46 protein-coding genes, 1 rRNA gene and 1 pseudogene (1 of these 48 running past the window's edge) are annotated in these 52037 nt (G+C 70.4%); 31 read left to right on the top strand and 17 right to left on the bottom strand.

Translation table 11 applies throughout. From position 1 onward, the window contains the following. From rrf to QSJ33_RS12285, 13 genes are all read left to right on the top strand, one after another. A 5S ribosomal RNA gene (rrf, locus tag QSJ33_RS12345) occupies positions 1 to 92 on the top strand; the annotation flags it as partial. 81 nt (positions 93 to 173) lie between these two features. After that, on the top strand, positions 174 to 2087 hold the full coding sequence (gene thrS / locus QSJ33_RS12340; RefSeq protein ID WP_285726573.1) for a threonine--tRNA ligase: 1914 nt from the start codon (positions 174 to 176) through the stop codon (positions 2085 to 2087). A gap of 74 nt (positions 2088 to 2161) precedes the next feature. Continuing rightward, positions 2162 to 2746 carry a translation initiation factor IF-3 gene (infC, locus tag QSJ33_RS12335; RefSeq protein ID WP_309564092.1) on the top strand — a complete coding sequence of 195 codons (585 nt, stop codon included), beginning with the start codon at positions 2162 to 2164 and terminating at the stop codon, positions 2744 to 2746. 9 nt (positions 2747 to 2755) lie between these two features. After that, the gene (gene rpmI / locus QSJ33_RS12330) at positions 2756 to 2956 is read left to right on the top strand and encodes a 50S ribosomal protein L35 (RefSeq protein WP_285726570.1); all 201 of its coding nucleotides are present in this window, start codon (positions 2756 to 2758) and stop codon (positions 2954 to 2956) included. Positions 2957 to 3152: 196 nt separating this feature from the next. Continuing rightward, a complete protein-coding gene (gene rplT, locus QSJ33_RS12325; RefSeq protein ID WP_285726568.1) occupies positions 3153 to 3500 on the top strand; it encodes a 50S ribosomal protein L20 in 348 nt (115 codons plus the stop codon). A gap of 70 nt (positions 3501 to 3570) precedes the next feature. Continuing rightward, a complete protein-coding gene (pheS, locus tag QSJ33_RS12320; protein WP_285726565.1) occupies positions 3571 to 4635 on the top strand; it encodes a phenylalanine--tRNA ligase subunit alpha in 1065 nt (354 codons plus the stop codon). Further along, positions 4635 to 6584, top strand: coding sequence for a phenylalanine--tRNA ligase subunit beta (locus QSJ33_RS12315; protein ID WP_285726563.1), 1950 nt, complete (start codon positions 4635 to 4637; stop codon positions 6582 to 6584). The genes pheS and QSJ33_RS12315 overlap by 1 nt, the downstream gene beginning before the upstream one ends. A 24-nt stretch (positions 6585 to 6608) precedes the next feature. After that, positions 6609 to 6836, top strand: a complete 228-nt coding sequence (gene zapB / locus QSJ33_RS12310) for a cell division protein ZapB (RefSeq protein ID WP_285726561.1) — start codon at positions 6609 to 6611, stop codon at positions 6834 to 6836. Further along, positions 6833 to 7192, top strand: a complete 360-nt coding sequence (locus QSJ33_RS12305) for a hypothetical protein (RefSeq protein ID WP_285726559.1) — start codon at positions 6833 to 6835, stop codon at positions 7190 to 7192. The genes zapB and QSJ33_RS12305 overlap by 4 nt, the downstream gene beginning before the upstream one ends. A 218-nt stretch (positions 7193 to 7410) precedes the next feature. Continuing rightward, a complete protein-coding gene (gene rny, locus QSJ33_RS12300; RefSeq protein ID WP_285726556.1) occupies positions 7411 to 9051 on the top strand; it encodes a ribonuclease Y in 1641 nt (546 codons plus the stop codon). Positions 9052 to 9096: 45 nt separating this feature from the next. Further along, positions 9097 to 11775, top strand: coding sequence for a response regulator (locus tag QSJ33_RS12295; protein ID WP_285726554.1), 2679 nt, complete (start codon positions 9097 to 9099; stop codon positions 11773 to 11775). Between the two features lie 3 nt (positions 11776 to 11778). Next, complete coding sequence (locus tag QSJ33_RS12290) at positions 11779 to 12105, top strand: DMT family protein (protein WP_285726552.1); 327 nt, start codon at positions 11779 to 11781, stop codon at positions 12103 to 12105. A 15-nt stretch (positions 12106 to 12120) separates the two neighbouring features. Then, positions 12121 to 12408, top strand: coding sequence for a DMT family protein (locus QSJ33_RS12285; protein ID WP_309564091.1), 288 nt, complete (start codon positions 12121 to 12123; stop codon positions 12406 to 12408). A gap of 7 nt (positions 12409 to 12415) precedes the next feature. On the opposite strand, the gene QSJ33_RS12280 is transcribed toward QSJ33_RS12285, so the two are convergent. Next, on the bottom strand, positions 12416 to 13057 hold the full coding sequence (locus QSJ33_RS12280) for a response regulator (protein ID WP_285726535.1): 642 nt from the start codon (positions 13055 to 13057) through the stop codon (positions 12416 to 12418). Then, positions 13054 to 16047, bottom strand: coding sequence for a sensor histidine kinase (locus tag QSJ33_RS12275; RefSeq protein WP_285726533.1), 2994 nt, complete (start codon positions 16045 to 16047; stop codon positions 13054 to 13056). Before QSJ33_RS12275 ends, QSJ33_RS12280 begins: the two co-directional genes overlap by 4 nt. Before the next feature lie 360 nt (positions 16048 to 16407). Here QSJ33_RS12275 and QSJ33_RS12270 point away from each other — a divergent pair, with 360 nt between their 5' ends. The 4 genes from QSJ33_RS12270 to QSJ33_RS12255 all read left to right on the top strand — a co-directional run bounded on the left by QSJ33_RS12270 (position 16408) and on the right by QSJ33_RS12255 (position 20670). Further along, positions 16408 to 18324 (top strand): CxxxxCH/CxxCH domain c-type cytochrome, encoded by a 1917-nt coding sequence (locus QSJ33_RS12270; RefSeq protein ID WP_285726531.1) that lies wholly within the window; start codon positions 16408 to 16410, stop codon positions 18322 to 18324. 87 nt (positions 18325 to 18411) lie between these two features. Beyond that, positions 18412 to 18792: a c-type cytochrome gene (locus QSJ33_RS12265; protein ID WP_285726529.1), complete on the top strand. Its 381-nt coding sequence runs from the start codon at positions 18412 to 18414 to the stop codon at positions 18790 to 18792. 12 nt (positions 18793 to 18804) lie between these two features. After that, entirely contained in the window at positions 18805 to 19674 is an 870-nt protein-coding gene (locus tag QSJ33_RS12260; RefSeq protein WP_285726527.1) for a DUF5777 family beta-barrel protein, read from the top strand. Positions 19675 to 19686: 12 nt separating this feature from the next. Continuing rightward, complete coding sequence (locus tag QSJ33_RS12255) at positions 19687 to 20670, top strand: DUF2231 domain-containing protein (RefSeq protein ID WP_285726525.1); 984 nt, start codon at positions 19687 to 19689, stop codon at positions 20668 to 20670. A gap of 13 nt (positions 20671 to 20683) precedes the next feature. Here the strand turns inward: QSJ33_RS12255 and QSJ33_RS12250 are convergent, their stop codons facing one another. The 3 genes from QSJ33_RS12250 to purH all read right to left on the bottom strand — a co-directional run bounded on the left by QSJ33_RS12250 (position 20684) and on the right by purH (position 27351). Beyond that, positions 20684 to 22996, bottom strand: coding sequence for an ATP-binding protein (locus tag QSJ33_RS12250; RefSeq protein WP_285726523.1), 2313 nt, complete (start codon positions 22994 to 22996; stop codon positions 20684 to 20686). A gap of 77 nt (positions 22997 to 23073) precedes the next feature. Next, positions 23074 to 25695, bottom strand: coding sequence for an alanine--tRNA ligase (alaS, locus tag QSJ33_RS12245; RefSeq protein ID WP_285726521.1), 2622 nt, complete (start codon positions 25693 to 25695; stop codon positions 23074 to 23076). A gap of 108 nt (positions 25696 to 25803) precedes the next feature. Next, positions 25804 to 27351: a bifunctional phosphoribosylaminoimidazolecarboxamide formyltransferase/IMP cyclohydrolase gene (gene purH, locus QSJ33_RS12240; RefSeq protein ID WP_285726519.1), complete on the bottom strand. Its 1548-nt coding sequence runs from the start codon at positions 27349 to 27351 to the stop codon at positions 25804 to 25806. A gap of 103 nt (positions 27352 to 27454) precedes the next feature. On the opposite strand from purH, the gene QSJ33_RS12235 reads away from it, so the two are divergent. The 4 genes from QSJ33_RS12235 to QSJ33_RS12220 all read left to right on the top strand — a co-directional run bounded on the left by QSJ33_RS12235 (position 27455) and on the right by QSJ33_RS12220 (position 31173). Then, the gene (locus tag QSJ33_RS12235; RefSeq protein ID WP_285726516.1) at positions 27455 to 27793 is read left to right on the top strand and encodes a hypothetical protein; all 339 of its coding nucleotides are present in this window, start codon (positions 27455 to 27457) and stop codon (positions 27791 to 27793) included. A gap of 59 nt (positions 27794 to 27852) precedes the next feature. Then, positions 27853 to 29301, top strand: coding sequence for an NADH-quinone oxidoreductase subunit G (locus QSJ33_RS12230; RefSeq protein WP_285726514.1), 1449 nt, complete (start codon positions 27853 to 27855; stop codon positions 29299 to 29301). A gap of 17 nt (positions 29302 to 29318) precedes the next feature. Next, entirely contained in the window at positions 29319 to 30071 is a 753-nt protein-coding gene (locus QSJ33_RS12225) for a YiiX/YebB-like N1pC/P60 family cysteine hydrolase (protein WP_285726513.1), read from the top strand. Between the two features lie 64 nt (positions 30072 to 30135). Further along, positions 30136 to 31173, top strand: coding sequence for a proline iminopeptidase-family hydrolase (locus tag QSJ33_RS12220; protein ID WP_285726511.1), 1038 nt, complete (start codon positions 30136 to 30138; stop codon positions 31171 to 31173). Here the strand turns inward: QSJ33_RS12220 and QSJ33_RS12215 are convergent. From QSJ33_RS12215 to efp, 3 genes are read right to left on the bottom strand one after another with little or no spacing between them, the layout of a single operon-like run. Then, a complete protein-coding gene (locus QSJ33_RS12215; RefSeq protein ID WP_285726509.1) occupies positions 31163 to 32092 on the bottom strand; it encodes a lysophospholipid acyltransferase family protein in 930 nt (309 codons plus the stop codon). The two genes, QSJ33_RS12220 and QSJ33_RS12215, sit on opposite strands and share 11 nt — an antisense overlap. 21 nt (positions 32093 to 32113) lie before the next feature. After that, on the bottom strand, positions 32114 to 33253 hold the full coding sequence (rsgA, locus tag QSJ33_RS12210) for a ribosome small subunit-dependent GTPase A (RefSeq protein WP_285726507.1): 1140 nt from the start codon (positions 33251 to 33253) through the stop codon (positions 32114 to 32116). Between the two features lie 16 nt (positions 33254 to 33269). After that, the gene (gene efp, locus QSJ33_RS12205) at positions 33270 to 33845 is read right to left on the bottom strand and encodes an elongation factor P (RefSeq protein ID WP_285726505.1); all 576 of its coding nucleotides are present in this window, start codon (positions 33843 to 33845) and stop codon (positions 33270 to 33272) included. Between the two features lie 75 nt (positions 33846 to 33920). Between efp and QSJ33_RS12200 the strand changes: the two genes are divergently transcribed. Beyond that, positions 33921 to 35144 (top strand): serine/threonine-protein kinase, encoded by a 1224-nt coding sequence (locus tag QSJ33_RS12200; protein ID WP_285726503.1) that lies wholly within the window; start codon positions 33921 to 33923, stop codon positions 35142 to 35144. A 2-nt stretch (positions 35145 to 35146) separates the two neighbouring features. On the opposite strand, the gene QSJ33_RS12195 is transcribed toward QSJ33_RS12200, so the two are convergent. Both QSJ33_RS12195 and QSJ33_RS12190 read right to left on the bottom strand, forming a co-directional pair. Continuing rightward, positions 35147 to 36487, bottom strand: coding sequence for a CPBP family intramembrane glutamic endopeptidase (locus tag QSJ33_RS12195; protein WP_285726501.1), 1341 nt, complete (start codon positions 36485 to 36487; stop codon positions 35147 to 35149). A gap of 32 nt (positions 36488 to 36519) precedes the next feature. Then, complete coding sequence (locus QSJ33_RS12190) at positions 36520 to 36909, bottom strand: thiol-disulfide oxidoreductase DCC family protein (RefSeq protein ID WP_285726499.1); 390 nt, start codon at positions 36907 to 36909, stop codon at positions 36520 to 36522. Positions 36910 to 36950: 41 nt separating this feature from the next. Here QSJ33_RS12190 and QSJ33_RS12185 point away from each other — a divergent pair, with 41 nt between their 5' ends. Further along, positions 36951 to 37346, top strand: coding sequence for an acyl-CoA thioesterase (locus QSJ33_RS12185; RefSeq protein ID WP_285726497.1), 396 nt, complete (start codon positions 36951 to 36953; stop codon positions 37344 to 37346). A 7-nt stretch (positions 37347 to 37353) separates the two neighbouring features. Continuing rightward, positions 37354 to 38103 carry a hypothetical protein gene (locus QSJ33_RS12180; protein ID WP_285726495.1) on the top strand — a complete coding sequence of 250 codons (750 nt, stop codon included), beginning with the start codon at positions 37354 to 37356 and terminating at the stop codon, positions 38101 to 38103. A 12-nt stretch (positions 38104 to 38115) separates the two neighbouring features. Here the strand turns inward: QSJ33_RS12180 and QSJ33_RS12175 are convergent, their stop codons facing one another. The 5 genes from QSJ33_RS12175 to nadA form a co-directional block, all read right to left on the bottom strand. Further along, a complete protein-coding gene (locus QSJ33_RS12175; RefSeq protein WP_285726493.1) occupies positions 38116 to 39447 on the bottom strand; it encodes a class II 3-deoxy-7-phosphoheptulonate synthase in 1332 nt (443 codons plus the stop codon). 56 nt (positions 39448 to 39503) lie between these two features. Beyond that, positions 39504 to 40199 carry a response regulator transcription factor gene (locus QSJ33_RS12170; protein ID WP_285726490.1) on the bottom strand — a complete coding sequence of 232 codons (696 nt, stop codon included), beginning with the start codon at positions 40197 to 40199 and terminating at the stop codon, positions 39504 to 39506. A 94-nt stretch (positions 40200 to 40293) separates the two neighbouring features. Further along, positions 40294 to 41103, bottom strand: coding sequence for a c-type cytochrome (locus QSJ33_RS12165; RefSeq protein ID WP_285726488.1), 810 nt, complete (start codon positions 41101 to 41103; stop codon positions 40294 to 40296). 315 nt (positions 41104 to 41418) lie between these two features. Further along, positions 41419 to 42993, bottom strand: coding sequence for a sensor histidine kinase (locus QSJ33_RS12160; RefSeq protein WP_285726486.1), 1575 nt, complete (start codon positions 42991 to 42993; stop codon positions 41419 to 41421). 61 nt (positions 42994 to 43054) lie between these two features. Beyond that, positions 43055 to 44023 (bottom strand): quinolinate synthase NadA, encoded by a 969-nt coding sequence (nadA, locus tag QSJ33_RS12155; RefSeq protein WP_285726484.1) that lies wholly within the window; start codon positions 44021 to 44023, stop codon positions 43055 to 43057. 332 nt (positions 44024 to 44355) lie between these two features. Here nadA and QSJ33_RS12150 point away from each other — a divergent pair, with 332 nt between their 5' ends. Continuing rightward, positions 44356 to 46515 (top strand): glutamine synthetase III family protein, encoded by a 2160-nt coding sequence (locus QSJ33_RS12150; protein ID WP_285726482.1) that lies wholly within the window; start codon positions 44356 to 44358, stop codon positions 46513 to 46515. A 63-nt stretch (positions 46516 to 46578) separates the two neighbouring features. On the opposite strand, the gene QSJ33_RS12145 is transcribed toward QSJ33_RS12150, so the two are convergent. Beyond that, entirely contained in the window at positions 46579 to 47166 is a 588-nt protein-coding gene (locus tag QSJ33_RS12145; RefSeq protein WP_285726480.1) for a hypothetical protein, read from the bottom strand. A gap of 91 nt (positions 47167 to 47257) precedes the next feature. Further along, positions 47258 to 47674: pseudogene (rfaE2, locus tag QSJ33_RS12140) on the bottom strand (D-glycero-beta-D-manno-heptose 1-phosphate adenylyltransferase); the annotation flags it as partial. 128 nt (positions 47675 to 47802) lie between these two features. Between rfaE2 and QSJ33_RS12135 the strand changes: the two are divergent. The 6 genes from QSJ33_RS12135 to rplC form a co-directional block, all read left to right on the top strand. Further along, positions 47803 to 48069, top strand: a complete 267-nt coding sequence (locus tag QSJ33_RS12135; protein ID WP_285726477.1) for an FmdB family zinc ribbon protein — start codon at positions 47803 to 47805, stop codon at positions 48067 to 48069. Between the two features lie 164 nt (positions 48070 to 48233). Continuing rightward, on the top strand, positions 48234 to 48632 hold the full coding sequence (gene rpsL, locus QSJ33_RS12130; protein ID WP_285726475.1) for a 30S ribosomal protein S12: 399 nt from the start codon (positions 48234 to 48236) through the stop codon (positions 48630 to 48632). Positions 48633 to 48644: 12 nt separating this feature from the next. Beyond that, on the top strand, positions 48645 to 49115 hold the full coding sequence (gene rpsG / locus QSJ33_RS12125) for a 30S ribosomal protein S7 (RefSeq protein WP_285726473.1): 471 nt from the start codon (positions 48645 to 48647) through the stop codon (positions 49113 to 49115). A 105-nt stretch (positions 49116 to 49220) separates the two neighbouring features. Beyond that, a complete protein-coding gene (fusA, locus tag QSJ33_RS12120; protein WP_285726471.1) occupies positions 49221 to 51329 on the top strand; it encodes an elongation factor G in 2109 nt (702 codons plus the stop codon). Between the two features lie 352 nt (positions 51330 to 51681). Continuing rightward, complete coding sequence (rpsJ, locus tag QSJ33_RS12115; protein WP_043483643.1) at positions 51682 to 52008, top strand: 30S ribosomal protein S10; 327 nt, start codon at positions 51682 to 51684, stop codon at positions 52006 to 52008. A 14-nt stretch (positions 52009 to 52022) separates the two neighbouring features. Next, positions 52023 to 52037: the 5' end (the start) of a 50S ribosomal protein L3 gene (rplC, locus tag QSJ33_RS12110; protein WP_285726469.1), read on the top strand. 612 nt of this gene lie beyond the right edge of the window; 15 of the gene's 627 nt are visible here — the first part of the coding sequence; the start codon lies at positions 52023 to 52025; its stop codon lies beyond the right edge, outside the window.

Raw genomic sequence — 52037 nt, 5'->3', positions numbered from 1 at the left:
ACACCCGTTCCCATCCCGAACACGGCAGTTAAGACCCGGAGGGCCGATGATACTGCTCCCCACAGGAGTGGAAAAGTAGGTCGCTGCGACGTTAATTCACAATCGGGCCATCCCTCATGGATGGCCCGATCTGCTATCTGCTGATACGCTTGACTTCCCATCCAGAGGAGCCCATGTCCATCGCGGTCCGCCTTCCTGACGATTCCCTCCGGCCCCTGGCCGAGGGCGCCACGGGAGTCGACCTGGCGGCGGGCATCGGTTCCCGGCTCCTGGAGGCGGCGCTCGCCATCCGTCAGGATGGTCGGCTCAGTGACCTGAAAAGCCCTCTTATCGACGGGGCGAAGGTCGAAATCGTCACCAGCAAGGACCCGGAAAGCCTGGAGCTGATCCGGCACTCCACGGCCCACCTCCTGGCCCATGCCGTCAAGCGCCTCCATCCGGAGGCCCGCGTGGGCATCGGGCCCGTCATCGAGGACGGGTTCTACTACGATTTCTGGGTCGATAAGCCCTTCACGCCCGAAGACCTGCCGGCCATCGAGGCGGAAATGCGGAAGATCGCCGGCGAGGCCGTCGAGGTGGTCCGGGAGGATCTCGGTCGGGATGCCGCCGTGGCGCGTTTCCAGGCCATGGGCGAGCCTCTCAAGGTGGAGATCGTGTCGGGCATCCCCTCCGGGGACATCATCAGCGGCTACAGGCAGGGGGACTTCTACGACCTCTGCCGCGGCCCGCACGTGCCGAACACCTCCAAGCTGAAGGCCTTCAAGCTGCTCACCACGGCCGGCGCCTACTGGAAGGGCGACGAGAAGAACCAGATGCTCAGCCGCATCTACGGCACCGCCTTCCACACCCAGAAGGAGCTGGACGAGCACCTGAAGCGGCTGGAGGAGGCCAAGGCCCGGGATCACCGCAAGCTCGGCAAGGAGCTGGGCCTCTACTCGTTCCACCCCGAGGCCCCGGCCTCCCCCTTCTTCCACCCGAAGGGCACGGTCGTCTACAACGAGCTCGTCACCTACATCCGGGAGCTGTACTTCAAGTACGCCTACAGCGAGGTCATCACCCCGCAGATCCTGGACGTGGCCCTCTGGAAGACCAGCGGGCACTACGACAACTATGCGGAAAACATGTACTTCACCACCGCCGAGGAGCGGGAGTACGCCGTGAAGCCCATGAACTGCCCGGGCCACTGCATCCTGTTCGGCAGCCAGAAACACAGCTACCGCGACCTGCCCATCCGCTACGCCGATTTCGGCCGGCTGCACCGGTACGAGCGCAGCGGCGTGACCCACGGCCTGACGCGGGTCCGGACCTTCTGCCAGGACGACGCGCACATCTACTGCACCCCTGAGCAGATCAAGGACGAGATGGCGGCCTTCCTGGCCCTGCTGAAGGAGGTCTACGACACCTTCGGCTTCGAGGGCATGCGCGTGGCCCTGAGTACCCGTCCGGAGAAGCGGCTGGGCTCGGACGAGATCTGGGATGCGGCGGAGCACGCCCTGGGCGAGGCCCTGGACGAGGCCGGCATGCCCTACACGCTGAATCCGGGCGAGGGGGCGTTCTACGGCCCGAAGATCGAGTTCCAGATCCTGGACGCCCTCAAGCGTCCCTGGCAGCTGGGGACGCTCCAGGTGGACTACATGCTGCCCGAGCGCTTCGACCTGGCCTACACCCGGGCCGATGGCGGCGAGGGTCGCCCCATCATGCTGCACCGCGCGATCCTGGGCAGCCTCGAACGATTCATGGGCATCCTGGTGGAGCACACCGCCGGGGCCTTCCCCGCCTGGCTGGCGCCGGTGCAGGTGGCGGTGCTCCCCATCACCGACCGGGCCCACGCCTTCTCGGCCGAAGCCGCGGATCGCGCCAAGGCCCTGGGGCTCCGGGTGGAGCTGGACGGCCGGAACGAGAGCCTGAAAGCCAAGATCCGCGACGCCCAGCTGGCGAAGGTGCCCTACATGCTGGTGGTGGGCGACCGGGAGGCGGAGGCCGGCACGGTGTCCGTGCGGCACCGCCACCGCGGGGACCTGGGGGTCCAGCCGCTGGGCGACTTCCTGGAGGGCCTCGCCGCCGAAGTCCGGGAGCGTCGCCGCTGATCGGGAATTCCCGGCTTGGCGCGGGCGGAATCAAGTGATAGACTCTTTGTCCTTGTGTAAATAGGGGAGGAACCATTCGTCCTAACGAGACCCGCATCAACGACGGCATTCGGGCTGCAGAAGTCCGCGTCATCTCCGAGGATGGCGAGCAGCTTGGCGTGATGCCCCCGCATCAGGCCATCCGCATTGCCGAAGAGCGTGGCCTCGACCTGGTGGAGGTCGCTGGAAACGCCAATCCGCCCGTCTGCCGGATCATGGACTACGGGAAGTACAAGTTCATGGAAGCGAAGCGGGAGCACGCGGCCCGCGCCAAGCAGAAGAACATCGTGGTCAAGGAAGTGAAGTTCCGACCCAAGACCGACGACCACGACTTCGACTTCAAGGTGAAGCACATCCTGCGGTTCCTGGAGGAGGAGGACAAAGTCAAGGTGGTCGTCATGTTCAGGGGACGCGAAGTGGTCCACCGCGACATCGGCTACCGGATCATCGAGGAGGTCATCCAGCGGGTCGGCGACAAGGCCATCGTCGAGAAGCCGGCTGGAATCGACGGACGCGACATGCACGCCATCCTCGCGCCCCGCATCATCGAGGCTCCCAAGCCCCCGAAGAAGCCCAAGCCGGCCAAGCCTGAAACCAATGAAACCGAAGTCCCGCACTGAGAGGTTGCCATGAGCTACAAGATCAAGTCCCACAAGGGCGCCCAGAAGCGCTTCAAGAAGACCGCCGGCGGCAAGTTCAAGCGCGGCTGCTCCCACCAGCGCCACATCCTCACCAAGAAGACCGCCAAGCGGAAGCGCCAGCTCGACATGGGCAGCATGGTGGCCAAGGCTGACCAGAAGGCCGTGGCTGCGATGCTTCCCTACGCCTGATGTTCTCTGGGGGTTCCCCACTGCGCGGACACCCCCAGACCCCCGCGCGCCGCGCAGGCTGAGCCTGCTTGGCGCTTGTTTCCCGACTCCTCCGGTCCTAGAATCGGGGGTTCAACCCGGTGGCTGAGGCCACCCCCGATGAGGCCTCCAAAGCCCCCCGATGTCCGGACGGGCTGCCTCGAGGAAAGGAAGCACCATGACCCGCGTCAAACGTGGTTTCAAGCGCGCCCAGCGGCGCAAGCGCATGATGAAGTTCGCCAAGGGCTTCTACGGCGCGAAGTCCCGGCTCTACCGCTCCGCCAAGGAAGCTGTCGAGAAGGCCCTCGGCTACGGCTACCGCGATCGCAAGGTGAAGAAGCGCGACTTCCGCCGCCTCTGGATCGTCCGCATCAGTGCCGCCTCCGTGCAGAACGGCCTGTCCTACAGCAAGTTCATGGGCGGCCTCAAGAAGGCCCAGGTGGACCTGGACCGCAAGATGCTGGCCGACCTCGCCGTCCGCAACCCGGAGGCGTTTAGCAAGCTCGTGGCTGTGGCCAAGGGCTGATCGCGAAGGCACGACATCGCAGACACCCGAAAGGCCGCGCGAGCGGCCTTTCTCTGTATCGAGGCTCGCCATGGACCATCTGCTGCCGCCGGAGATCGCCGAGGCGGACCACGCCTTCCCGGAGGCCCTCGCCGCCTGCGGGGACCTGGATGCGCTCCTGCGCGTGAAGGGGGCCTACATCGGCCGCGAGGCCAGCCACGTCGCCCGCCTGATGGACCTGCTCAAGGCCGCCCCGAAGGAGCGGAAGCGCGATCTCGGGGCGGCAATCAACGCCCTGAAGAACCGGTGGGAGGAGGCCCTCAAGGCCCGTCAGACGGAGCTGGAGGCCGTGAAGAAGGCCGCCGCCGGTGGAGCCTGGGATCCGACCCTCCCGCCGCCGCTCCCGGCGCGCGGCGCCCTCCACCCCCTCAACCGGCTCATGGGCCGCCTGGTGGAGGTGTTCCGGCCGCTGGGCTTCCATGTGGAGGAGGGGAGCGAGGTCGAGACGGAGCGGTACAACTTCGACGGCCTGAACATCCCCGCGGACCATCCGGCCCGGGGAAGCGCCGACACCTTCTATCTGGCGACGCATCCGGGCCACCTGCTGCGGACCCACACCAGCCCCGTGCAGGTCCACACGCTCGAGAAGCTCTCGACGCACATCCAGGAGACGGGTGGCATCCGCTTCCTGGCGCCGGGGCGTGTCTACCGCAAGGACGAGATCGATCCCACCCACAGCCCCATGTTCCACCAGGTGGAAGGGATGCTCGTGGGCCACGGCATCGGCATGCACCACCTCAAGGGCACGCTGGAATACGCCCTGCGGGCGCTCTTCGGGCCCGCGACGGAGATCCGCCTCAGGCCCTCCTACTTCCCCTTCGTGGAGCCCGGTTGCGAGGTGGACGTGAGCTGCCCCCTCTGCGGTTCCAAGGGCTGCCGGGTGTGCAAGGGGTCGGGCTGGGTGGAGATCCTCGGCGCCGGACTGATCCACCCGAACGTGCTCGAGTTCGCGGGCATTGATTCGAGGGAATGGTCGGGCTGGGCCTTCGGGATGGGCGTGGAGCGCATGGCCATGATGCTGAGCCAGACGCCGGACCTGCGGCTGTTCTTCGAGAACGACCAGCGGTTCATCGAGGCCATGGGAGGGCTGGACTGATGTGGATCGAACGCGAAGCGCTGGCCGCGGAACTCCCCGCCGCCGCCGCCCTGGCCACCCGCCAGCTGGCGGAGACCCTGGCCTCCCTGGGCTTCCCCGTGGATGCCGTGGAGCACCGCCCGGGAACCGAGGTGCTGGACGTGGACATCACCGCCAACCGCGGGGACGCCATGTCCCACCGGGGGCTCGCCCGGGATCTCGCGGCCCGCCTCCAGCAGCCCCTGGCGCCCCTGGCACCGCCGCCCGTGACGGAAGGCGAGCCCCGGATCCCGGTCAGCCTCCCGGCCACGGCCTGCCCCCTCTATGCCACGGCCCTGCTCACCCTCGGGGAGGGGCGGACGCCGGAGGCGGTCCAGGCCTTCCTCCTGGCCCTGGGGTCCACCCCCAAGCTCCTGCCCGCCGTGGACGCCTCCAACGAGCTGCTGCACCGCTACGGCCACCCGACCCACGCCTTCGATGCGGACCGCATCCGGGGCGCCGTGAGCGTGCGCATGGCCCGCTCGGGGGAGACCCTCGTCACCCTCGACGGCGTGACGCGGAAGCTCACCCTGGAGGACCTGGTCATCGCCGACGAGGCCGGTCCCATCGCCCTGGCGGGCGTCATGGGCGGCGACGGTACCAAGGTGACCGAGGCGACGCGCCGTGTGCTCCTGGAGAGCGCGTGGTTTGAGCCCCGGGTGGTCCGGGCCGCGGCCCACCGTCACGGCCTCCACACGGACGCCTCCCAGCGCTTCGGCCGGGGGGCCGATCCGGCCATGGCCACCGTGGCCCGCGACCTCCTCGTCCAGCGGCTCCAGGACTGGGCCGGGGCCACCCTGGAGGGGGCCTGGACCGCGGGGAAGCCGCCCGCGCCGCCGGCCCCGGTGGACCTGCCCAAGGACGTGCTCACGCGGGTGGCCGGGGAGCCGCTCCTCCTGGCGGAGGCCGCCAAGGCCCTGAAGGCCCTGGGCTGCGTCGTGGAGGCCGAGCCGGGCCACCTCCGCGTGGAGCCTCCCTCCTGGCGCCATGACCTCACCCTGGCGGAGGACCTGGCCGAGGAGGTGCTCCGCCTCCGCGGCTACGAGCACATCCCCTCCGTGCTGCCCTCCCTGGAGGGGCCCCCCCAGCCCCTGTCCCAGGACTACCTCCACCGCCAGGCCCTGGCCCGGCGCCTGGCCCACCTGGGTTTCCACCAGACCGTGACCTACGGGTTCGTGAGCCCGGAAATGGACGCGGCCTTCCCGGGTCCGCAGGGCGAGGCGGCCGACGACGACCGGGCCGGCCGCACCCTGGCCAACCCCCTGGGCCTGGAGTACTCGATCCTCCGGCGTTCCCTGGTGCCTTCCCTGGTGGAGGTGGCCAGGCGGAACCTCCAGCAGGGCCAGCGGGAGGTGCGCCTCTTCGAGATCGCGCCGACCTTCCGGGGGCTCTCCCGCGGCCCGGCGGAGACCTGGACGGTGAGCCTGCTGTGGGCGGGCGAGCGCTGGGACGCCGATCCCGAATCCAAGGCCGGGCCCGTGCGGGCCAAGCACCTCCTGGGCATCCTGAAGGACGTCCTGAAGCCCACCTCCCAGGAGGTCGCCATCCATCCCCTGGAGGGCGGCACCTTCCTGGCGGCCGAGTTCCCCGTCCAGGCCTTCCGGGTCCCCGATGACCGGATCATCCCCACCTTCACCCCCCACAGCCGTTTCCCCGCCGTGGAGCGGGACCTGTCCCTGGTGGTGCCGGCGGCCCTGGCCTGGCAGGCCATGCATGACACGGTCCGGGGCGCCCTGGCGGGCACCGCCCTCGTGGCCCTCGCCTGCGCGGACCTCTACCAGGGCAAGCACCTGCCGGCCGGCACCAAGGCCTGGCTGCTCCGCCTCACCTTCCAGGCCATGGACCGCACCCTCGTGGGGGCGGAGGTGGACGCCTGGGTGGCCGGGGCCCTGGCGGCGGCCGAGTCGCTCGGGGCCGCGCTCCGGGCGTAGAATGGGCCCCAACCGAGGCGGCCCATGGATCTGCTGAAACAACTCGAATCGAGGGTCCAGGCCCTGGTGCACCAGCGCAACCAGCTGAAGGAAGAGCTGGATGCGTTGAAGGCCACCGGGGACCAGGAGCTGCAGTCCCTCCGGGCCCGGCTCGAGGAGGCCCAGGCCGAGCGGACCGCGCTCCAGAAGGAACGCGAGGACGTGAAGGAGCAGGTGGCCGCCATCCTGCGGTCCCTGGAGGCCCTGGGATGAAGCCCCCGCGGCCCCTCCCCGGCACGCGCCCGGTGCCCCTCGAGGTGCTGGGCCGGGCCCTGCAGGTCCACACGGACCGCCCGGAACTGACCGCGGCGGCCAAGCGGATCCTGGAGGAGACCTTCCAGGCCATGGAGGCCGAATGCCGGGTAAGATGGGGCAGCGTTCCGGAGGGCCTGGACACCCCGTCCTGGTACCTCCTGGGCGCCCTGAACCTGGCGCACCGAGTGGCGCGCCTCGAACAGGAAGCCAACCAGCACACGCACGACCTGGAACAGACCCTTTCAAAGCTCCTGCACGATGTTCCGGACGCATCTTCCGCCCCCGTCCCACTCCTTGACGAGGACGGAGCCTGATTTCCCTGCGAGGCCCGTGATTATGGCCAAGCGCTTGTTCCGTAAGTCGATATGGGAAACCTTCCCCCTGGCCTGTGCGTTCCGCGCGTCGGCGCGCCTTAGCCCGGGAATCTGGTTGCCCCCCTACCAGATAGGGAACTCGGCAAGCCTCCACGACTGAGCGGGGATTTTGACATCACGTGCTGGTGGCTCCTGGACCTTCCTTCCCGGAGTCGCCCATGAATCTGATCAGCTGGATATTCCTCTTCCTGGCCCTGGCGGCCGGGGCCGTGGCGTACCTCATGTCCCTGCGGGCCCAGAAGGCCGCGGTGGAGAGCTCCCAGGCCCAGGCCCGGGCCGAGCAGGAGGTGAAGGCCGAGCGTGAGCGCCTCCTCGCCGAGGCGGCCCGGGAGGCCCAGCGCCTCCGGGACCGGGGCGAGCAGGAGGCGGAGGCCTTCCGGAAGGAGGCCGAGCTGAAGGCCAAGGAACAGGCCCTCCAGGCCCGGCAGGAGGCGGAGAAGCTGCTCGCCGAGCGATTGGCCAGCCAGGAGAAGCAGGAGCAGCGCCTCCACTCGAAGGAGGCGAGCCTCCAGGCCAAGGAGGAGGGCCTCGACAAGAAGCTGCAGCAGGTGGACCAGAAGGCCAAGGATCTGGAGACCCTCACCGAGAAGCGCAAGGCCGACCTGGAGAAGCTGGAAGCCCAGCAGGCCGAGGCCAAGCAGCTGGTGGAAGCCCAGGCCCGGCGGCTGGAGGAGATCGCCGGCCTCACCCGGGAGGACGCGAAGAAGGAGCTGACGGCCCAGCTGGAGTACGTCGCCAAGATGGACGCCGCCAAGCTGGTGCGCCGCATCGAGGAGGAGGCCCAGGAGGAGGCCATGAAGAAGGCCCGGTGGACCATCGGCGCCGCCATCCAGCGCGTGGCCTCGGACGTGGTGGCCGAGCAGGCCGTCAGCTCCGTCCAGCTGCCCAGCGACGACCTGAAGGGCCGCATCATCGGCCGCGAGGGCCGCAACATCCGGGCCCTGGAGAAGGCCACGGGCTGCGACCTCATCGTGGACGACACGCCGGAGAGCATCGTCGTCTCCAGCTTCGACCCCATCCGCCGCGAGGTGGCCCGCCAGGCCATCCTCAAGCTGCTGGCGGACGGCCGCATCCACCCCGCCCGCATCGAGGAGGTGGTGGAGAAGGTCAAGGTGGACATGGACCAGCACCTGAAGGAGATCGGCGAGGCCGCCTGCATCGAGCTGGGCTTCCCGGACGTCCACCCGAAGCTGCACAAGCTGGTGGGCCGCCTGAACTACCGGACCTCCTACGGCCAGAACGTGCTGGAGCACACCAAGGAAGTGGCCCGCATCGCCGAGTACATGGCGGGCGAGATGGGGGCCGATGCCAAGGTCGCCCGGCGCGCCGGCCTCTTCCACGACATCGGCAAGGCGATCGACCGCGAGGTGGAGGGCACCCACATCGAGATCGGCATGCAGCTGATGCAGCGCTACGGGGAGAAGGAGGAGGTCATCCACGCCATGAGCTGCCACCACGGGGACTTCGAGCCCCGCACGGTGGAGGCCATGCTGATCACCGCCGCCGACGCCCTCAGCGCCGCCCGGCCGGGCGCCCGGCGGGAGATGCTGGAGACCTACGTCAAGCGCCTCGAGAAGCTCGAGGAGATCGCCAACAGCTACAAGGGGGTCCAGAAGAGCTTCGCCATGCAGGCGGGCCGCGAGATCCGCATCCTGGTGGACGCCGGCGCCGTGAACGACGACCAGGCCTACTGGATTGCCAAGGACGTCTCCCGGCGCATCGAAAGCGAGATGCAGTACCCCGGCCAGATCAAGGTGACCGTCATGCGCGAGCTGCGGGCCGTGGAGATCGCCCGCTGAGACGCAGGCTCTGATAGAGTTCCCGGCAGGACCCCTGGAAGGATCTTGGAAGAGCCTGTGCCGAACCCCGCCGCGCCCCGCCTGCCCTCGAACGGGGGGGCGGGGCGGGGCGACCTGGATGAGCGGCTCCGGCAGAGCGAGGGGTTCCAGCGCCAGCTGGCCGAGGGCATCTACGCCCTGAGCCTGGTCCGGAGGCCGGAAGAGGCCTACCAGGTGCTCATGGCCCATGCCGCGAAGATCCTCCCCACGCCCCACTGGTGTATCGGCCAGGTCCTCGAGCGGGGGGACGGTCCCCGGGTCGAGATCGCGGGTTGGACCCCCAGCGTCTGGGCCCGGTTCGGGGAGGTCATCCGGGGGCTCAGCATCCCCGTGTCGGACGGGGCCTTCGCGCGGGAGGTCTACGGCTACCGGCGGACGAGCTTCGTGGCCGACACCGGGGCGGAACCGGGGCGGGTCGAGCCGGGCCTGGTGGCGACCTTCGGCATCCGGAGCCTGCTGGGGCTCCCGCTGGTGTTCGAGGGGCAGGTCGGCGGCGTGCTGTACGCGGTGGCCCTCGAAGGGGAGGCTTCTCTGGCACCCTCCGAGGACCAGCTGTCCGTCCTGCAGAGCCTGTCCCGGATCGCCGCCCTGGCCCTGGAGCGGCTGCGGGCCCAGGCGGCCCTGGAGGAGTCCGCCAGCCTGGCCCAGGACCTGGCCCAGGGCGTGCGGGACCTGGCCGAGGCGCACGACGAGTCGGCCCTCGTGGCCGCCCTGTTCCATTGGGCCGGGCGCATCGTCCCGGCCCCCAACTGGTGGCTGAACCGCTTCGACCCCGCGAGCCGGACCAGTACCACCGTGCACTGGACACCCGGTCTCGAGGTCTTCGGCAGCCCTGCGGCCATCCGCGAACCGGTTCCGGTGAGGGCGGACTCCCTCATGGAGGCCCTGCACTTCGGGCACAGGAGCCTCCATCTCCACCGCTGCGAGGGCCATGCCGAGATCCCCGACCTCGGGGCCTGGCCCTACCGGACCCTCCTCGGGGTTCCGCTGGCCCACCAGGGGGAGATCGTGGGCACCCTCTTCGGCGGCTCCTTCGGTGACCAGGGCCACCTGACGGTTTCGGAGAAGCGGTTCGAGGCCCTGGAAAGCCTGGCCGGCGCCGCCGGCCTCGTGTTGAACCGGCTCCAGGCGCGAAGGGACCTGGAGGCGGAGGAGGCCCGGTTCCGCCAGCTCTTCGAGCAGGCCCCGGATGCGCATCTCCTGCTGCGGAACGGGCGGTTCGCGGCCGTCAACGAGGCCGCCGTCCGCCTCTTCGGCCTGTCCCGGGAGCAGCTGCTGGAGCGGGCTCCCTGGGACCTCAGCCCGGAGTTCCAGCCCTCCGGGGAGCGGAGCCGCGAGGCCGCCCTGCGGCGCATCGAGGGGGCGATCCAGGGGCCCTCCCAGCGGTTCGAGTGGCATCACCTCGGGAGCAACGGGCACGAGTTCCCCTGCGAGGTGAGCCTCACCCTGATGTCGCGGGAGGACGGGCCCATCGTCCAGGCCATCGTGCGGGACATCAGCGCCCAGAAACAGGCGGAGACCGATCGCACCGCCCTGGAACGACAGCTGTTCCAGGCCCAGAAGATGGAGAGCCTGGGCGTGCTTGCCGGCGGCATCGCCCACGACTTCAACAACCTCCTGATGGGGGTGCTGGGCCACGCCGGCCTCGCCCTGGAGCAGCTGAACCCCCTGCATCCGGCCCGGCGGAACCTGGAGGCCATCCAGAAGGCCGGCCAGCGGGCGGCGGATCTCACCCGACAGATGCTCGCCTACTCGGGCCGTGGCCAGTTCGTGGTGCGGAACCTCGACTTGACGGCCCAGGTGGAGGAGATGGTCCACCTCCTCGAGGTGAGCCTGCCGAAGACCGTGGTCCTCAAGCTGGACCTCCGCCGCGGACTGCCGGCCATCTCCGCGGACGCCGCCCAGATCCAGCAGGTGATCATGAATCTGGTGATCAACGCGGCCGAGGCCATCGGCGAGACCTCCGGGCTCATCACCCTGGCCACGGGCGCCCAGCACCTCGATGCGGCCATGATCCGCGCCCTGCTCGTGGGCCAGGACGTCGCCCCGGGCACCTACATCTACCTCGAGGTCTCGGACACGGGGTGCGGGATGGATCCGGAGACCATCGGGCGGATCTTCGAACCCTTCTTCACGACCAAGTTCACGGGCCGGGGGCTCGGGCTCTCCGCGATCATGGGCATCGTGCGCGGCCACAAGGGGGCCCTCAAGGTCTACTCGGAAGTGGGGCGCGGCACCACCTTCAAGGTGCTCTTCCCCGCCCAGGGGCAGGCCCAGGAGCCCGTCGGCCCGGGCTCCAGCGAGCCGGCCTGGCAGGGGACCGGCCTGGTCCTGGTGGTGGATGACGACGAGACGGTGCGGTCCGTGGCCCGGCAGACCCTGGAGCTCAAGGGGTTCGAGGTGCTGGAGGCCGAGGACGGGCTGGTGGCCCTGGAGCTGCTCCAGCGCAAGGGAACCGACATTGCCCTGGTGCTCCTGGACATGACGATGCCGCACCTGGGTGGCGAGGCGACCTTCCGCGAGATGCGCCAGCGGCAGCCGGAGATCCGCGTGATCCTGAGCTCCGGGTACAACGAACAGGAGGCCATGAGCCGATTCATGGGCAAGGGGCTGAAGGGGTTCCTCCAGAAACCCTACGGGCCGAGGGAGCTCCTCGCCAAGGTCCAGTCCGTCCTGGGGGCCTGAGCGATGCGGACCGTCCTCCTGCTCGTCCTCAGCAACATGTTTATGACCTTCGCCTGGTACGGGCACCTGAAGCACCGGGACTGGCCGGTCTGGCTGGCGATCCTGTCGGGCTGGGGAATCGCGTTCTTCGAATATTGCCTGGCCGTCCCCGCCAACCGGATCGGCTACGGGCGCTTCACGCTGCCCCAGCTGAAGGTGATCCAGGAGGTGGTGACCCTGGCGGTCTTCGGGGCCTTCACCGCGCTCTGGATGCGGGAGCGCCTGCACCTGAACCACCTGTGGGCGGCGCTCTGCCTGGTGGGGGCGGTGTTCTTCACCTTCCGGAAATAGGCCCATCCCTCGGGCATCGCGTTCCTCACGGCCACGCCTCCTGCGCGGCCGCCCTTCGGGCCGTCGCTGCGCGCCGGTGGCCCTCCGCTCCTGCTGCGGGCTCGAATACTGCCTGGCCTCCCCGCCAACCGGATCGGCTACGGGCGCTTCACGCTGCCCCAGCTGAAGGTGATCCAGGAGGTGGTGACCCTGGCGGTCTTCGGGGCCTTCACCGCGCTCTGGATGCGGGAGCGCCTGCACCTGAACCACCTGTGGGCGGCGCTCTGCCTGGTGGGGGCGGTGTTCTTCACCTTCCGGAAGTAGGCCCGGATCAGGGCTCCAGGTGGATGAGCCCCCGTCGCAGGGCCACGACGGCGGCTTCCGTGCGGTCCTTCACCTGGAGCTTCCGAAGCAGGTTGTTCACGTGGATCTTGATGGTGGGCTCCGCCAGCCGCAGTTCCTCCGCGATCTCGCGGTTCCGCATGCCCTTCGCCAGGAGCGCGAGCACGTCCAGCTCCCGGGCCGTGAGGCGCTCGGATTCCATGGCCTCCACCAGGCGCGCCGCCGTGGCGGGCGGCAGGTAGCGCTGGCCCGCGGCCACGGCACGCACGGCCTCGATGAGGGTGGCCCGGCGGACGTTCTTCAGGAGGTAGCCCCGGGCTCCGGCCTCCAGGGCCCGCTGGATGTCCGCGTCCCCGTCGAAGGTGGTGAGCACCAGCACGCGGGCCTCGGGGTCCTCCCTTCGGATGGCCGTGATGGCCTCCACGCCGCTCTGGCCGGGGAGCTGGAGGTCCATGATGGTCACGGTGGGCCGCAGCTCCCGCCACCGGGTCACGGCCTCCCGGCCCTCCCCGGCCTCGCCCACCACCTCCAGGTCGGGTTCCCCCTGGTGGAGGATGGCCACGAGGCCGTCCCGCACCACCGGGTGGTCGTCGACGATGAGGAGGCGGATGGGATCGGGCTCAGGGGTCATGGACGCCACCTCCGGAGGGGCAGGGTGATGGTGATGCGGGCGCCGGCGCCGGGCCGGCTCTCCACGTCGAGGCGGCCCCTCAACCTACGCAGGGTCTCACGGATGCTGCGCATGCCGTAGCCGGCGGACTGGGCTTTGGGGTCGAAGCCCCGGCCGTCGTCCTGGATGCTCAGGCGCACCCGGCGGCCCTCCCAGGCCAGGAGCACCTGGATGGCCCGGGCCCGGCCGTGGCGGAGGGCATTGGTCAGGGTCTCCTGGGCCATGCGCAGGAGCTCCTCCTCCATGGCTTCGCTGAGGGACCGCGGCCGGCCGCTCTGGGCCAGGTCCACCCGGATGTCCGTGCCCACCAGGAGGCGGTCCGCCAGGAGCCGGATGGCCCCCAGGAGATCGGTGCCCTCGGGCTTCCGGGGCCGGAGGGCCATCACGGAGCGGCGGGCCTCCTGGAGGCTGTCCGAGGCGAGCTGGCGGGCGTGTTCCAGCCGGGTGAGCACCGGCTTGGGATCCCCCTGGAGCCGACCCAGCAGCGCCTCCGCGGCCTCCATCTGGAGCAGCACCCCCGTGAAGCCCTGGGCCAGGTGATCGTGGATCTCCCGGGCCATGCGGTTGCGCTCGGCCAGCACGGCGGAGCGGGCCTCCAGCTGCTGGAGCCGCAGGCGGTGCAGCCATCCGGCGAAGGCGAGGACCACCAGGCCGCAGAAGGCCCAGAAGACGGGGCGCTGGTAGAGGTAGGGCTCGAGCGTGAGGTCGAAGCCCGTCTGTTTGGGGGGCCCATCGTCCTCGGGATTCCAGGCCTCCAGGAGGAAGTGGTACCGGCCGGGCGGCAGGTTGGAATACACGGCGAAGCGCCGCTGCCCCACCTCGTTCCAGCTCTGGTCGAACCCCGCGAGGCGGTAGCGGAAGCGGATCCGCTCGCCGGCCGAGAGGCAGGTCGCGGTGTAGTGGATCTCCAGGCGATGGACCCCCGGCGGAAGGGTCATGCCGGAGGCCAGCGGCAGCGCCCGCTCATCGCTGAGCACCTGCTCGAGGTGCACCTGCAGGCGGGGTGCCGCGGGCGGCCGGAGGCGGGCGTCGAGAACGGCCAGGCCCCGGCCGGTGGGCAGGCAGAGATCCCCCTCCTGGGTCCGCCAGGCCGCCGGCTGGGGTCCCTGGTTCATCTCCCGGCTGGGGAGGCCGTCGCGCTGGTCGAAGCTGACCAGGGGGACGGGTCCGGGCCGGTCCAGGGTGGCCAGGAGGGCGGCCTTGTCCACCCGGACCACGCCCTGCCGCGTCGTCACCCACAGCCGGCCGTCCGTGTCCTCGAGGATGGCGTGGATGGCCATGCGGAGGGGTTCGGGCAGGGCCGGGAAGCGCTGGAACGCCCCCTCGCGGTAGAGCCGCAGGCCGTCCTGGGTGCCGACCCAGAGATCACCGGTCTCGTCCAGCCGCAGGGAGAGCACCGAGAGGCTGTCGAGGCCCTCCGCCCCGCCCAGCCAGTGCACCTGGCCCTTCTCCATCCGACCCAGCCCCCGGCTCCGGCTGCCGAGATAGAGGGGCTCCTGGCCGCCGCCGGCCATGGCCACCACCCCCTGGTCCGCGGGGAAGAGGAGTTCGTCCCCCCCGCCGGGTGCCAGGCGGCGGAGACCCTGACGGACCGTGCTGACCCAGAGGGACCCGCCGGGGTCCTCGTAGAGGGCGAGGACGGCATCCCCCAGGGAGGGGGCCAGCCGGCGGGCGCCGCCCCTTTCGAAGAGGAGGATGTCGCCGTCGGGGGTCCCCACCCAGAGTCCCCCGGCCCGGCGGGGCCAGAGGGCGGACGCCCCGCTGCGCTCCAGGAGGGCGCCCGTGGGAAAGCGGGTCACCTGTCCCCCCTGGAGGACGGCGAGGCGGTGGTCGCCCAGCAGGCACCAGACGGTGCCGCCGGCATCCTCGCACACCATGCGGACAGGGGCCTGGGGATCATTCCCCGGTCCGGGGACGGGCTGGAAGGGCACCTCGGAGATCAGGTGGAGGCCCCGGTTCTCCGTGCCGACCCACAGCGCGCCCGAGCTGTCTTCCAGGAGGGAGAGGACGCCCCAGGGGCCTGTGGCCCCCCAGGGCGGCCGTTCCAGCCGCCCGTCCGGCGTGTGCCGGAAGAGGCCCGCCCGGTCCGTGCCGATCCAGAGGCTGCCCTCGCGGTCCGCCAGGAGGGTGAGGATGGCGGAGGCAGGCAGGGCCCGGGCCCAGGCCGGGGTCTCCAGGCGGCCCTGGTGGTAGGCGAGGAGGCCTCCGGTCCGGGTGCCCACCCAGACCTGGCCATCCGGCGTCACATCGAGGGCGCTGATCTCCCCCGGGGTGAGCGCGCTGAGGACCAGTCGGCCGTCGTGGAGGCGCCAGAGCCCCGAGTCGGCCCCGCCCGCCCAGAGGGTGCCATCCGGCCCCTGCGCCAGCGCCCGGATCCGGAGGTGGGCCGCATCGCAGGGCACCGCCTGGAACCGCGCCCCCTCCAGGCGGAGGAGCGGCCCCTCCTCGGGGGCGGCCCACAGGGTGCCCTGCCGATCGCGGAAGAGGCGGCGGATGGGGATATCGGGGAGCCCCTGCTCGGAGCCGAGGCGCGTGAAGGCCCCCCCCCGCAGCCGATAGAGGCCGGGCTGGGAGGTGCCGATCCAGAGGGCCCCGTCCGTGGTGTCCGCCAGGCAACGCACCCCTGTGTTGGTGAAGGTGGGCGCGTTGACCCGGGAGAACGGCACGAAGCGGGCGCCGTCGAAGCGCACCAGCCCTTCCTCCGCGCCGATCCAGAGGAACCCGTCCCGGGATTCCAGCAGGGCTGTCGCCGTGTCCTGCAGCAGCCCGTTCTCCGTGTTCCAGAAGCGGTGGGCGCAGGCCGGCAGGGCGCGGGCGGGGTCGAGGGCCCGGGCCGGCCATCCGGCGAGGCCGAGGGCCAGGAGGAGGAGCCACCCCTTCCCACCCCTGCGGGCCCAGGGGGCCCGGACTCCGTTCGCCGGCATTTCCATGAATGGGGAAGCGTAGGCCATCGCCGGATCGGGATCAACGGAGGAGCGGCTAGATCGAAGGGATTAATCGGTTGGCGCTGTTCCGGATATGGTCAACCGGCGCTTCTTAGACGATCGTGTTCGGACAGCCACTGAATGCTTGGGGAAAGCCTCGATCCGGGGTTCGGCTGCGTTTCGGGGTTTTCGTGGGTTTTATGGAATTAGCGTCTCAATTTCTTAAAAAAAGTTACCGGAACGTTCGGTTCTGGGCCCTTGTCTGGAGCGGGACGGTGGTTAAGATGAACCACATAGCCTTACGCATTTATTACATATAGGTCGGATATTGGTCGCCTTAAGGGCGCTGGATTACTGTTTTTTCCTTGTCTTTCATCAGGGTGACGCATGAGCCACACGCAGACTTGGACCAGGGGCCTCCTCGGCGGACTCTGCGGCGCCGTCCTTCTGGGAATCCTGTCCCTGAGCGGCTGCGGGCACGGGGCCAACGGGACCGTGGCCGAGTACTACGGGCACTACCACCCGGCCAACTGGATCAACGACCACCAGGCGGCCGCGGCGTCCTCCACGGCCACCTGCAGGACATGCCACGAGATCAGCCTCCTCAAGGCCGGCAGCGGCATCCCCAATTGCCTGACTTCCGCGTGCCACCACGGAAGCACCCCCGGCTGGGCCAACGCCGACCTGCACGGCGCCCGGGCGAAGTGGGGCGTGGGTACGCCGGGGGGCAGCTTCGCCGCCTGCCAGATCTGCCACGCGAAGGACTTCTCCGGCGGGGCCTCCGCCCAGAGCTGCGCCAGCTGCCACGGCGTGCCCGCGCCCCATCCGGCCAAGCCCTGGCGGGCCTCGGCGGGGTCCCTCCATACCCACACCACCACCGACCCCTCGAACGCCGCCGTCTGCGCCCAGTGCCACTACCCGGGCTCTCCGGTGAACCCCATCGGGCACCCGGCCAACCCGGCGCCGGCGGGGACCACGCCCGGCTGCTTCAACAACACCATGTGCCACGGCAATGTGGGCGCCCCGCACGCCCTGGGCCCCATCTGGACCGATCCCACCAGCAACGCCTTCCACGGCCTCCAGGCCAAGCAGGACCTGAACTACTGCCAGGGCTGCCACGGCACCCCCGGCACGCCCAAGTTCGACGGAGGGAGCGCCAGCACCGCCTGCTCGTCCTGCCACACCGCGGCGGGGGCCCACTCCACCACCTGGTACCAGGCGCCTGTCGCCACCTTCCCCGGCTACGTCCAGTCTCACCGCAACGCCGGGAACTTCACGGCCTGCAACGACTGCCACGACGGCCTCGTGAAGGGCCGCACGGCCCCGCTGCCCGCCGCCCCCAGCTGCTTCTCGGCTTCCTATGCCAATTCCGAGCACGCAGCCGTGGGCTGCCATGCGAATGGTCCCGGCGCCGCCCCCCATCCGATCCCCTTCATCGGCGTGGACCACACCACCGTGACCCAGGCCCAGTTCGACGGGAACTGCGCCGCCTGCCATGCCGTGTCCGGCACCTCGCCCATTTCCGCCGCGCCGGCCTGCAGTGTCTGCCACCAGGCGGCCTCGCCCCTGGCGGCCGGCAGTGGCCCGGGCACCTGCCTGTCCTGCCATTCGGGACCCTCCGGCCTCCCCGCGGGGCCCACGGGCACCGCATTCCCGAGCCTCGCCGGGGCCCACGCCAAGCACATGGGGCTCCTGACCCAGCTCAGCTGCAACACCTGCCACAACGGCATCGGATCGGGCAGCCTCACCCACTACAACGCCGCCAATGCCCGGGTCAGCCAACCCACGGCCCCGGCACCCGTGGCCTTCGGCACCACCTTCAATGCCCAGTCCGGGGCCGCCGCCTTCGCCGCCGGGACGCTCACCTGCTCGAACGTCAGCTGCCACGGCGGGAAGACGACGCCCAACTGGCAGACCGGCACCCTCAGCGGGACCAACGCGGCCACCTGCACCTCCTGCCACCAGGTGCGCACCGGTTCCACCACCAGCCCCCAGTACAACGATGCCACCGGCCGCCACTCGAATCCCGGCGAGCACAACACCGCCTGCTCCACCTGCCACAACATGGCGCTCACCACCGCCGGGGCCAGGAACCACTTCAAGTACCTCGACACCCAGGCCGTCAGCGGGGCGGTGACGGGCACGCCGGCGGACCAGTTCCCCAGCGACACCATCGCCTTCGACCCGGCGGTGGTCACCGGGGCGCGGACCTACACCGTCACGGCCAGCACCCAGGGGAAGGGCGGCTGCGCCCTCACCTGCCACGGCCAGGACCACTCGACCTCCGGGAACACCTGGAACTGACAAGCCCATTCCTTCCGACCCCGCGCCGGGCGGCGCGGCGACCCACCGCCACCTTGGGGATCCCACCCCCCCTCCAAAGGAGCCACCATGGCCAACCTCACCCTTCTCCCCCGGAGGCTCAGCCTTCTCCTCCCGGCGCTGCTGCTGGCGGGTTCCTCCCTCGTCGCCGGCGATCCCGCCAAGGACCTTCCCAAGTTCGACGGTGACATCCAGAAGTACTGGACCAATGCCTGCGCCCGCTGCCACGGCGTGAACGGCAACGGCCGGGACAACAACGGCACGCCCCTGCCCGATGCGGGCTTCGACTTCACCGACAGCCGCAAGGCCAACCGGAAGAAGGATGCCGACTGGGTGAAGATCACCCTGCAGGGCAAGGACAAGATGCCGGCCTTCAAGGACAAGATGACCGAGGCGGATGCCCAGCGGTTCGTCACCGAGATCCTGCGCAAATTCGCCGCCAGGCACTGACCCGGAGCCCCCATGTCGAAGAAGACCGCCCCCCTGCTCGCATGCGCCCTCCTGGCCGGGGGGGCGCTCCGGGCCGAATCCTCGGACTTCCCCCTGGCCATCAACCTCCCGACGGCCGGGCGGATGCAGTACTGGGACATCGGCCTCGCCTTCACCCACCGGTTCGTGACGCCCGTGAAGGACCACGGGAAGGACGTGTACGGCCTGGACGGCTACACCTACCCGGGCCTCGGCTTCGCCTTCGGGATCAAGCCCATCAAGGGGCTGAACATCCTCATCTACCGCACGGCCGACAACAAGACCTTCACCTTCGGCTTCCAGCAGCAGATCCTCGACCGGGACCTGGTCCGCATGGCCTTCCGGGCCGAGCGCTTCGATGAGGTGGTGCCGCAGACGACCACGCCCTTCGGCCGCGTGGGCCTCACGGGCGGCACCTTCCAGCTGCCCACGGAGTTCTTCCTCGGGGACAGCGTCGTCCTCTCGCTGGTGCCCACCTACATCACGCGGACCACCACCACGGACACGATCCTGCCCGTGCCGCCCGGGGCCACGCCCAACACCACGCCGAACAAGTCCGGCGTCTTCAACGTGGGAGTGGGCCTCCGGGGCGAGATCACGGAGAAGTTCAGCGTGGTGGCCGAGTACTACCCGCGTCCCTCCAAGTTCAAGAACGCGGCGCCTGGCGGGCTCACGGACGGCACCACCTACCAGAACGGGTTCGCCGCCGGCGTGTCGTACCGGACCTTCAAGCACAAGTTCACCCTCATGGGCACCAACACCACCGGCACCACCGGCAACCAGGTGCTCAGCGGGGACTACGGCGGCGGCCCCCGGCCCACCAGCCAGTGGTCCATCGGCTTCAACGTCATCCGCGTGTTCTGAGTCGGGAGATCCATGACGGCCTCGCCCCTGATCGAGCTCATCGCCCGGGAGCACCCGGCCTTCGTCCATGTGCCCCTGGGCCTGGTGATCACCCTGCCCCTGGCCATGCTGGGCTCTTTCTGGTCGCGGAACCCGGAGCGGTGGACGCGGACCGCCTTCTTCATCGGGCTGGTGGCCCTGGCCGGCAGCGCGGTGGCCCTCTTCAGCGGGCTGATGTGGGGCCGGCAGATCGCGCTCATCCCCGGGGGCGGGTACTTCCCGGTGGTGGATAGCGGCAAGCAGGTGCTCCAGCGCATCCTCCAGCTCCACGAACTGGCAGCCCTGAGCGGGGTCCTCCTGGGCAGCCTCACTGTGTGGCTGCTCTGGCGGGCCTGGCACAGGGACAACCAGGCTGCCCTGGGTGGCGCGCCTCACCGCCGCCACGAGGGGCGCCGGTTCTGGGAGCGGGGCGTGGGCATCCCGGCCCTTGCCGCAGGCTTGATGTGGGTGGGCGCCTGGGGCTTCTGCGGCAAGCTGGGGGGCGTGATGGTCTTCGGCAACGAGGAGACCAACAAGGCCGCCGCCGAGGCCGTGGAGGCCAAGCGGCTGGACGCCGAGGCCGAGGTCCCCGTCCGGGCCCTGGACTACGCCAGCCTGGAGCCGGCCCAGGCGGCCCCTTTCCGAAGCAAGGCCCACGGCAACCGCTGGGGCCGGATCTGGGTGACGGCCTCCGCCATCGACGCCTACAAGGCCGGCAAGCCCCTGGAACCCGGCGCCTACGCGGTGATGAGCACGTACGAGGACCACGGCGGCAAGCCCAGCCAGGATGTCGGGCCCCTCTACTTCCTGGAGATCGCCGCGGACGGGAAGCCCAAGCTCGCCTTCTACTGGCCGCGGGTGCCGGAGGCCCAACGGGCCGAGGTGGGGGGCGAGGACTTCGTCTACTGGCGCAGCCCGGATCCCCACCTGGCCTCATGCCTCACCTGCCATGCCAAAGGGATGGCCGGGTCGAGGTGATGATCCGGCGGGGTCAGCCCTTCCGGCCCAGCATCTCCGCCATCAAGGCCAGCAGCCGGGGCATCTCGAAGGGCTTGGGCAGGAGGCGGGTCCGCGGATCCCGCGCCAGCTCCTTCTCCACGGCATCGAGGCCCTGCCCGCTGACCAGGATGAAGGGCACGTCCGAACCCGCGGCCCGGATGCGCTGGAGCAGCTCGTAGCCGGTGCAGTCGGGCATGCGGTGGTCGCTCAGGACGAGGTCGAAGTCCCCCGCCTGCCAGGCCCGCCAGGCCACGGCGCCATCCTGCGCGGGCGTCACCTGGGCGCGGGCGAGCGTGAGGGCGTCGGCCAGCATGTCCCGGAGCAGGGCCTCGTCCTCCACCACCAGCACCCGCACCCCGACGAGCCGCGTCTCCGCCCGGAGGCCGGTCTTCCGGAGGGGGCCCGAGTCGTGGGGACGGCCGGCGGGGGGCAGGGTGATGCGGAAGCGGGCCCCGCCCTCGGGCGGGTTCTCGGCCTGGATGCGCCCCTGGTGGGCCTTCACGATGCCGAAGACCATCGCCAGGCCCAGCCCCGTGCCCTTCCCCAGCTCCTTGGTGGTGAAGAAGGGCTCGAAGATGTGCGGGAGGGCGGAATCGGGGATGCCCGGGCCGGTGTCCTGCACCTCCAGGCAGACTTCCCCGGCGACGTTCTGCCGCGTGCGCAGCGAGAGGGTCCCGCCCTCGGGCATGGCGTCCCGGGCGTTCACGGCCAGGTTCATGAGCACCTGCTCCAGCTGGACGCCGTCCCCCTGCACCCAGGGCAGGTCCGGGGCCAGTTCCAGGACGAGCCGGATCCGCCCGCCGAGGAGCCGGTCCAGGATGGCCCCGGTCTCCCCGACGAGGGCGTTGAGGTCCAGGCGCCGCAGCTCGGGGCGGGACTGGTGGCTGAAGGAGAGGAGGGCCTTGGTGGTCTGGGCGCAGCGCCGGGTGGCCTCCTCCGCCCTGTCCAGGCGATCCATCACCGAGTGGCCCTCCGGGAGCAGCTCCCGGCAGAGGTGGAGCTGCCCCAGGATGGCCGCCAGCTGGTTGTTCACGTCGTGGGCGATGCCGCCGGCCAGGGTGCCCACGGTCTCCATGCGCTGGCTGTGCTCCAGCTGCCGCTGGAGGCGGCCCTGGTCCACGAGGCTCTCCTGGGCCCGCCGCAGCGCGCGGTCCAGGCTGAGCACCTCGCGGAGGTCCGATTCGATGGGCGGCGGCAGGGCGCCCTGGCCCAGGGCCTCGGCCAGATCGCCGAGCCGGGCCATGGGGGTGGCGACCTGCACGGCCAGCCGGCGGATGCGCCAGACGGCGAGCCCCAGGCTCACCAGGGCCAGCGCGACGAGACCGAGGACCCGCCGGAAGGCGGAGCCCATGAGGTCCTCCTCGGGGATGGCCAGGACGAGGCGCCATTGGACGCCCGGCAGACCCTCGAAGACCTGCACGCGGCCCACCATGGGCGAGCCCTCGAAGCTCAGGGTCTGGTCCCCGCCCTGGGGCAGCGCCTGGAGGAGGCGATGGTGGAGGGCCAGGAAGGAGGTTCCCAGGGGGCGGAGGAAGGCCTGCCGGCGGGCCTCCGGGGTGGCGAAGGCGGGATCCTTCGGGAGGATGAGGGCCCGGTCCTGCTCGTCCACCACCAGGCAGCGGCTGCGGGGGGTGGGCTGGGCCTCCCAGACGGCCTGGGTGAGGTCGTCCAGGAGGAAGTCCAGGGCCGCCACCCCGCGCAGATCCGGGCCGGGGCCGCGGACCGGCACGGTGTAGGTGATGCCCGGATCATGGGTCGTGTAGAAGGCGTAGGCCTCCGTCCAGGCACCGGAGCCACCCGCCGCCGCGGCCAGGTACCAGGGGCGGGTGCGGGGGTCGTAGGCCATGGGGGTCCAGGGCTCCTGGCTCAGGATGTGGCCGCCGGCATCCAGGCGCATCCAGCGCACCTCGGCCGAGGTCCCCGCCGGTCGGAGCTCCCGGAGGGACCAGGCCCCCCCCAGCTTCAGGAAGAGCAGGGAGTGCTCGTCGCTGCGGGCCAGGTTGAGGCTCGTGACACCCCGCTGACCCGCCAGCAGAGGGGTGACCAGGCGGGCGGTGCGCTCGGCATCCGCCGGGTCGAGGGCCTCGGTGGTCCACCAGGACTGGAGGATGGCCCCGAGGGCCTGGGCCTGCCCCAGGTCAGCCTTGAGCATGCGGTCCAGGTGCCGGAGGGATTCCGCGGCCCGGAGGTCCGCCTGCTGGCGCAGGGCCTGCCGCTGCTGCCACCAGGAGACGCCCAGGATGAGGGCGGTCACGCCGCCGGCCAGGATCAGGAGATCCCGCAGGAGCAGGCGGCGGATGGACATCATCGAGGCAGGAATCCCCAGGGACGTACCCCCACCCTGTCGGCGGGAGGCGCCGGGATCGTGAGTTCCGGCTGCCGCTAGAGGGCCGCCCGGAGGGCCTCGAGGGCCTGGGGAATGCCCTCCGGATGGGTGCCCCCGCCCTGGGCCAGGTCCTTCTTGCCGCCGCCCCGGCCACCCAGGGCCGGCAGCATGGCCTTGAAGAGGGCCCCCGCGTCCTGGGGCAGGCCCGGGGCCACGGAGACCAGGGCGGCCACCTTGCCTTCCGCCACCTTCGAGGCCAGGGCGATGACGGCGTCGGGGTGACGGGTGCGGACCTGGTCCATGAGCTCGCGAAGGGCGTTGCCCTCCAGCCCCTCGACAGCCGCGGTGACGAGCTTGAGGCCCTTGACCTGCTCCACCTGCTCGGCGGACCCTCCGCCGCTGGCCGCCTTCAGCTTGGCCTCCTTGAGCTCGCGCTCCAGCTGGGTGATGCGCTGGTCCTTGGCGGTGAACACCTCGGGCAGGGCCTCGCGGCCGGAATTGGCCTGCCGGGAGAGGCCCTGGATCATGGCCTCGTCCGACTGCAGGAGCTCCAGGGCCATGTCGCCGGCCACGGCCTCGATGCGGCGCACCCCGGCGCTGACGGCGCCCTCGGAGATGATCTTCACCACGCCGATCTCGCCGGTGTTCATCACGTGGGTGCCGCCGCAGAGCTCGGTGGAGAAGCCCGGCACCTGGACCACCCGCACCACCTCGCCGTACTTCTCGCCGAAGAGGGCCATGGCGCCCGAGGCCAGGGCCTCGTCGATGTCCATCTCGTTCACGTGCGTCGGCAGGCACTTCAGGGCCTCCCGGGTGGCGAGGCGCTCCACCTCGGCGATCTGCTCGGGCTCCAGGGGCGCGAAGTGGGTGAAGTCGAAGCGCAGACGGGTGTCGTCGACCACGCTGCCGGCCTGTTTGACGTGGGTGCCCAGCACCTCCCGCAAGGCCGCGTGGAGGAGGTGGGTGGCGGTGTGGTGGGCGCGGACCCGCCGGCGGCGGATGGTGTAGACCTGGGCCGACACGGACATGTTCTCCAGCAGGGTCCCCTGGACCGCCACGCGGTGGAGGTGGCGCTTGGGGGCCGGAGCCGTGCAGTCGAGCACCTCGGCCATGCCGCCCTCGAAGCGGAGCTGCCCGTGATCACCCACCTGGCCGCCCGACTGGGCGTAGAAGGGGGTGCGGTCCAGCAGCACGTAGCCCTCGCCGGAAAGCTGCTTGACCCGCCGGCTCTGGGCGTCGAAGAGGGCCACCACGTGGGCCTGCCCCTCCAGGTGGTCATAGCCGGTGAACCGGGTCTGGGGCAGGTCGGCCAGGACCGCGAGATCCCCGCTCAGCCGCAGGTCGTGGGTCTTCATGGCCGCCCGGGCCCGGGTGCGCTGGGCGCCCAGCTCGGCCTGGAAGCCGGCGATGTCGGCCTTCACGCCCCGCTCGCGGCACCAGTCCTCCACCAGATCCACGGGGAAGCCGTAGGTGTCGTAGAGGCGGAAGATGTCGGATCCCGCCAGGGCGCCGCCGGAGACATCGAGGGCCTCCAGGGTCCGCAGCCCGGTGGAGAGGGTCTGGCTGAACTGCCGCTCCTCCCGGTGGATCACCTTCTGGATGCGGCCCACCTCGGGCAGGAGCTCGGGGTACTGGTCCCCCATGGCCTGGAACACCGCCGGGGCCAGGTCGGCGAAGAAGAGGCCCTCGATGCCCAGCTTCCGGCCGAAGCGCAGGGCCCGGCGGATGATCTTGCGGAGCACGTAGCCGCGCCCCTCGTTGCTGGGGACCACGCCGTCGAAGCTCATGAAGGTGGCGGCCCGGATGTGGTCGGCGATCACCTGGGAGGCGGTGCGGTTGGTGTGCTCCCGGCGCTCCTCGGGCTTCACCTTCGCCACGGCCCAGATGGCGTCGAAGATGGGCTGGAAGAGGTCGATCTCGTAGTTGGTGTCCACGCCCTGCAGGATGCTGGCGGTGCGTTCCAGCCCCATGCCGGTGTCGATGCTGGGCTTGGGCAGGGGCGTCAGGACGCCGTTGCCGTCGCGCTCGTACTGCATGAAGACGAGGTTCCAGATCTCCATGACCCGGTCGCCCTCGCCGTTGGGCAGTTCGTCGCCGGGGATGTGGGCGCCGCGGTCGTAGTGCATCTCCGAGCAGGGGCCGCAGGGACCCGTGTCGCCCATCTGCCAGAAGTTGTCCTTCTTCCCGAAACGCAGGATGCGTTCGGGGGGCACGCCCGCGGCCTTCCAGAGCTCCTCGGCCTCGGTGTCCGCGGGCACGCCCTCGGCGCCCTCGAAGACCGTGATCCAGAGCCTCGAGGGGTCCAGGCCGAGGTTCCCGGCGGCCACGGGGCCCGTGACGAACTCCCAGGCGAAGCGGATGGCGTCGGCCTTGAAGTAGTCCCCGAAGCTGAAGTTGCCCAGCATCTCGAAGAAGGTGTGGTGGCGGGCCGTGAAGCCCACCTGGTCCAGGTCGTTGTGCTTGCCCCCGGCCCGCAGGCACTTCTGGCTGGTGGTGGCCCGGCTGTAGTCCCGCTTCTCCTTGCCCAGGAAGAGGTCCTTGAACTGCACCATCCCGGCGTTGGTCCACATCACCGTCGGGTCGTCCGCCGGGCCGATGACCGGGCTCGAGGCCACCCGCCGGTGCCCCTGGCGCTCGAAGTACTGCAGGAATCGCTGGCGGAGTTCAGAGGTCTTCATGGAGGATCCAGTCGGTTCAGTCGGGGAAAGAAGCGCGGGATGGGCTCAGCCCGGACCGCGCGCGGGGGTCCCGGGGGTGTGCGCGAAGCGCGGAACCCCCGGAGGACATCAATGGCGGAAATGTCGCATGCCGGTGAAGAAGAGCCACACGCCCAGCTTCTGGGCGGCCTCGATGACCTCCTTGTCGCGCAGGCTGCCGCCGGGCTCGACGAAGGCGGTGACGCCATGGCGCGCGGCCAGCTCCAGGCCGTCGGCGAAGGGGAAGAAGGCATCGCTGCCCAGGGCGGCGCCCCGGGCCTTGTCCCCGGCCTTGCGGCAGGCGATCTCCACCGAGTCCACCCGGCTCATCTGGCCGGCGCCGATGCCCACGGTGCTGCCGTCCTTCACCAGAACGATGGCGTTGGACTTCACGGCCTTGGCCACCCGCTGGGCCAGCATCAGGTCCTCGGCCTTGGGCCGGGGGCCGCTGCCGCTGGCCTTCATCTCCCAGTCCTCGAAGGGCACGAAGGCGTCGTCGGTGCGCTGGACGAGGTAGCCGCCGCCGATGGAGCGGGTGTCCAGCCCCTCGGCGCTCTGGGGCCAGCGGTCCGGCGTCTGGAGGATGCGGAGCTGCTTCTTGGCGGCGAAGACCTCGAGGGCCTCGCCCGTGAAGGCCGGGGCCAGGATCACCTCCCAGAAGTTCTGGGCCATGACGCGGGCCACCTCCACGCCCACGGGACGGTTGAAGGCCACGATGCCGCCGAAGGCGCTGACCGGATCGCCGGCCTGGGCCTTCATGAAGGCCTCCAGGGCATGGGGGCCCTGGCCCACGCCGCAGGGATTGTTGTGCTTGACGATGACGCAGGCGGGGGCGGGGAACTGCCAGACCAGGCGGGCGCAGGCGTCGGCATCCAGCAGGTTGTTGAAGCTCAGCTCCTTGCCCTGGTGCTGTTCGCAGGCGGCGATGCCGGAGGGCACCCGGCCGGGCTCGACATAGAAGGCCGCGGGCTGGTGGGGATTCTCCCCGTAGCGCAGCCCCTGCTTCTGGGCGAGGTTGATGCAGAGGTGGTGGGGAAGGCCGGTGCCCTCGTCAGGGGGGGCCTGCTCCCGCTCCATCCAGCCGGCGATGGCGGCGTCGTAGGCGGCGGTGCGGCGGAAGGCCTCCAGGGCACAGTGGCGGCGGTCCTCCAGGCTCCAGTCGCCGGCCTTCAGCTTCTCGAGGAAGGGGCCGTACTGGTCGGGGGACGTCAGCACGGTCACCGAGGCGTGGTTCTTCGAGGCGCTGCGGATCATGCTGGGGCCGCCGATGTCGATCTGCTCGATGGCCTCGTCGGCGGTGACGCCCTCCCGGGCGATGGTGGCCTCGAAGGGGTACAGGTTGATGGCCACCAGGTCGATGGGTTCGATGCCCAGGCGGGCGGCGTCGGCGGTGTGGGCCTCGAGGTCGCGCCGGAAGAGGAGGCCGCCGTGGATCCTGGGATGGAGGGTCTTCACCCGGCCGTCGAAGCACTCCGGGGCCCCGGTGTAGGCGGCCACCTCCTGGGCCTCGAGTCCGGCCTCCTGCAGCGTGCGCAGGGTGCCTCCCGTGGCCAGCAGGCGCCAGCCCAGGGCCAGCAGGCCCTCCGCCAGGCCCAGCAGGCCCGTCTTGTCGTAGACCGAGATCAATGCCGTCGGCATGCCATTCCCCCGAATCCTCGATTTTTCCATGGCGATCCCGCCCGGGGAACACCAGGTTTGGGTTTCTGCGCCGAGGGTCCGATAAAGGCTCCAGGAGGGCGACATGGATGTCCAGGTCGAGGTCCAGTTCACGGTCCAGCACACCCTGGCCCAGCTTCGGGAGGAGTTCGTGAAGCGGGGCCACATTCCCGACTGGCGGACCCCGGAGGGCGGCAGCGCCCCCGACCTGTTCTTCGAGACCAAGACCGTGAGTGTGTCCCTCTCCTCGGAGAAGGATCGGCTGGCCTGGTTCGTCTTCTCCCTGGAGGCCGTGGGGGAACTCCGCAGGCGGGTGGTGATCCCGAATGTGATTCCCGCCACAGTGGAGCTGGATATCCCGGATCTGGAGGACTTCCTGGACTTCTGCCGCCGCTGCATGGTCGGGGCCGTCGGAAGGCCCTGAGTCGCCCCACTTTACCTGCCGGGGGCGAGGCCCCATCCTGGAAGGCCTGGAGCGGGTGTATGCCGACGATCAAGATCAACGACGTTGAGATGAACGTGAACCCCGGCGCCTTGGTGCTGGATGTCTGCCGGAAGGCCGGCATCGACATCCCGCACTACTGCTACCACCCGGCCCTGACGCCCGTGGCCACCTGCCGCATGTGCCTGGTGGAGATCAAGGGCCAGCCCAAGCTGGCCACCAGCTGCACCACCACCGTCCCCCCCGCGCCCAAGGACAATCCCGAGGCCGTGGTGATGGAGGTGTTCACCAACACCCCTGCCGTGGCCGACGCCCGGGCCGGGGTGATGGAGTTCCTCCTCATGAACCACCCCCTGGACTGCCCCATCTGCGACCAGGCGGGCGAGTGCAAGCTGCAGGACTACTCCTACAGCTACGGGAGCGGCGACTCCCGCATGGCCGAGGTGAAGCGCCGGTACCGCTACGAGGACCTGGGCGCCAAGATCGTCATCGACAAGAACCGCTGCATCCACTGCACCCGCTGCGTACGCTTCACCCGCGAGATCAGCGGCGGCGGTGAACTGACGGTGGCCCAGCGCGGCTCCCGGCTGGAGGTCACCACCTTCACGGGCAAGAGCATGGACCAGAACCCCTTCGCGGGGAACGTGGTGGACCTCTGCCCCGTGGGGGCCCTCACCAGCCGGGACTTCCGCTTCCGCAAGCGGGTGTGGTTCCTCAAGAGCACGCCCTCCATCAGCCGCCATTCAGCGCTGGGCAGCCCCATCTGGATCGACCACGAGGGCAACACCGCCTACCGCTTCCGTCCCCGGCCCCTGGAGGACCGGAACGACACTCACTTCATCAGCGATGAGGAGCGCTACGCCTACGCGCACTACAACCGCCCGGATCGTCCGGCCCAGCCCCTCCTCCGGGGCGCCGGGGCCACCCTGGACGCCATCCGGGAGGCCCTCCAGGCGGCGGGCCCCGCGGCCGTGATCGGCCAGGGCACCTTCGGCTGCGACACCGCCCAGCGTCTGGGCGAGCTGGCGGCGGCCGCCGACCTGCGCTACGGCAGCGGCGACAAGGTGATCCCGGTGGTCCTGCCCCTGCTGCAGAAGAGCGCCGACGGCATCCTCAACCGGCGGGGCTTCTCCGAGCGCGGCTTCCGCTTCGGGGCCCTGGAGGAGCTGCTTGCCAAGGTCGAGCGCGGCGAGGTGAAGGCGGTGGTCCTGCTGCACGACGCGGCCTTCACCAGCGCGAAGGAGTCCGAGCTGCTCGGGCGCATCCTCAAGGCTGCGGCCTTCAGCCTCGCCCTGGAGGTGGAGGCCTCCGACCTGGGCCGCGCCGCGACGGCCTGGCTGCCCATCACCAGCTACGTGGAGGAGAGCGACTTCATCGTCAACCACGACGGCGAGCTGCGGCGGTACCAGAAGGCCCTGCAACCGCCGAAGGGCGTCCGCACCGTCCCCGCCTGGGTGAAGGAGCTGGCGGCCGTTCCCGCCGCGGTCTAGGCGGGGCGCGGGGCCCCGTGTTCCTGCACGACGCCCTCGCCCGCGGCCTGGTCCGCTATCTCACCACCGAGGTTCCGGCCACCCAGCGGCGCGTGCCGAACGACGGCGAGCGACTGCAGGCCGAGGTCCGCCCGGGGGACGTGCTGCTGGTGGAGGGCCGCACCCGCATCAGCCGGGTGATCCAGGTGCTCACCCAGAGCTCCTGGAGCCATGCGGCCATGTACCTGGGAGACACCCTGCTGCGGTGGGGCGGCCCCCACGCGGACGCGGCCCTGGAACGCTTCGGGGCCGAGGCCGGCCGCCTGCTCATCGAGAGCGACATGCGGGAGGGCGTGCGGGTCGTCCCGCTGTCCACCTACCTGGCCTACAACCTCCGCGTCTGCCGGCCCCAGGGCCTCTCGCGGCTGGAGCTGGACCGGGTACTGGAGGAGATGTTCCGCCACCTGGGCTACCGCTACGACCGCCAGAACATCTTCGACCTGGGCCGCTACCTCACGCCCTTCCACCTCCTGCCGGCCCGCATCCGGCGGCGCCCCCTGTACCTGGGCAGCTCCTCCAGCCGCGAGATCATCTGCTCGGCCCTCATCGCCAAGGCCTTCTACAAGGTGGACTATCCCGTGCAGCCCGAGGTCCGCGGCCCCGACCGGGGCCTGCTGGCGCGCCATCCCAGCTACATCATGCCCCGCGACTTCGACCTGAGCCCCAACTTCCAGGTGCTGAAGTTCCACCAGGCGGCGGGCCAGCGCCTGGCCCTGCCGGGCACGCCCTGAGGCGGCCCTTCCGGGGTGTATCCTTTCCCCCGAATCCACCCCAGCCCGCCACCCGGGAGACGCCATGCTCCGGTTCCTCCGCCCCCTGTCCCTGGCCCTCCTGGCCGCCTGGCTTCCGGCCGCGCCCCCGGCGAAGGCCCCGACCCTCCGGGCCTACTTCGCCCCGAAGGCCTCGGAACTCCAGGCCGCCGGCGTGCGCCTGATCCCCATCCGGACGCCCAAGGGCACCTTCAAGGTCTGGACCAAGCGCTTCGGCCACAACCCCCGCATCAAGCTCCTCCTGCTCCACGGCGGCCCCGGCGCCACCCACGAGTACTTCGAGGCCCTGGAGAACTGGCTGGGTGCCGAGGGCATCGAGTTCATCTACTACGACCAGCTGGGCTCGGGCGACTCGGACCGCCCCACGGACGACAGCCTCTGGACCATCGACCGCTTCGTGGACGAGGTGGAGCAGGTCCGGCAGGCCCTGGGCCTCACGAGGGACGACTTCTACCTGCTGGGGCACTCCTGGGGCGGGGTCCTGGCCATGGAGTATGCCCTGAAGCATCCGCAGAACCTCAAGGGGCTGATCATCTCGAACATGATGGCCAGCATCCCCGACTACAACCGCTATGCGGAGACGGTGCTGGGCCCCCAGATGGATCCGGCGGTGCTGAAGGAGATCAAGGCCCTGGAGGCGAAGGGCCAGTACGAGAGCCCCCGCTACATGGAGCTGCTCACCCCGGCCTTCTACCACGAGCACGTCTGCCGCCTCGCCGAGTGGCCGGACGCCGTGAACCGCGCCTTCGGACGCATGAACCGACAGGTCTACGTGCTCATGCAGGGGCCCAGCGAGTTCGGCGCCTCGGGGCGGCTTGAACACTGGGACCGCAAGGCCGACCTGCCCAGGCTCGCCATGCCCACCCTCGTCATCGGCGCCGCCCACGACACCATGGACCCCGCCCACATGAAGTGGATGGCGGGCCAGGTGCAGCACGGCAGCTTCCTCCTCTGTCCAAAAGGGAGCCACCTGGCCATGTGGGACGACCAGGCCACCTACGCCCAGGGGCTCATCAGGTTCCTGGAGGCCGTGGACGCCGGGAAGCGGACCGTCAGATTCTGAGGGGATCGTCCCAGAAGGGGTAGAAGCAGTACCACTGGCTGGGGTGCCGCCGGATGAGGGCCTCCAGGTCGGCCACGTACGCCCGCAGCCCGGCCTCGATCTCGGCCAGGCGCTCGCCGCGGCCTCCGCGGAGATGGATGGGTTCGCCGAAGCGGGCATGGAACCGGCCCGCCTCGTCGGTGGTGAAGAAGCTGGTGACGATGGGGGCCCCGGTCATGGCCGCCAGCTCCCAGGGGCCCCGGGGGAAGGGCACCTCCCGGCCGAAGAAGGGCACCGCCACGCCGTTCAGGCTGAAGTCCCGGTCCCCCTGCATGCCCACCAGCTCCCCCTCGCGGAGCAGCTTCACCAGGGGCAGGGTGGAGAAGCCCAGCCCATCCACCGGCAGGCCGATGACGCCGCCCTGGCTGCGCAGCCGCTCCCGCAGGCGCTCCACGGCCTCGAAGCGGTCGGGCTTGTAGACCGTGTGGATCCGGAGTCCCCGGCCCCGCAGCAGCAGGCCGCCCAGCTCGTAGTTCCCCGCATGGGCCGTGAGCAGGATGACGCCCCGACCATCGGCGATGGCCCCATCCAGCCGCGCCAGGCCTTCGATGGAGGCGAACTGGGCCAGGGCCTCGCCAGGATCCCGCTGGCCGAACCAGAAGAAGTCCACCCAGGCCCGGGCGTGCTGGCGCACCATGTCCCGGGACACCCGCTCCACCTCCGGATGGCTGGCCGGGAGCCCCAGCACCTGGGCCGTGTTGCCGAGGACGGCTTCCAGGTACTTGGGCCGCAGCGCCAGGAAGGCATTGGCCACCTGGTCCGCGATCTCGTGGCCCCGGCTGCGCCGGGCGAAGGATCGCGCCGCGAAGAAGAAGAGGGGGAACAGCGACCCGAACACCGCGCCGTAGGCGAGGCCCAGGAGGCGGGAATCGGACTGCATCCGGTCCTGCATCCGCGTCCCCTATCGCCACACGTTCTGGTTGGGGTTGCGGTCCTCCATCTCCTGCCACAGCCGCTGGAGGCTCTGGAGGCGCTCGGGGTAGTCGAGGCCCAGGGCGTCGAGCACCTCGTCATCCTCGGCATCGAAGGCGAGGGGATCCTCCAGCACCTCGGCCGGGAACTCGGGGAACACCTGCCCCAGCAGGGCCCGGTCGAAGCCGCGCACGCTGAGGGTGCGCACGCCGGGCGTGTCGATGAGGGTGCCGCCGCCCGGGAGGGGCAGCCACCGGGCGGAGGTGGTGGTCTGCTTGCCGGTGCCGAACCTGGTGAGCCCGCCGGTCCTCAGCGCCAGCTCGGGGTGGAGCGCATTCACCAGGGTGCTCTTCCCCACCCCGCTGTGGCCCAGCAGCACCACGACCTTGTCCACGACGAGGCTCCGCAGGGCCTCGACGCCTTCGCCCTTGAGGGCGGAGGTCTCGTGGATGGGCAAGCCCTGCTCCCGGAGGGGGTCCAGCTCCGGCAAGGTGTCCTTCCGGGAGGCCCGGTCCCGCTTGGTGACGATGATGCGGAAGGCCAGGCCGGCGTCCAGGGCCAGCACCTGGGCCCGCTCCAGCAGGCCCGGCCGCAGGGGCGGATCCACCACGGCGGCGCAGATCCACAGCTCGTCGGCATTGGCGCAGATGAGCTGCCAGGGCTCGCGGTCGTCGATGCCGCCCCGCTTGAGGAGGGTCCTCCGCGGCATCACGGCCACCACCTGGGCCTCGGGAGATCCCCCATCGCCCCGGACCGGCGGAGGAGGCGGAAGGCCGGGATCCTCCGGTTCGACCGGAACGGCCGAGTACCGGACACGGTCGCCGCAGACCAGGCGCACGCCCTTGAGCTTGCCGCCCAGGGTGGCGCGGAGGGGGGTGCGGTCCGCCAGCTCCAGGTCCACCCACTGGCTGTACCGCTGGGTGAGGGTGGCTTCCGGGAGGTGCAGCCAGGGGGCCGCGTCCGGAAGCTTCAGGAGCGATTCGGCGTCGTGGGATTCGATGTCGGTGCTGAGGCGTTCGGCCTGCCGCTGCCGCCGCTTGCTGTCGGCGCTCCGCTCCCGGCTGTAGGAATCCCGGTGGTCCAGGTCCTGGGCCTCCCGGCTCTGGCCGAGGCGGTACTTGCGGCTCATGCCGGGGCCCCCATCCCTAGGCCCGGCCTGCGAACTCGCCGGTCTCGGTGCTCACCTTCACCTTCTCGCCCTCCTTGATGAAGAGGGGCACCTTGATCTCGATGCCGGTCTCCAGCTTGGCCGGCTTGGTGACGTTGCCGCTGGCCGTGTCGCCCCGGGCGCCGGGCTCGGTGTAGGTCACGGTGAGCTCCACCTGCTGGGGCAGCTGGAGGCCGATGGGGTTGCCATTGAACTTCTGGATCTGCACCACCTGGCCTTCGATGAGGTAGTCCAGGGCGTCGCCGACCATCTCGCCGTTGAGGGTGTGGGTCTCGTAGGTCTCCTGGTCCATGAAGTGGGAGCCTTCGCCATCGGTGTACAGGTAGCTGGCGGGGGAGAGGACGAGGTCGGGCTCCTTGAACTTGTCGCCGGCCTTGAATGTCTTGTCGAAGACGGCGCGGGTGAGGAGGTTCCGCATCTTGAGGCGCACGAGCGTCTGCCCGCCCCGGGCGGTGGGCGTGGAAATTTCCACGTCGAGGCAGTGGTACGGCGTGTCCTCGAGCTCGAAGAACATTTTGCGCTTGATGCCGATGGCTTCGATGAGGGCGGCCATGGGGGGTCTCCGGGTAGGTTCCTGCCAAACCTAAGATTCTACATGCGCTGCCGATGAACCTAGAATCGGAAGTCTATGCCGGATCCCAAGAGCATCGGTCGCTACCAGGTGATCAGACCCATCGGATCGGGGGGGATGGGGGCGGTCTACCTGGCCGAGGACCCGCTCCTCAAGCGCCGGGTGGCCATCAAGGTCGTGAAGGTGGCGGGGGAGGCCCGCAACCAGGCCATGCTCCGGTTCCGCCGGGAGGCGGAGATCAGCGCCCAGCTGAACCACCCCAACGTGGTCACCGTCTTCGACGTGGGCGTGGAAGAGGAGATCGGCCCCTTCCTGGCCATGGAGTACGTCGAGGGCAAGAGCCTGGGCAAGCACATCAAGGAGAAGGACCTGGACCTGGAGACCAGCGTCCGGGTGCTGATCCAGGCCATGCGGGCCCTGCGGGCCGCCCATCGGCGCGCCATCGTGCACCGGGACATCAAGCCCGACAACATCCTGCTGAGCGAGGAGGGCCGGGCCAAGCTCATGGATTTCGGGATCGCCCGCACCCTGGGGCACATGGGGCTGATGCCCGAGGGCCCCCTGGATCCCGATCTGCCGCCGGAGGGGGAGGACACGGGCTACGCCCAGACCCTGGCGCTGCGCCTCACGGTCACGGGCGATTTCCTGGGCTCGCCGGCCTATGCGCCGCCCGAGGTGCTGAAGGGGGGCGAGGGCACCCCCGCCTCCGACCGCTACAGCTTCGCCGCCACGGCCTTCGAGCTCCTCACCGGCCAGCTTCCCCACCCGGGCAGCGGGCTCACGGAGATCATCATCCACATCCTCCAGGACCCCGTGGCCATTCCCCCGGACATGCCCCCGCAGCTGGCCGGGGTCTTCCAGCGGGCCCTCTCCCCGGATCCCGATGAGCGGCACACCACGCTGCCCGAGTTCATGGAGGAGCTCATCGATGCCCTGCCGGGCCCGGCCCACCTGCGGGCCAAGCTCTTCGGCGCCCTCACCCAGGAGGACGATGCCAGCGGCATGGTCTCCGTGAGCCGCTTCCGCGCCTCGGAGCAGGCCCCCCTGACGGCGGCCCAGGAGACCACCGATGCCCGCCTCAGGAAGAGCCAGCCCGTGCGGATCGACCTGGCGGAGGACCCGGTGGCGTCCTACCTCACCACGCGGCGCACCCAGGCCCGGGGGCCGGAGGAGGGCACGAACTGGCTGCGCGTCCTGAAGTGGGTGGTGCTCCTCTTCCTGCTGCTCCAGCTCTTCTGGTGGCTGGCGCCGGCCCTGGCCAACTTCCACTGGAACGACTAGGCTCAGCCCCCCAGCGTCCGCATCAGGATGAACACGGCGCCATTCCAGCAGCCGTGGACGAGGATGGCGGTCCAGACGCTGCCCGTGCGCCGCATGGCCAGGCCCAGCACCAGGCCCAGGGCGCTGAGGGTGGGCAGCCCCAGGGGCTGGAGGTGGATGGCCCCGAAGAGCAGGGCGGAGCCCAGCAGGGCCCAGGTCATGGACCAGCGCCGGGCCAGCACCGGCAACAGGAAGCCCCGGAAGAGGGTCTCCTCGAAGAAGGGCGCCAGCCCCGCCACCACCAGGAACATGGCCACCGTGGGACCCCAGCCGCTGAGGCCCCGCAGCAGCTCCACCAGTTCCCGCTGGGGCGCTTCGTCGGACTTGAGGAAGGGGCCGAGCACCAGGGCCAGCCCCATCACCATCGCCACCGCCAGGGCGAGGAAGGCGGGGCCCCAGGCCAGGGCCCGCCGCGCCGGGGGTGGGGTGAGGCGCCGCCACAGCTCCCGGAAGGGGATGCCCTCGGCCCGGCAGAGCAGGGCGAGGCCTCCGGCCGCGTGGAGGCCGTAGCCCAGGGGCACCGCCAGCCAGCGGACGTGGGGGAAGGGCGCCATCAGCAGGGCCGCCAGGTTCCCCGCCAGGAAGAAGAGCAGGAACCAGGTGAGCAGCACCAGGGCCGCGGCGCGGCCCGACAGGCCCCATTCCGGCAGGGGGCGGGGAAGGGGCGCCTTCCGCGTGGCGACCAGGTAGATCCCCACGGCCACCCCGCCCAGGCCCAGGCCCGTCACCAGCAGGCCGAAGGCGCCCAGGGCCGCCAGGCGCAGGAGCAGGGCCTCCCGGGCCGCAGTCCGCAGCGCCTCGCCGTTCCCGCCGACCCGGTCCGCCAGCCGGGAGGCGAGCATGGCCGCGGCGTACCCGTGCCCCAGCCGCTCGCGCAGCTCCGGGGCGAGCGCGCCTCCCGGCAGGGGGCCGTGGTCGTAGGCCGCGGCCCAGGCGGCGCGGAAGCGGTCGCCCCAGGGCCCCTGGGGCGCCCTGGCCAGGTCCCGGCCCATGACCAGATCCCCATCCTCCGCGGCCAGCACGGACAGGAGCGCGCGGTCCCAGGGCTCCTTGAGCTGGGCCTGGGCCCGGGCGGCGCTCGTCCCCCGGAGGGGCATCCGGGTTCCGAGGAGCCTGGGCGCCGAGAGCAGCGGCTCCATCATCCGGCCTTGGAGGCTCGCGTGGTCCGCGGGTCGGCCTGCCCTGGCCCGCTTCGACAGCAGCGTGAGGCCCGCGGCCAGGAGGGCGAGGGTGGCCAGGAGGGCGATGAGGGGATCCGCCCAGCGGCGGTCCGGCTGCCAGGGAGAGGCGGGGGTGGCGTCCATGGTTCCAGGATGCCGTGGCCCGGCCGGGGGTGTCAGCCATCCCGGAAGGGCAGCCGCCCCGTGCGGCGGAACCGCCACCCCGACCAGCCGAGGTAGAGGCGGTGGACCAGGGCGGTCACGCCCGGGATCCGCAGCAGGGGCGCCGCCCAGGCCCAGGCGGGCAGCCGCCGGGCGATGGGGGCCAGGAGCTCCGCCCCCTGCCAGATCCGGCGGGTGCCCAGGTCCAGTCCGTGGATCTCCCGCGAGAGGTCGCGGCCCGCCAGCTCCGGCGCCAGCACCAGGACCTCGGGGTCCCGCAGGGGGGCCACCAGCAGGAGGCCGCGCCGGTCCCGCCGGGCCAGCCAGAGCGCCATGCGGAAGCAGAGGCTGCAGTCGGGGTCGTAGGCGATGAGCAGGGGGGCGGGCATGGCGGTCCGCGGCATGATCGCACGGGTTGGGGTAAGGTTTGAGCCAGGAGGCGGCCATGCCCTTTTCCCATCCCATCGAGGTGCGGTTCAGCGACCTGGACGCCATGGGGCATGTGAACAACGCCGTGGTGGTGAGCTTCATGGAACAGGGCCGGTTCCAGTGGTGGCGCACCTTCCTGGGCGGCCGCAAGTTCCAGGAGGAGGGCTTCCTCATCGCCCGGGTGGAGGTGGACTACCGCATGCCCATCCTCCTGGGGGACGACGTGCGGGTGGAACTCCACTGCACCAAGGTGGGCAACAGTTCCTTCGACCTGACCTACCGCCTCACGAAGGGCCTGGGGGGAGAGCTCTTCGCGGAAGGGCGGACGGTCCAGGTGATGCTGGACTTCGCCACCAACCGGCCCAGGGCCCTCGCGCCGGGCACACGCGCCTGGCTCGAGGCCCAGGCCTGAGCCGGCCGTGATCCTGGGCACGGCAGTCTGGGCGGAGGGCCCCGGCGAGCGCCGGGCCCTGGTGGCCCGTCTGGACTCGGGCCGCCTGGCGGACCTGAACCGCCTCGAGGCCGTGCGACTGCGCAAGCTCGGGGAGGGGGCGCCGGACCGGCTGGCGGAGGTGCTCGTGCCCCCCAGCCTCCGGCGCGCCCTGGAGGGTGGACCCCGGGCCCTGGCCCGCCTCCGGCAGACCCTGGCCTATGCGGAGAAATGGGATCGGCGCGGCACCCTGCCGGAGACCCTGGCCCCGCGGCCGGACGCGGTGACCCTCCTGCCCTGTCTGCCCCGGCCGGCCACCCTGCGGCAGGCCGGCGGCGGCGCCCTGGACCGCCTGCGGGTGGCCGGCCCCGGCGGCCTGCTCCAGGCGCCCCCGCGCCCGACCCTGGCCGCCCTGGGCACCCTGGGCGGCGCGGCCGCCGGCTTCTGCCTGGCCCTGGAGGACGCCGGAGGCGCGGTCCTGGGCGCCTGGATGGTGACGGACTGGCCCCAGGGCCAGCTGGACCTGCGGACGGGCACCCACCGGCGGCGCATCCCCTTCAGTGCCTGGGAGGGCATCGAGCTCCCCCTCCTGCGGCCCGGCGAGGTCCTGCTGCTGCCCGCCCCGCGGCTGAAGCCCCTCCCGGACCTGGAGCCCGGGACCTCCCTGGTGCTGCAGGCCCCCTTCGAGGCGCTGGACCTGCGCCTGGGCGTGGAGGCGCTGCACCCCACCGTGCAGTGACCGGCGCGGCGGTCAGCCCCGCATCATCTCCGCGATGAGGAAGGCCATCTCCAGGCTCTGGACGCCGTTCAGCCGCGGGTCGCAGCCGGTCTCGTATGCCTTCGCCAGGTCCACCTCCGACAGCCGCTGGGTGCCGCCGGTGCATTCCGTCACGGCCTCGCCCGTGAGCTCGAAGTGGACGCCGCCCAGGTGGGAGCCGAGCTCCCGGTGGATCTCGAAGGCCTGGCGGAGCTCGGCGAGGATGGCGTCGAAGTCCCGGGTCTTGAGCCCCTGGGCACTCTCGACCCCATTGCCGTGCATGGGATCGCAGCTCCAGAGGACGGTCCGCCCCGCGGCCTGCACGGCCTTCAGCAGGGGCGGCAGGGCCTCGCGGATCCGCCGGGCGCCGAAGCGGGAGATGAGGGTGATGCGTCCCGCCTCGCGCCCCGGGTCGAGACGGTCGAGGAGGGCCACGAGATGCTCCGGCGTGGCGCTGGGGCCCACCTTCACCCCCAGGGGGTTGCGCAGGCCCCGGAGGTATTCGATGTGGGCCCCGTCCAGCTGCCGAGTGCGCTCGCCCACCCAGAGGGTGTGGGCGCCGAGGTTGTAGTAGGCCCCGGCCTCGACCACCCAGCGGGTGAGGGCCTCCTCGAAGGGCAGGAGGAGGGCCTCGTGGCTGGTGAAGAAGTCGATGCGCTCCAGGGCGTCCCGCTGGACGCCGCCCAGGGCCTCCAGGAAATCCAGGGACTCCTTCACCTGGTCCAGGGTCCGGCGGTACTCGGGCACCTCGCCCGTGCCGCCGGGCAGCTCCCAGCGCTCGGGGTGGTGCAGGTCCGCGAAGCCGCCGGCCGTGAGGGCCCGCAGGTGGTTGAGGGTGGCGGCGGCGTGGAAGTAGGCCTCCAGCATCCGGGACGGGTCAGGGCGTCGCGCCTCGGGCGTGGCCTCGAGGGCGTTCACCAGGTCGCCCCGGTAGCTCGGCAGCTCCCGCCCGCGGATCAGCTCCGTGGCCTTGCTGCGGGGCTTGGCGAACTGGCCGGCGATGCGGCCCACCCGCACCACGGGCCTGCGTCCGCCGTGGGTGAGGGCCACCGACATCTGGAGCAGCACCCGCAGCTTCCCGGCGATGGCCTCCGGCGCGCAGTCCTTGAACTGCTCGGCACAGTCCCCGCCCTGGAGCAGGAAGCGCCGGCCGGCCGCCGCCTCCGCCAGCAGGCCCCGCAGGCGGTCCACCTCCTCGGGCACCACCAGGGGCGGGAGCTGCCGCAGCCGCGCCAGGACCCCCTCCAGCGCGGTGGGTTCGGGGTAGGCGGGCTGCTGCTCCGCGGGGAAGCGCTGCCAGCTGTGGGGGTTCCAGGGCTTGGTCATGTCCCATTCTGCCTGCAGGCCCCAGGGTTTGGCCATGTCCGTCCGGCGAGAGGGCCTCAGGCCGGCTCAGGCTCCACGGGCGTCACCCAGCGGTAGCCCTCGCCGCCCACGGTGGCGATCCAGGGCGTGCCCTGCTCCTCTCCCAGCTTCTTCCGGAGGTTGGCGATGTGGACATCCACCGTGCGGGCGGAGGGGCGGGCGTCGGGTTCCCAGGCCAGCTGGAGCAGTTCCCGCCGGCTGTGGGTGCGCCCCGGATGGGTGATGAGGATCTCCAGGAGGCGGAATTCCCGGGGCGTGAGGTCCAGGGTCCTGCCCTCCCGCCGGGCCTCGAGGCGGGGCAGGTCGAAGCGGAAGGGGCCGGAACGGAGCAGGGGCGGGCGGTCCACGGGGCGGGTGCGGCGGAGGATGGCCTTCACCCGCGCGATCAGCTCCAGCACCGAGAAGGGCTTCACCAGGTAGTCGTCGGCCCCGAGGCTCAGGCCCTGCACCCGGTCGGTCTCCTGGCCGCGGGCCGTGAGCATGAGCACCGGCACCTCGTCCTTGCGCTCCCGGAGGTTCCGCAGGACCTCGAAGCCGTCCATCTGGGGCAGCATGAGGTCCAGGACGATGAGGTCCGCCCGGCGGGCCGCGTGGGCCGCCAGGGCGGGCACACCGTCCCCGGCGGCCTCGACGGAGTAGCCTTCGAAGCTGAGGTTGTTGACGAGGAGCTGGCAGAGGGAGGGCTCGTCCTCCACCACGAGGATGTGGGTCACGGCGTCTCGCTCAAGGAACAGGCATTCCAAGATGCACACGTTGCCTTGGAAAGGCAAGAGCCCCATGCTGCAATTTCCAAGCGGATCAGGAGGCCTAGTAGCGGCTGTCCGCGGGCTTCCCGCCCTTCGGCCAGTCGTTCACCTTGGCGGGGAAGTCCGGCCGGGGCTGGTGGGTGAAGTACTCCGAGACGTCGTAGGCCTCCTGGGCCGTGAGGGGGGCGCCCCCGTCGAGGCCGCTCATGTTGGCCTTCACGAAGGCCGCGGCCTTGCTGGTCCGGGCCATGCCGGCGCCGAGGTTGAAGGAGCGGGGCCCCCAGAGGGGCGGGGCATCGGCGGCACCCTGGCCGTCCGCCCCGTGGCAGGAGGCGCAGGACCGGGCATAGAGCGACTTCCCCTTCGCCGCATCCGGCTGGGCCGGGGCCGGGAAGGCCGGGATGCCCCGTCCCGCGACGTCCACGCCCACGGGCACGTCCCGGGAGAGCCACCAGATGTAGGCCAGCATCCCCCGCATCTCGGCGCTGCCCGCGGGCAGGGGCTTGCCGTTCATGGAGCGGAGGAAGCAGCCGTTGATGCGGTCCTCCAGGGTGCCCACCCGGCCGGCCCGGGGCAGGTAGGTGGGGAAGGCCCCCCAGAGGCCCACCATCGGCGAGGCGTTGGCCGCGCGGCCCGCCTCCAGGTGGCAGCTGCTGCAGCTCAGCGCGTTGCCGGAGTAGGCCGCGGCGTGGACGGGGGTGTTCGTGAAGATCTGCCGGCCCAGGCGGATGGCCTCCCCCAGGGGGCCCTCCGGGAGGGTGGACTCGGGCGGCGCGTTCAGCGGCACCTGTTTCGGCGCCTGCCCGGCCACCAGGGCCAGCCCGAAGGCCGCCAGGCCGAACCATGCCAGGCTCTTCCACCGTGTGACCATGGCCACCTCCCCCGGGGGTACGCCCCCGGGTGATGCTAGCTTCCCGCGGGTTCCCGACCCGTGATGACCGTCACGAGGCAGGCCTCCAGGTCACTGGAGATGCAGGTCCCATGGGCTCCGGCACGGATCAGGCGACGGGGATCTCGAGGATGGCGGCGAAGCCCTCGCCCGGCGCGGAGGCGAAGGTGAGGCCCCAGCCACGGGGTCCCCTCCGCGAGGGCAAGCCGAAGGCGCAGCAGGAGCGGGAGCACGCGACGGGCGTCGCGTGCGATCGGGGGGTGGTGCGAGGCGTGCCGAACCGGGGCGGGGAACGGCTCAGGCGACGGGGATCTCGAGGATGGCGGCGAAGCCCTCGCCCGGCGCGGAGGCGAAGGTGAGGCCCCAGCCCTCCTGCTCCGCCACCTGCACGAGGAGGCTCAGGCCGAGGCCCTGGCCCTCCCGCAGGAACCCCTCCTTGCCAGCTTCGCGGATGCGCTGGAAGGGCTTGCCGAGGGCCTTGACCTGATGGGGGGCCAGGCCTTCGCCCTCGTCGCTCACCTGGATGCAGAGCCGGCGGCGGGTCCGCCAGGTCTCCAGGGAGACCGTCCCGCGGCCATGGCCGAGGGCGTTCTCCAGGAGCGTGAGGATGGCGGCGCGGAGGGAGGTCAGGGGCGCCTGGCCGGAGGTTTCGCACAGGCCCAGCTGGAGGGTGCGGCCCTCGAGTTCGAAACCCGGCCGCAGGTCCTCCGCCACGTCCCGAATCCAGTCGGGGGTGGCCTGGGCCCGGGGACCCGTGGAGCCGCCGCCCCGGATCACCCGGAGCCCGTTCTCGATGATGAGGGTGAGGTGGTCCACCTCCTCGCCGATCTTGAGGAGCTCCTCGTCGGCCCGCTCGGGGCTCAGGCGCCCCAGGCGCAGGGAGTCGCACCGGAACTTCAGGAGGGCCAGGGGGGTCTTGAGGCTGTGGGTGAGGGAGGCCATGCGGTCGGCGTCCAGCACGGCCCGCCGCCGGGCCCGGTGCCGGAGCCACAGCCCCAGGCTGATGGCGATCCCGACCAGGACGGAGACGGCATAGGCGGCGTTCCGCTGCTTGGTGTAGGCCTTCCGGTAGGCCAGCTCCTGCTCCTCGAAGGGGATGCCCCCGAGGTTCCAGCCCTCCCCGAAGGCGTTCGTCTTGGTGATGGCCTGGAGCCAGTAGCCCGAGAGCCGCCGGGGGTCGGCCTGCAGGTGGGGGGCCCTCCCCCACTCCACCATCGGCAGGTCGGTCCGCGCCAGGTCGGATTCCTGGGCCAGCCCCACCCGGAGGCTCGGCTTCGGGCCCAGGGCGATCTCCAGCTCCCGCTCCACCTCGGGTGCGCCGGGCCGCCACCGCTTGATGACCAGCCACCGGTCGGAGAGGAGGACCACCGTGGCCACTTTGCCGAAATCGGGGTCCTGGCTCTTCGGCGGATTCCACTCGAAGCGCTGCGCCATCTCGGCGTGGCTCATCCAGTCGAGGTAGAGCTGGGAGCGGGCGTCCTCCGGGGCGCGCACCAGGTGCCCCCCTTCGCGCACCCAGAGGGTCCGGCCCTCGAACCGGTCCAGGAGGGCCACCACCAGGGGCTGCTGCGCCAGGAACTGGCGGACCTCCTTCTCCTTCCCGGTGTGGACGGACTCGAGGATGGGCAGGGACTTCCAGTGGCGCTCCACGGCCTCGAAATCGGCCCAGTGGGCGTCGGAATAGGCGTTCCTGGCGTCGAAGTCCTGGCTCTGCAGGTAGAGCTTCGGGGCCAGCAGCAGCATCCCGGCGGTCACGAGCCCCGCGAGGATCAGCAGGATGAGGCCGCTGCGCTGCTGCAGGCGCTGCCACCGCGTGGGCCCCTTGAGGCCCGGGTGCAGGAATCGGAAGCGGGAGGCGCGGTGGCGGTACATGGGAGCCCGGGGTGTCCCGCCAGCTTATCGGCCGGGCCCCCTTGCGGCTACTGGCCGGGGTTCAGCCCAGGGCCAGCATGCGCTCCAGGGGCTTGAGGGCGCGGAGGCGCATGGCCTCCTCCAGGTGGATCTCGGGCTTCAGGTCCCGCAGGGCCAGGTAGAGCTTCTCGAGGTTGTTCAGCTTCATGTAGGGGCAGAGGCTGCAGTTGCAGCCGCTGTCGGCGGGGGCGGGAATCAGCTCGGCGTCGGGGCGCCGCTGGCGCATCTGGTGGAGGATGCCCGCCTCGGTGGCCACGATGAAGGCCTTGGCGCTGTCCTTGGCCACGAAGTTCAGCAGGGCGGCCGTCGAGCCCACGAAGTCCGCCAGCTGGCTCACGGTGGCGTCGCATTCGGGATGGGCGATGAGCTTGGCCTCGGGGTGCTGGGCCTTCAGGGCCGCCAGCCGCTTGGCGGTGAACTGCTCGTGGACGATGCAGAAGCCCGGGAACAGGACCATGTCCCGGCCCGTCTGCTTCGCCACCCACTTGCCCAGGTGCCGGTCGGGAGCGAAGACGATCTTCCGGTCCTTCGGGATGCTCTCCACCACCCGCACGGCGTTGCTGCTGGTGCAGATGACGGTGCTGAGGGCCTTCACGCCGGCCGAGCAGTTGATGTAGCTCACCACCTCGTGGTCGGGGTACTGCTTCAGCCATTCGGCGAAGAAGTCCGCAGGGCAGCGGTCGGCCAGGCTGCAGCCGGCGTCCATGTCGGGGATCACCACGGTCTTCCCGGGATTCAGGATCTTGGCGGTCTCCGCCATGAAGTGGACGCCGCAGAAGGCGATGACCTCCGCGTCCGCCCGGGCCGCCTGCTGGCTTAGCTGGAGGCTGTCGCCCACGAAGTCCGCCAGGTCCTGGATCTCCGGCTCCTGGTAGTAGTGGGCCAGGAGGACTGCCTTTCGCTCCCGCTTGAGGCGCCGGATCTCCGCCAACAGGTCCAGGCCGGGGGGGATGCTCTCGAGGTCGGGGACGTAGGGGGCGGTCAGTTCCATGGATTCATTCTAGGCCCTTGTCCAGAAAGCGCCGGATCCGCTGACCCGGTTCGGGATGGTCGAAGACCTCCCCGAAGGCGGCCCGCTCCCAGGCCAGGGCCGGGGGACGGGGGAGCCCCGCCTGCCGGGCTTGGAGGTTTCCGAGGAGGGCCAGGGCCCGTTCACAAGCCCCGGATTCCGACCCGGGGACTGGCCCGGGAGGTGGGTTTCCGTTACCCTGAGATCGGATCGCAGGGTCCAGGTGGATGTGGAATTCCGATGGCTGCCCCCCGGGGGCGGACATCGGTCCAGGTCTATATGGATTCATGCCTTTTCGTCCAAGGGGGGGACACATGGCCAAGGCGCAGGGGCTCGACACGTCCAGCATCTCACGGCTGGACCAGACCAAGATCAGCCAGTACTTCGGCTGCAACACCTTCAACGAGCGCACCATGCGCGAGCGGCTGCAGAAGGACGTCTACAAGGCCTACAAGCAGGCCCTGAAGCGCGGCGTGGCCCTCTCGCCCGAGGTGGCCCGGAGCGTGGCCCTGGCCATGAAGGAATGGGCCCTGGAGCAGGGCTGCACCCACTTCACCCACTGGTTCCTGCCCATGACGGGCGCCACCGCCGAGAAGCACGATGCCTTCATCACCTGGGACGAGCCGGGCTCCGTCATCGAGCGGTTCAGCGGCAGCCAGCTCATCCAGGGCGAGCCCGACGCCAGCTCCTTCCCCTCCGGCGGCCTGCGCGCCACCTTCGAGGCGCGGGGCTACACGGCCTGGGATCCGGCCAGCCCGGCCTTCATCATGGAGGGCCCGCTCGGCAAGACCCTGTGCATCCCCACGGCCTTCGTCGGGTACCACGGCGAGGCCCTGGACCACAAGGTGCCGCTCCTGCGCTCCATGGAGGTCGTGTCCCGCCGCGCGCAGGAGGCCCTGATCCACTTCGGCCTGCAGACGGAGAGCGTCGTGGCCCAGTGCGGCCCCGAGCAGGAGTACTTCGCGGTGGACCTGGAGCTGGCCCAGCAGCGGCCCGACCTGATGTTCGCCAACCGGACCCTGCAGGGCGCCAAGCCGCCCAAGGGCCAGGAGCTGGAGGACCACTACTTCGGCAGCATCAAGGAGCGCGTCCTCGGGTTCATGCAGGACGTGGAGCTGGAGTGCTTCAAGCTGGGCATCCCCGCCAAGACCCGCCACAACGAGGTGGCGCCGAACCAGTTCGAGATCGCGCCCATCTACGAGCCCGCCAACCTCGCCAGCGACCACAACCAGCTGCTGATGGAGCTCCTCAAGTCCGTGGGCGAGCGCCATGGCCTGGCGATCCTCCTGCACGAGAAGCCCTTCGCCGGCGTCAACGGCAGCGGCAAGCACGTGAACTGGAGCCTGGCCACGGAGGAGGGCACCAACCTGCTGGAGCCCGGCCATACGCCCGAGCAGAACCTCCAGTTCCTCTACTTCCTCAGCGCCACGCTGAAGGCCATCCACACCCACGGCGGCCTGCTCCGCGCGGCCATCGCCAGCGCCGGGAACGACCACCGCCTGGGCGCCAACGAGGCCCCCCCGGCCATCATGTCCGTCTTCCTCGGGGCCCAGCTCAACCACATCCTGGATGCCATCGAGAAGGGCGACGCCGCCGATGCCTCCGCCAAGCACATCCTCGACCTGGGCATCGCCAACCTGCCCATGATCGAGAAGGACGCCACGGACCGGAACCGCACCAGCCCCTTCGCCTTCACGGGCAACAAGTTCGAATTCCGCGCCGTGGGCTCCAGCCAGCCCATCGCCCTGCCGCTCACGGTGATCAACGCGGCCGTGGCCGAGGCCCTGGAAGGCCTGAACGCCCGCCTCGAAGCGGAGCTGAAGTCCGGCAAGGAGCACCAGGCCGCCGTCATGGCCGTGGTGAAGCAGGTCATCGTGGAGACCAAGGCCATCCGGTTCGAGGGCAACGGCTACTCCGAGGCGTGGAAGCAGGAAGCCGAACGGCGCGGCCTGCCCCACGCCAAGGACACGGTGGCGGCCCTGCACATCTGGGAGCAGCCGGCCTCCAAGGCCGTCTTCACCCGCCCCGGCATCCTGGGCGAGCACGAGCTGGAGGCCCGCGTCCACATCCGGCACGAGCAGTACCAGAAGGCCGTGGCCATCGAGACCCAGGTGCTGCGCGAGATGGCCGAGACCCAGATCCTGCCCTCCATCACCGCCGACCTGGGGGCCCGCGCCGAGAGCCTCTCCCGGCTGCAGGCCGTCGGCGTGACGGTGCCCGAGCCCATGAAGGCCGCCCTCCAGGCCCAGGTCACCCTCGCCGGCGAGGCCCAGGTCCGCCTGGCGGCCATGAAGGCGGCCCTGGTGGAGGCCGAGGGCGTGGAGGACATCCACGCCCGCACCGAAGCCTTCGGGAACAAGGTGAACCTGGCCAAGCACGCCCTCCGCGAGGTGCTCGACCACCTGGAGGAGGCCTGCGATGCCGACCTCTGGCCCCTGCCGAAGTACTGGCAGCTGCTCTCCCCGCTGGTCTGACGGCGCGGGGAGCCACGGAAACGGGCCGCTCGCGCGGCCCGTTTCCATGGCGGGGGAAGGCGCCTATCGTCCGAAGCGGAAGACGGCGCTGACCTGCACCCAGGTGGCGGTGTCGAAGCCGAAGCCGTCGTTCCCGTTCTTGTCGGTGAAGACCTGGTTGAGGGTGCCCTCCAGGGAGAAGGTGGGCGTGAACGAATAGCCGCCGCCGCCCCGGATGCCCAGCTTGCCGCTCTGGGAGGCGCTGCCGCTGATGCGGTAGCCCCCGGCATTGAACTCGTAGTCGTCCTTGATGCTGTTCAGCGAGGCGCCGGCCACCGTGTACCAGCCGGAGCGGGGGCCGTCGAAGTGGTAGACCCAATCCGCGCCCGCCTGGATGGCAGTGTACTCGTTCTTGGGATCGTCGAAGCCGCCCCAGCCGGATCCGGGGAACTTCTCGTAGGTCAGGTGGGCACGGACCTCGTGGTTCCGGGTGATGGCGAAGTCCAGGTGGCCGCCCACGTGGGCGCCGAAGAACTGGTTGGTGCCGAGGCCCGACTTGTCCTTCAGGTCGCCCACGGGCAGGGACAGTCCGGTGTAGACGCCCCCGTTGATGTCCTGGGCGGAGAGGGCGACGCCCGCGAGGGCGAGGGCGATGGCGAGGGTGCGACGCATGGAACCTCCGATGACTGCCCCGGGACGGGGCGGGGCCCAGCCTAGCGGAGAATCATCACGGCTGCGTCATCCGATCGGACTATCCGGCCTGCTACTCCACCGTGACGCCGCGTCCCGTGCGGATCCGCTGCTCGATCCTGGAGGTGCTGTGGCCGGGGAGGAAGGGGATGAGCACCAGCCGTCCCCCGCGGGCCTCCACGTCCTCGCGACCCACGACGGTCTCCGGGGTGTAGTCGCCGCCCTTCACCAGGATGTCGGGCCGGAGGGCGCGGATGAGCTCCAGCGGGGTGTCCTCGTCGAAGCGCACGACGGCGTCCACGCTGCGCAGGCCCAGCAGCACCGCCGCGCGGGCGGCCTCGTCCTGGAGGGGGCGCCCGGGGCCCTTCAGGCGGGCCACGGACGCGTCACTGTTGAGGCCCACCACCAGGAAGTCGCCCAGGGACCGGGCGTCCTCCAGGTACTTCACGTGCCCGGGGTGGATGAGGTCGAAGCAGCCGTTGGTGAAGCAGAGCCTTCCCGGGCGGGGGACCGCCGCCAGGAAGGCCTGGGCCGTGGGGAAGAACCGGGAGGATGACGACATGATCGAATCGGAATATAATGGAGGGTCGTGGACGTGTCCGACAGGAGAAGGATGCCATGCCCCTCTACGAGTACCGTTGTGAAGCTTGCGGCCAGCGCGAAGAGAAGCTGGAGAGCATGTCCGCCCCCGAGGCGCACGACTGCCCCAAGTGCAGCGCCGCCGCGGGGATGAAGCGCCAGGTGTCCGTCAGCGCCTTCACGCTGGCGGGCGGCGGCTGGTACAAGAGCACTGCCGCGGAGCCCACCCCGGCCGCCGCTCCGGCCCCATCGTCCTCGGGCCACGGCTGCGCCAGCGGGGCCTGCGGCTGCCCCTTCGCGAGCTGAGGGGCCTGCGCCTGCATTCGGTGCATTGACTTCCATGGCCGTTTCGATAGGCTAGGAGGTTCCCGGCCCCGTGGGTCGGCGACGTTTCCTGTCCGTCCGATGTCCCCTTGGGGGACCTCTCGGGCCCAGGCCCGGATCCACCGGAGCCTTCCTTGGAGGATGGTGTGCCTACCATCAATCAGCTGATCCGCCTCGGGCGGAAGACTTTCGAGAACAAGACGAAGAGCCCCGCGCTCGACGCCTGCCCCCAGAAGCGCGGTGTCTGCACCCGCGTGTTCACCACCACGCCGAAGAAGCCGAACTCGGCCCTCCGCAAGGTGGCCCGTGTCCGTCTCACCAACGGCATCGAGTGCACGACCTACATCCCGGGCGTGGGCCACAACCTGCAGGAGCACAGCATCGTGCTCATCCGAGGCGGCCGTGTGAAGGACCTGCCGGGCGTGCGCTACCACGTGGTGCGCGGCACCCTGGACGCCACCGGCGTCGCGGGCCGCAACCAGTCCCGTTCCAAGTACGGCGCCAAGCGCCCCAAGGCTGGCGCCGCGCCGGCCAAGAAGAAGTAGGGGAGGTAGAACATGGCCCGTCGTTCCGCACCCGCCAAGCGTGAGATCCTCCCGGATCCCGTCTACAACAGCCTCGTCGTCTCCAAGTTCGTGAACATCCTCATGGAGCGCGGCAAGAAGGCCACCGCCGAGCGCATCCTCTACGGCGCCCTGGAGATCGTCTCCAAGAAGTCCGGCGAGGAGGCCCTGGAGGCCTTCCAGAAGGCCCTGAACAACATCAAGCCCTCCGTCGAGGTGAAGTCCCGCCGCGTGGGCGGTGCCACCTACCAGGTGCCCGTGGAGGTTCCCCAGAACCGCCGGACCTCCCTGGCCATGCGCTGGCTCAAGACCTACTCCGCCTCCCGCGGCGAGCGCACCATGCGCGACAAGCTGGCCGGCGAGATCCTCGACGCCATGAACTTCCGCGGCGCCGCGATCAAGAAGAAGGACGACGTCCACAAGATGGCCGAGGCCAACAAGGCCTTCGCGCACTTCCGCTGGTAGCAGTCCCTCCGACCGGAAGGAGCCGCCTTCGGGGCGGCTCCTTCCACGAAGGTCTTTGAAGCAGTCCCGACTCCGATCCTGTTCTGATCCTTTCAGGAGGCCGCAGTGGCCCGCCACACTCCCCTCGAGCGCTACCGGAACATCGGCATCATGGCGCACATCGATGCCGGCAAGACGACCACCACGGAGCGCATCCTCTACTACACCGGCAAGATCCACAAGATCGGCGAGGTGCACGAGGGTGCCGCCACCACCGACTGGATGGTGCAGGAGCAGGAGCGGGGCATCACCATCACCTCCGCCGCCATCACGGCCGCCTGGACGCCCCAGACCGGCCAGCTGAAGGGCGTGGAGCACCGCATCAACATCATCGACACCCCCGGCCACGTGGACTTCACGGCCGAGGTGGAGCGCAGCCTGCGCGTGCTGGACGGCGCCTGCGCCGTGTTCTGCGCGGTGGGCGGCGTCGAGCCCCAGTCCGAGACCGTGTGGCGGCAGGCCGACAAGTACGGCGTGCCCCGCATGGCCTTCGTGAACAAGATGGATCGTCCCGGCGCCGACTTCTTCCGCGTCGTCGAGATGATGAAGACCCGCCTCAAGGCGCGGCCCATGCCCATCCAGATTCCCATCGGCGCCGAGGAGAACTTCAAGGGCGTGGTCGACCTCGTCCTCATGAAGGCCCTGACGTTCGACGAGGGCGACAAGGGCTTCAAGGTCATCTACGGCGAGATCCCGGCCGACCTGGTGGAGACCGCCCGCGAGTGGCGGGAGAAGATGGTCGAGATGGTGGCCGAGACGGACGAGGCCCTGATGGACAAGTACCTCGGCGGCGAGGAGCTGACCGAGGACGAGATCCGCACCGGCATCCGCAAGGGCTGCATCAGCCTCACCTTCACGCCGATGATGTGCGGCTCCGCCTTCAAGAACAAGGGCGTCCAGCCCATGCTCGACGCGGTGGTGAGCTACATGCCCTCGCCCCTCGACATCCCGGCCATCAAGGGCATGGATGGCGACGGCAACGAGGTGGAGCGCAAGGCCGACGACGCCGAGCCCTTCAGCGCCCTCATCTTCAAGATCATGGCCGACCCCTTCGTCGGCTCCCTGGCCTTCCTCCGCGTCTACTCCGGCGTGCTGGCCGCGGGTTCGGGTGTCTACAACGCCGCCAAGGGCCGCCGCGAGCGCATCGGGCGCCTCCTCCAGATGCACGCCAACAAGCGCGAGGACATCGAAGAGGTCCGCACGGGCGACATCGGCGCCGCCGTGGGCCTGAAGGACGTCCTCACGGGTCAGACCATCTGCGACGAGGAGCACCCGGTGATCCTCGAGAGCATGGACTTCCCTGACCCCGTCATCCAGGTGGCCATCGAGCCCAAGACGAAGGCCGACCAGGAGAAGATGGGCGTCGCGCTGGGCCGCCTGGCCCAGGAGGACCCCACCTTCAAGGTGAAGACCGATCCCGAGACCAACCAGACGATCATCGCCGGCATGGGCGAGCTGCACCTCGAGATCATCGTCGACCGCATGATGCGCGAGTTCAAGGTCGAGGCCAACGTGGGCAAGCCCATGGTGGCCTACCGCGAGACCATCCGGAAGCGGGTGGAGGCCGAGGGCAAGTTCGTGCGGCAGTCGGGCGGCCGGGGCCAGTACGGCCACGTCAAGCTCATCATCGAGCCCAACGAGGCCGGCAAGGGCTACGAGTTCATCAACGACATCAAGGGCGGTGTGGTGCCCAAGGAATACATCAAGCCCACCGACCAGGGCATCCAGGAGGCCATGCAGTCCGGCGTCCTCGCGGGCTACCCCTGCGTCGACATCAAGGTCACCATCTTCGACGGCAGCTACCACGACGTGGACTCCAACGAAATGGCCTTCAAGATCGCCGGCTCCATGGGCTTCAAGGCCGGCTGCGAGAAGGCCTCCCCGGTGATCCTCGAGCCGATCATGGCCGTCGAGGTCGTGGTCCCCGAGGACTACATGGGCGACGTCATCGGCAACCTGAACAGCCGCCGCGGCCGCATCGAGAACATGGAGGACCGGGCCGGCTCCAAGGTGGTCACCGCCAAGGTGCCCCTGGCCGAGATGTTCGCCTACTCCACCACCCTCCGCGGCATGACCCAGGGCCGCGGCAACTACACCATGCAGTTCTCGCACTACGAGGAAGCGCCCAAGAACGTGGCCGAGGAGATCGTGGCCAAGGTCAAGGGCAGCAAGTAGCGTAGCCGGGGGTCCCGCGCTCCGCTTCGCTGCGCGCACACCCCCGGACCCCGCCGCTCGGCCCGGCGAAGCCGGTCCTCGCAGCCAGCATTTCAGGCATTACCAGTAATAAATTGATTTACCTGCAGTTCCAGCCCCTCTCGGGGTGAGGCCGTCCTTCGAACCTTCGGGTTGCCGGGCCTCCTGATCCACCCGCTTCCCCCTCCGGGGGGTCGTGCGTTCTCTCAAAAAGCCGTTGCGATTCCAGCGGCTTTTGTTATGCTGATCAGCCCTGTCCCTGTTTCCGGGACAGATCCACATGGGCGGTCAGCGCCCCACGTCTATGGACGGTCTCCGTCCCAATGGAGTGAGCATGAAAGACAACATCCGCATCCGTTTGCGTGCCTTCGACCACCGTCTGCTCGACCAGAGCACCCGCGAGATCGTGGACACCGCCAAGCGCACGGGCGCCCAGGTGGCCGGGCCCATCCCCCTGCCCACCCGGACGAACAAGTACACCGTCAACCGTTCCCCCCACGTGGACAAGAAGAGCCGGGACCAGTTCGAGATCCGCACCCACAAGCGGCTGCTCGACATCCTGAACCCGACCCAGAACACCGTGGACACCCTGATGCGCCTCGACCTGCCCGCCGGCGTCGACGTGGAGATCAAGGTCTTCAGCCGCCAGGGCAACCGGTAGAGGGGGGAGAAAACATGTCCAAGGGAATC

Origin of the sequence: Geothrix rubra (assembly GCF_030268065.1) — a bacterium.
In the GTDB taxonomy this organism is placed as follows: Bacteria; Acidobacteriota; Holophagae; order Holophagales; family Holophagaceae; genus Geothrix; species Geothrix rubra.
Note: the sequence above shows the minus strand (reverse complement) of the source record. Positions and strands in the feature narration are given on the sequence as shown.

What these genes read in the sequence shown, in the direction of transcription:
- thrS (WP_285726573.1), top strand. Translation starts at nt 174, where the DNA reads ATGTCCATCGCGGTCCGCCTTCCTGACGATTCCCTCCGGCCCCTGGCC.
- rpmI (WP_285726570.1), top strand. Translation starts at nt 2,756, where the DNA reads ATGAGCTACAAGATCAAGTCCCACAAGGGCGCCCAGAAGCGCTTCAAG.
- rplT (WP_285726568.1), top strand. Translation starts at nt 3,153, where the DNA reads ATGACCCGCGTCAAACGTGGTTTCAAGCGCGCCCAGCGGCGCAAGCGC.
- pheS (WP_285726565.1), top strand. Translation starts at nt 3,571, where the DNA reads ATGGACCATCTGCTGCCGCCGGAGATCGCCGAGGCGGACCACGCCTTC.
- QSJ33_RS12315 (WP_285726563.1), top strand. Translation starts at nt 4,635, where the DNA reads ATGTGGATCGAACGCGAAGCGCTGGCCGCGGAACTCCCCGCCGCCGCC.
- zapB (WP_285726561.1), top strand. Translation starts at nt 6,609, where the DNA reads ATGGATCTGCTGAAACAACTCGAATCGAGGGTCCAGGCCCTGGTGCAC.
- QSJ33_RS12305 (WP_285726559.1), top strand. Translation starts at nt 6,833, where the DNA reads ATGAAGCCCCCGCGGCCCCTCCCCGGCACGCGCCCGGTGCCCCTCGAG.
- rny (WP_285726556.1), top strand. Translation starts at nt 7,411, where the DNA reads ATGAATCTGATCAGCTGGATATTCCTCTTCCTGGCCCTGGCGGCCGGG.
- QSJ33_RS12290 (WP_285726552.1), top strand. Translation starts at nt 11,779, where the DNA reads ATGCGGACCGTCCTCCTGCTCGTCCTCAGCAACATGTTTATGACCTTC.
- QSJ33_RS12280 (WP_285726535.1), bottom strand. Translation starts at nt 13,057, where the DNA reads ATGACCCCTGAGCCCGATCCCATCCGCCTCCTCATCGTCGACGACCAC.
- QSJ33_RS12275 (WP_285726533.1), bottom strand. Translation starts at nt 16,047, where the DNA reads ATGGCCTACGCTTCCCCATTCATGGAAATGCCGGCGAACGGAGTCCGG.
- QSJ33_RS12270 (WP_285726531.1), top strand. Translation starts at nt 16,408, where the DNA reads ATGAGCCACACGCAGACTTGGACCAGGGGCCTCCTCGGCGGACTCTGC.
- QSJ33_RS12265 (WP_285726529.1), top strand. Translation starts at nt 18,412, where the DNA reads ATGGCCAACCTCACCCTTCTCCCCCGGAGGCTCAGCCTTCTCCTCCCG.
- QSJ33_RS12260 (WP_285726527.1), top strand. Translation starts at nt 18,805, where the DNA reads ATGTCGAAGAAGACCGCCCCCCTGCTCGCATGCGCCCTCCTGGCCGGG.
- QSJ33_RS12255 (WP_285726525.1), top strand. Translation starts at nt 19,687, where the DNA reads ATGACGGCCTCGCCCCTGATCGAGCTCATCGCCCGGGAGCACCCGGCC.
- QSJ33_RS12250 (WP_285726523.1), bottom strand. Translation starts at nt 22,996, where the DNA reads ATGTCCATCCGCCGCCTGCTCCTGCGGGATCTCCTGATCCTGGCCGGC.
- alaS (WP_285726521.1), bottom strand. Translation starts at nt 25,695, where the DNA reads ATGAAGACCTCTGAACTCCGCCAGCGATTCCTGCAGTACTTCGAGCGC.
- purH (WP_285726519.1), bottom strand. Translation starts at nt 27,351, where the DNA reads ATGCCGACGGCATTGATCTCGGTCTACGACAAGACGGGCCTGCTGGGC.
- QSJ33_RS12235 (WP_285726516.1), top strand. Translation starts at nt 27,455, where the DNA reads ATGGATGTCCAGGTCGAGGTCCAGTTCACGGTCCAGCACACCCTGGCC.
- QSJ33_RS12230 (WP_285726514.1), top strand. Translation starts at nt 27,853, where the DNA reads ATGCCGACGATCAAGATCAACGACGTTGAGATGAACGTGAACCCCGGC.
- QSJ33_RS12220 (WP_285726511.1), top strand. Translation starts at nt 30,136, where the DNA reads ATGCTCCGGTTCCTCCGCCCCCTGTCCCTGGCCCTCCTGGCCGCCTGG.
- QSJ33_RS12215 (WP_285726509.1), bottom strand. Translation starts at nt 32,092, where the DNA reads ATGCAGTCCGATTCCCGCCTCCTGGGCCTCGCCTACGGCGCGGTGTTC.
- rsgA (WP_285726507.1), bottom strand. Translation starts at nt 33,253, where the DNA reads ATGAGCCGCAAGTACCGCCTCGGCCAGAGCCGGGAGGCCCAGGACCTG.
- efp (WP_285726505.1), bottom strand. Translation starts at nt 33,845, where the DNA reads ATGGCCGCCCTCATCGAAGCCATCGGCATCAAGCGCAAAATGTTCTTC.
- QSJ33_RS12200 (WP_285726503.1), top strand. Translation starts at nt 33,921, where the DNA reads ATGCCGGATCCCAAGAGCATCGGTCGCTACCAGGTGATCAGACCCATC.
- QSJ33_RS12195 (WP_285726501.1), bottom strand. Translation starts at nt 36,487, where the DNA reads ATGGACGCCACCCCCGCCTCTCCCTGGCAGCCGGACCGCCGCTGGGCG.
- QSJ33_RS12190 (WP_285726499.1), bottom strand. Translation starts at nt 36,909, where the DNA reads ATGCCGCGGACCGCCATGCCCGCCCCCCTGCTCATCGCCTACGACCCC.
- QSJ33_RS12185 (WP_285726497.1), top strand. Translation starts at nt 36,951, where the DNA reads ATGCCCTTTTCCCATCCCATCGAGGTGCGGTTCAGCGACCTGGACGCC.
- QSJ33_RS12175 (WP_285726493.1), bottom strand. Translation starts at nt 39,447, where the DNA reads ATGACCAAGCCCTGGAACCCCCACAGCTGGCAGCGCTTCCCCGCGGAG.
- QSJ33_RS12165 (WP_285726488.1), bottom strand. Translation starts at nt 41,103, where the DNA reads ATGGTCACACGGTGGAAGAGCCTGGCATGGTTCGGCCTGGCGGCCTTC.
- QSJ33_RS12160 (WP_285726486.1), bottom strand. Translation starts at nt 42,993, where the DNA reads ATGTACCGCCACCGCGCCTCCCGCTTCCGATTCCTGCACCCGGGCCTC.
- nadA (WP_285726484.1), bottom strand. Translation starts at nt 44,023, where the DNA reads ATGGAACTGACCGCCCCCTACGTCCCCGACCTCGAGAGCATCCCCCCC.
- QSJ33_RS12150 (WP_285726482.1), top strand. Translation starts at nt 44,356, where the DNA reads ATGGCCAAGGCGCAGGGGCTCGACACGTCCAGCATCTCACGGCTGGAC.
- QSJ33_RS12145 (WP_285726480.1), bottom strand. Translation starts at nt 47,166, where the DNA reads ATGCGTCGCACCCTCGCCATCGCCCTCGCCCTCGCGGGCGTCGCCCTC.
- QSJ33_RS12135 (WP_285726477.1), top strand. Translation starts at nt 47,803, where the DNA reads ATGCCCCTCTACGAGTACCGTTGTGAAGCTTGCGGCCAGCGCGAAGAG.
- rpsG (WP_285726473.1), top strand. Translation starts at nt 48,645, where the DNA reads ATGGCCCGTCGTTCCGCACCCGCCAAGCGTGAGATCCTCCCGGATCCC.
- rpsJ (WP_043483643.1), top strand. Translation starts at nt 51,682, where the DNA reads ATGAAAGACAACATCCGCATCCGTTTGCGTGCCTTCGACCACCGTCTG.